The organism is Rhodoferax sp. GW821-FHT10B06 (assembly GCF_059415605.1).
Map to the genome: position 1 here is coordinate 1 of NZ_JBWKNO010000026.1, position 55696 is coordinate 55696.

A 55696-nucleotide genomic window follows, 5' to 3' on the forward strand; every position below is an offset into this window, starting at 1 on the left:
GTTTCTGTTCTTTCCCATCCCGCGTCAAACGCACGATGTGCATTTGACGATGACACGCTTTTGTTAGCCGCTCTAAGGCAAAGTCCAAGTCACCGCCCGCCTTCGGAGGCAGCGGAACCAGTTCGCTGAAGTTGGCGTGGTGCCCCGCTAGCGTTTCCTCAAATCTTCGTGAAGTTAATGGCTGCCAGCGGCCCGAAGGGCAACTGCGCAAGTGGACCGCCGACATCGAGCGTGCCGAGATCCACCGCGAAAAAACCCATCGCCTCCAGTAGTTTGCGTACTTCGGCTTTTGCAGCGGCATCGTCCCCTGAATAGAACTGAACCCGTTGGCCACCTGCCAGCGCAGGCTGCGTCAGCACTTGCACGTCCAGGTGATTGAGCGCCTTGACGACCCGGGCTCCGGGCACAAATTCGCTGAATACCTGGCTGGAATATTTATGGCCGAGATCAACGGCCTTGATGCCCCAGGCGGCAAGCGGATTGCTCGAGTCCTTTGCATCGGGCGAGTTGGGGTCAAGGAACTCGACCGGGTTGCTGCCGTCAATGACGATACGGCCATTCCAGGCCGGCAGACCGCCCAAAGCCGTGCCCAGATCCGTCCAGCGCACGGCCACCAGCACGATGTCTGCACGGGCCGCTTCGTCGACGCTGACAGCCTGGATGGAAGGCCCCGTTTCTGCGATAAGGGACGCCAGCGAGTCGGGGCCACGCCGATTAGAAATCATGGCAGACACGCCATTCTTCGCCAGTGCGCGCGCCACGTTGGAGCCGAGTGCGCCAGAACCAATAATGCCGATATTCATTTCATTTTTCCGTTGTGTATTGGGGGCGTAAAGAGTTCAAACCATCAGCGCCCCCGGGGCTGATGGATACGATTGGTTTATGTAAAAGGTCGCGGGGTTACAGCTCTATCAGGTCGATGCGCCTTCACGCCGCAAGCGTGCGCCGATGCGCTGAATCTCCGCCTCGCCCTGCGCCAGCGCTTCTCTGCTCGTATGGACCGAGTAAGAGCCCATCACCAGTTCATGCGGATGCGGGGCAGCGGACCCCAGCACAAAGCGCGTGTCATCCTGCGCGACAAAATCAATGGGCTGACTTGACTGCTCGAATGCGACAAGCTCACCCGCGCCAATAGCGTCACCTGCGGTCAATTGGCCAACGGCTACGGCAACCCACGCCACGGTGTGGCCGTCGGGCGGCGTGTACCGCCACCGCTCGCCCGCGCGCAACTGAACAGAGAGATAGGTCATGGCTGCAGGCGAAGCAATGGCACTCTGCGCAGCGCCATAACGCCCCAGCAACACGCGCGCCGGCCCCTCCTGGGACACCTGCGAAGGCGCTAGGTACTGGCTATAGGCGGGCGCGCTCTCCACCATTGCGGGCAAGGCGACCCACAGCTGAAATCCGCGGCCGGGCGTGTCGCCAACCGGCGCACCGGTGTGCCAGACACCGCTGCCGGCCTGCATCCACTCCACGCCTCCGGCCAACAGCACGCCGGCCTTGCCTGTGGAGTCCTCATAGCGCACATCGCCTTCCGCCATGAAGGTCAAGGTGGCAATGCCGGAATGTGGGTGCATCCCGAAGACCTGCCCTTTGGCGCCAGGCTGGAAGTGGACCAGGTCAAGAAAGACAAAGGGCTTCAAGACCCGGCCGAGATCCCCTGGGCTCATCAGCCGTGTAATCGGCCCATGCGTAGTACCGCGTGTGCGGTACGCAATGGCGCGGTGCGGGGTGTCAACTGCGGCGCTCATAACGCGCTCTTTGCCGTCTTGGGTACGGTTGAAATCATGGTTTGCCTTTTGCATGGTGTCTGATGCCTGTAGCTTAGGCATGGCCTCATTGGATTACTAGACAGTTCAATGGGATTACACTCATCCAAAAATTGGAGCAATTAGCCATGCTGGACCTCAACGACGTAGCCATGTTTGTGCAGGTGGTGCGTTGCGGCAGCTTCGCCGAGGCATCACGGCGATTGGGCATACCACCCAACACGCTCAGCCGCCGCGTGCAACAACTCGAAGCGCACCTCGGCACCCGGCTGATGCAGCGCTCCACCCGCAACCTGACCCTCACCAGCGCGGGGCAAGCTTTCCACGACCGGTGCGCGGATGCTGTGGATGGTCTGGTGGATGCCGGGCAGGACTTGCTGCTGGGCAGCCAGGAGGCTAGCGGCCTGGTACGTGTAGCCGCGCCGGCAGATTTCTTCGACTTCTTTCCGGTGGAGTGGCTGACCGCATTTCTGGCGTCGCATCCCCGGGTCCGTGTGGACTTCGTGCTCAGCGATGCGCGGGCCGACCTGATCGCCGACCGCATCGACGTTGCGATCCGGGGCGGGCCGCTGGAAGACTCCGGCTTGTTCGCACGGAAGGTGCTGGATGCAGGCCTGGACGCGCTGGTCGCCAGCCCCTCCTACCTCGCGGCACGGGGTGCTCCGGCCACACCAGAGGAGCTGCAGCACCACGACTGCCTGGTATTCGGACATCCTAGCGGCCAGGCCACTTGGCGCTTGTCAGGCCCCGACAAGGCCGAGGTGGAAGTTCAGGTGTCCGGCCGTTTCAGCGGCAATACCGCGCAGGCACTGCGCAAAGCCACCTTAGCAGGACTAGGCATCGCGCTGCTGCCGTCCACCCTGACCCGGCGTGAGCTGCGAACCGGCCTGCTCGTGCCGGTGCTCCCCCAATACCATCGCGCTGGCCACGGCGTGAACCTGGTGTATCCCAGCCGGCGCCATCTACCGCTCGCGGTGTCGCTATTCATTGATCTGGTGATAGACAAACTAGGTGCGGTTGAAGAGTTGCCCGCAACGGCTTCATGCAACGCCTGATTGACGGCCGCATGGGCTGAATGCCGGCATGAATGGAGCCAGATGCATAACAAAAAAGCCGCACAGCGCACATAGAAACTGCACAACCAGCTATTGAATCAATCGCAATTGAAGCACTGACTTTTTGCTGGGCAGCGCATCCCTACGACTACCATGCGCCACGCCTACCGCCTTGCCGATACTCTCGCTCCGCTTGGAAGCGGGTGAAGATGCCTTCGGTGTCGGCTGCCTGTGTAGCCTGTGCTCACTGGCGTTTTTTGTCCATGCAGCTGGTGCGCAAGAACTGGCCTGCGACAAAAATATCGCGCTCTATAGCACGGCGCACAGCGCTGCTGTCGCGTTGTGCCAGGGCGCGCACCAAGTCGTCATGGGCGTCATTGAGCACCGCGCTAGCCTCGGGTGTGTCGAACAGGCGGTTGGAAATAGGCCCCGCACGCAGCCACAAGGTGTCTATCAGCTGAAAAAGCAGCGGTGAGCCCGCCGCCTTGTACAGCAGCACGTGAAAATTTTCGTTGATGTCCAGGTAACGCTTGGAGTCGCCAGCTTGCAGCGCTGCATCCATCTCCTCGCTCCAGCACTGCATCTGCGCCACCTGCGCGGGCTCCAAGCGCAGGCAGCCGCGCTCGGCAGCCTCCCCTTCAAGCAGCATGCGCATTTGCAGCAGGTCGTCGAACTCCGGCATCGACAGGCGCGGCACCGCCACCCCGGCGTTGGGAATATTGACCAAGGCCCCTTCTGCAGAGAGGCGTTGCAACGCCGCGCGCACCGGCATCTGGCCCACGCCCATGTCCGCGGCCACGGTGCGGATCTTCAGCCTCTCACCCGGCAAAAAGCGCCCCACCGTGATCCACTGGCGCAAGGTGCTGTAGATCTGATCCTGGTGGGTGCTGGTGGCCGGGGTAGTGGTAGCGAGTAGGTCCGTAACGCTCATGGTGCTAGGTTGATAGCCTGCGCTCAGGCCAAAGTCCAGCATCATATGGGCTAGGGGCCACTGCGGCGGCAGCGCCTAGCTAGAAAGCCATTTAATGCGCCACTTCTTGCAGGCCGACAAGTCAGGCTGACGCCCTGCTAAGCCAGTGCTCGCCAGCGGGTGCGCGGTGGGAATGGGGTCTGGATGAGACGTGGACCGGCGCACACCAGCGTCAAGGACCTTTGCTTTCTTGCAGACAGTTGCCGCCGTCCACCACCATCATTTGGCCGGTGATATAGCTGGCGCCCGGGCTGGCCAGAAACGCCACCATGCAGGCCATTTCAGTGGCGCTGCCCGCCCGGCCCATGGGCGTATAGCGGGACGCCAAGGCTTCCGCCTCGGTTTGTGAACCAGTAGCCACCCAGCCAGGGGCCAGGTTGTTGATGGTGATGCTGTGCTGCGCCACCTCCAGCGCGATGGCGCGACTCATGCCCACTATGGCGGCCTTGGCGGCGCAGTAAGCAGCCTCGCCCGGGTTGCCCACCAAGGGCCCGGTGACAGAGCTGACATTGATGATGCGCCCGTGGCGACGGGCCACCATACCGGGCAGGCAGGCACGCGTGACATTCACACAGGTGCCCAGGTTGCGCGCTAGGTCCAGGTCCCAGTCACTTAGGGTGGTGTCCGCGAACACGGCGAAGCGCTCGGCCGAACCCTCCATGGCCATGCCCGCGTTATTGACCAGGATGTCGATCCGGCCAAAGTCAGCCTCTACAGCGGCCACCAGCGCGGCTGTGGCAGCACGGTCGGTCAGGTCGGCTTGGTAGCCACGTGCGGTATGGCCTGCGGCACAGAATTCAGCCGCACGGATGTGGATACGCGGGCCGGTGGCCGCAATGGCCACGCGCGCGCCCAGCTCGGCCAGCAGCCGGGCGGTAGCCAGGCCAATACCCTGCTCGGCCCCGGCGCCAGTGACCAGAGCCACCTGGCCATGCAGGGAGAACAGCGGGTGCGCGGTGTACGAGCGCCGCGGCTCAAACGGCAATGGTTTCACGGATAAAGCCGTCCACGGCAGCCACCAGTCGGTCCACGTCGACTGCGGTGGTGTCAGGACACACCAGCATCATGTTGTGAAAGGGCGTGATGATCAGGCCGCGGTTGAGCAGGTAGAGGTGGATGTTTTGTTCCAGTGCCGGGTCCAAAATGGCGTCGGCCTCACTACCGTTGCGCGGCGGCGTGGGGGTGAACTGGAATTCAGTGCGCGCGCCGACTTGCGTTACGCACCAGCCCAGACCGTGACGGGCAATAAGCCCACGCAAGCCATCCGCCAGACGTTCGGCCAGGCCAAACATATGTGCATAGGCTGCATCAGTCATCACTTCCGAAAGATTGGCGCGCATCGCCGCCATGGTCAGCAAGTTGGCAGTCAGCGTAGTGCCAATGCCACTGTGCCCGGGAGGAGCGTTGCGCTTGGCCGCTTCGGCGCGCGCAGCGGTTTCTGCGCTGAAGCCGTAGACCGCACAGGGCACACCGCCTGCCACAGGCTTGCCCACCACGAACAAGTCGGGCTGCAGGCCGTGCGCACGGGTGTAGCCACCGGGGCCGGAGCTAATAGTGTGGGTTTCGTCGATCAGCAGCAAGGTGCCGTAGCGGCGGCACAGCACTTGGGCGGCCTCCCAGAAGCCGGGCTCGGGCAGCACCATGCCAATATTGGTCATGGCGGGCTCGGCCAGCAGGCAGGCCACTTGGCCATCGGCCAGGGCAGCTTCCAGCGCTGCCAAGTCGTTGAACTCCACGCTGCGCGTGGTGCGGGTGATGTCCACCACCTGGCCCAGCAGGCTGTCGCGGGTGCGCGGCAGGCCACCCACCAAGTCCACAAACACATCGTCGACGGTGCCGTGGTAGCAGCCATTAAAGATCAGTATCTGCGTGCGTCCAGTGAGCGCTCGCGCCCAGCGGATGGCAAAACGGTTGGCGTCCGACGCTGACAGCGCAAACTGCCACACTGGCATGCCAAAACGGCGCGCCAGCTCTTCGGACACCCACACGCCGTCTTCGCTCGGCAGCATGGTGGTGATGCCGCGTGCGGCCTGCGCCGCTACTGCGCGAGCCACAGGGGCGGGGCTATGGCCGAACATGGTGCCGGTGTCGCCCAGGCAGAAGTCCACATAGTGGTGGCCATCCACATCGGTGAGGCGCGCGCCGCGCGCTTCGGCCACATGCATCGGATAGGGTGTGGACCAGTCGTTCATCCAGTGCATGGGCACACCGAACATCAAGTGGTCTTTGGCGCGGTCAGCCAACGCGCGGGAGGCAGGGTTGCTCGCTGCATAGTGGGCGCGTTCCCGCGCACGCACGTCGTTCAGCCGTTGGGGGTCCAGGGTTTTGTAAGTGACAGTCATAGCGGAGTGCAAGAGTCAGAAAAATCAGATAAAGGAGACGTGCGAACTCACACCAGCAAGAGCAAGTGCTCGCGTTCCCACGAGCTGATCACGCGGTTGTAAGTAGCATATTCCAGCTCTTTGACAGCGCAGAAGGCATCGACAAATCCGGTGCCCAGCACCTCACGCAGTGGTGCGCTGGCGCGCATGGATTCAATGGCGTCTTCCAGGTGGCGTGGCAGCTCATGGTTGACGTTCCAGGCGCTGTCGGTGGTAGGCGCGCTAGGCGTCAGGCCCTCGGTCATGCCCAGCAGACCACAGGCCAGGGTGGCGGCCATGGCCAGGTAAGGATTCACGTCCACGCCGGGCACCCGGTTTTCCACACGGCGGTTGGCGGGGCTGGAGTTGGGCACGCGGATGCCGCAGGTGCGGTTGTCGTGGCCCCAGCGCACATTAATGGGCGCCGACATGAAGGGTGAAAGGCGGCGATAAGAGTTCACATAGGGTGCAAACATCGGCATGAGCTTGGGGATGTAGGTCTGCAGACCTGCAATGCATTGGGCAAAGTAGGAACTGGCAGAACCGTCGGGCAGACTGAACAGGTTGTTGCCATCCTTGTCCAAGATACTTTGGTGGATGTGCATGGCGCTACCCGGCTCTTGTTCCATGGGCTTGGCCATGAAGGTGGCAAAAATGCCGTGGCGCAGGGCCGTTTCGCGTACGGTGCGCTTGAAAAGGAATACGCGGTCTGCCAAGTCCAGCGCATTGCCATGGCTGAAATTGATTTCCATCTGGCCAGGGCCAGCCTCATGGATCAGTGTCTCCACGCCGAGCCGGTGCTGCTCGCAGAAGCTGGAGAGCTCCATGAAGAATGGGTCGAAATCGTTGACCGCATCAATGGAGTAGCTTTGGCGGCCGGCCTCGGGCTTGCCAGTGCGGCCTAAGGGTGGCTGCAGCGGCTCGTGGGGGTTCTGCTGGCGTGCGACCAGATAGAACTCCATCTCGGGTGCAACCACCGGCCTCCAGCCGCGCTCTTCGTATTGCTTGAGCACCCGGCGCAATACGCCGCGCGGGGATATCTCGACGGTACTGCCGTCCCATTCTTGGCAGTCGTGAATGACCACAGCCACAGGCTCGGCGGCCCAGGGCACGATACGCACGGTGCTGGCATCGGGGATGCAGAGCATGTCCGGGTCGGTGTCACCCACAAACGGGCCGTTGTCGGGTTGCTGGCCATTCACGGTGTTGAGCAGCACGCTCTTGGGCAAGCGCATCTCACCCGCAGCCAGAAACAAGTCGCGCGGCAGGATCTTGCCGCGGGCAATCCCGGTCATATCGGGGATCACACACTCCACCTCGTGGATGCGGTGCGTGATCAGGAAATCTTCAATAGGCGAGGTAGTCGACATGGCCGTATCTGTTCATGGAAATACGGCCATCTTACTTCGAAAGTCAAATTTGTGATCACAAATTAACAAAAAACTCAATAAATCAAATTTAAAGCGATTAATGTGATCTCAAATTAAAAATGCAGGCCACCCCTACCCCACTCCTGGATGCAGGCACGTCACACAACGACCATCGCCACGCCCACTGGGGCAGCCCACTGTGGACAACTCCGATCAGCTACTAAAAGCAACGATGGCCCCTGTTATGCCGGCCCACTGAGTCTTCTGAAGCTCAGAGCTTCTCGGTCTCGCCGGTCTTGGGCTGCCACTTCATCAGCCGGGACTCAATTCGGCCCACCAGGCTGTCCAACGCCAGAGCAAAAACCGTCAACACCACAATGCCGGCCATCACAGTGTTGATGTCAAAGCTGCCCTCGGCCTGCAAGATCAGGTAGCCCACACCTGCGCTGGAGCCCAGGTATTCGCCCACCACCGCGCCCACAAACGCCAGGCCAACCGAGGTGTGCAGCGAGCTGAATACCCAGCTGGTGGCGCTGGGCAGGTACACATGGCGCAACAGCTGACGCCGGTCAGCCCCCAGCATGCGCGCATTGGCCAGCACCACGTGGCTGACCTCCTTAACGCCCTGGTACACATTGAAAAACACAATGAAAAACACCAGCGTGACACCCAGGGCCACCTTGGAGCCCATGCCCAGGCCAAACCACACCGAGAAAATCGGCGCCAAGATGATGCGCGGCATGGCATTCATGGCCTTGATATAGGGCTCCAAAATAGCCGATGCCATGGGCGCCAGCGCCAGCCACAGGCCGCCCGCCAGGCCTAGGCCGGAGCCAATGGCAAATGCCATCAGCGTCTCGGCCAGGGTAATGCCAAGGTGCTTGTAAATATCGGCATCCACCACAAACCAGGCCCATATGCGCTTGCCCACCTGCAGTGGCTCGCCAAAGAAGAACGCCGCCTGGCTCTCGCTGTTGAACAGCATTGGCGGGATCAGCCCCGGCGCCGTCATCACAAACCAAAACACACATAGCAGCACCAGGAGCACCAGCTGCCAGATCCACAAATTGCCGCGGCGCGGCTTCAACCATGTCCACATGTGCTGTATGCGCGCTTTATGCCGCCGTAAGTTGTTGTCGGTAGCCCTTGAGCACCTCTTCGCGCAACACGGCCCAGATGGCCTGGTGGAGCTCGATGAAGCGGGGCGTCATCTTGACCTCGGCCACGTCGCGCGGTCGCTCGATGTCAATCACAAAGTCGCCAATCGGGTGGCTGCCGGGGCCGGCGCTCAGCACCACCACCCGGTCGCTCATGGCGATAGCCTCGTCCAGATCGTGGGTGATGAACAGCACTGCCTTCTTTTTGGATTGCCACAGCGCCAGCAGCTCGTTTTCCATGAGCTGGCGCGTCTGGATATCCAGCGCGGAAAAAGGCTCGTCCATCAGAATGATGTCCGGGTCGAGCACCAGGGTCTGCGCCAGGCTCACGCGCTTGCGCATGCCACCGCTCAGTTGGTGCGGATAGCGGTCGCCAAAACGGCCCAGGCCCACGCGGCGCAACCATTCTTCAGCTTGCGCGCGCGCCTGGCCTTGCGGCACGCCGTGGAACTCCAGCCCAGCCATCACATTGGCCAGCGCGGTACGCCAAGGCATCAGACTCTCGGCCTGAAACATATAACCAGCACGCCGGTTCAGCCCATTCAGTGGTTCGCCAAACACCTTTACCGCACCGGCGCTGGGTGGCAGCAAGCCGGCCCCTACATTCAGCAGAGTGCTTTTGCCGCAGCCGGTAGGGCCGACCACGCTGACAAATTCACCCGCGCCCACCGACAGCGTCACGTCCTGCACGGCGGTGTAGCGTTGAGCCGGGTTGTTGCGGTCCGTGAATGTGCAGGCAACGCCCTGCAGTTCAAGCGCAGCTGCCATGTCAGCCTTTGGGGTATTTAGCATTGGCCTTTTTGACGAACTCATTGGTGTAGATGGCGTTCAGGTCCATCTTGGCGCTGCCCAGTTTTTCATCCACGCTGACCATTGCCTTATAGGCGGTCTCGGCCCCCTTGGGCGGGATCATGCCGTCGGGTGACAGCGCGTTTTGTGCGGCCAGGAAGCCATCGATATAGACCGCCCGATCACCCAGCAGATAGCTTTCAGGCACGACCTTGATGATCTCACCTGCGCTCGCACTGCGAATCCACTTGTCGGCCCGCACCATGGCATTGGTCAAGGCCTGCACGGTGTTGGGGTTCTTGTCCAGAAAGCTTTGCGGTGCGTACAAGCAACCGGCTGGCATGGGGCCCGCGAAGACTTTTTCTGCCTCGGCAACATTACGTGTATCGGTCACGATCTTCAGGTCGCCCGAGCGCAGCAGCAGGGTGATGACCGGGTCCAGGTTGCTCACCGCGTCGATTTGCCCCGACCGCATGGCAGCCACCGCGCCACTGCCTGCACCCACACCGATGAAGCTCACGTCGCCGGGTTTCAAGCCCGCCTTGGCCAGCACATAGTTGACCATGATATTGGTGGAGCTGCCCGGCGCCGTCACGCCGATTTTCTTGCCCTTGAGGTCGGCCACCGACTTGAAGTTAGGCATGGTTTTGGGGTTGATACCCAGCACGATCTGCGGTGCCAAGCCTTGCAGCACAAAGGCACGCATGGGCTGGCCTTTGGCCTGCATGACAATCGTGTGCTCGAACGCACCTGACACCACATCGGCGCTACCGCCAACCACCGCCTGCAGCGCTTTGGAGCCACCGGCAAAGTCCACGATGGTCACATCCAGCCCCTCGGCCTTGAAGTAGCCGCGCTGCTCCGCAATGGTCAGTGGCAGGTAGTAAAAGAGGTTCTTGCCACCCACAGCCAGCGTCACAGCGGGCTTCTCCAGGGCTTGTGCAGAGGCCCACCGGGGTACGGCAGCCGCGGCCATACCGCCAAGGGCACCAGCGATCAGTTCGCGTCTTTGCATACTTTTGTCTCCAAGGGTGTAAATCAACAGGCGGCTTCGTGAATGGCAGCTCTCACATCATCATACAACTTGCTAAATAGCCCTCAGTCCTTGCTCATCAAGGGGGATAAGCTATCAAAATCATTGTGTTGAATGCTGCAACCGGGCGCGATCGCGAAGTGCTGCGCGCACTATGTCCAGGTACTGCGCTGCGTGCGCGAGTAAGGCGAGGAACAAGTGGTTTGCGACGGCCGATCTGAACGAAGGTCCGATCATCAAGCAGGCACTGGAGCGGATGGAGGAGTACGCGGGAGGTCTGGACGCACTGCGGCGCCAAGTCAATTCGGGCAATGTGCGCTGGGATGTGGCTGACATGACCTTGTCCGCATGGACTGGCAAATGAGCGTGGGCCCTGCAGCATCGCTGATCTATATCAATATCCTGGCCCGTGTGGATGCGTAATCTAGAGGCTCCCGATCGGAGTCGTCACCATGATCCTTGGACAATCCTTCCCGCACATCACCACGCACCTCGCCCGCTTGGTGAAATTACAAGAGCCAGGTTCTTCCTGCGCCAATTGCGCGAGCAACGGTTGGTGCAATCAGCCGCCCGACAAGCTATGCGAGGAGCGGCTCCTCCAGATGTGCCCGGCCGATCAGAAGCGGTTTTGCACACCGGCTGCCCGAGCCACCTGCTAACACGGCCCAGAAACAAAAATGCCGGACCTCAGGCCCGGAATTTTTTTGTTCTGCTCAGGTCGGGCTGCGCGTGCGACCAGTCCGTGCAGATCAACAACGCGCTTCTTGGGTGCGCCAGCCTCAAACGCTGCATAGCGTGGCTCCCGACCACTTACGCTGACGTCACAGGCCCTGATAGCACCACCTTCGCCATGGCCGTCACCGCCGCCCACCGTAGCGAATTCGGTGCCAGCACGCCGCAGTACCAATGCCGGTGCGTGCGTGGTGGAGGCATCCATTGGGCGATGCAATCAAGCAACTCAAGCGGCGTGAGCACCAGTTCACCGCTGTACCTATCGGACGGCAGTGGCCAGCTGCGGCCTCTGCCATGCGACGGGCGTCGCACGAAGGGCAGACGCCATGACCTTTGCCGGAGAAGGCAAAAAGGTAGTCTTGCCCACACAATCAATCCAAAGTAAAAAAGCCGCGCAGCCCAATTGGAATCTGCGCGGCCAGCTACTGAATCAGTAGCAATCTCAGGCTAGCAACTTACTTGCGGGCCGGCGGCACGTCGGTGCAGCTGCCGTGCGCAATCTCGGCTGCCATGCCGATGCTTTCGCCCAGCGTGGGGTGCGGGTGGATGGTTTTGCCGATGTCCACTGCGTCTGCGCCCATCTCGATCGCCAGGGCGATCTCGCCGATCATGTCGCCGGCGTGGGTGCCGACCATGCCGCCGCCGAGAATCTTGCCGTGGCCGTGGGCCTCTGGAGAATCGTCAAACAGCAGCTTGGTGACGCCTTCGTCGCGGCCATTGGCGATGGCGCGGCCGGAGGCGTTCCAGGGGAACAGGCCCTTCTTGACCTTGATGCCTTGGGCCTTGGCCTGATCTTCAGTGAGGCCAACCCAGGCCACTTCGGGGTCGGTGTATGCCACGCTGGGGATCACCCGGGCGTTGAAGGCGGCAGCGGCCAGCTCGGCATTGCCTTGCAGTTCGCCGGCAATCACTTCGGCCGCCACGTGCGCTTCGTGCACCGCCTTGTGGGCCAGCATGGGCTGACCGACGATGTCGCCGATGGCGAAGATGTGCGGCACGTTGGTGCGCATCTGGATGTCGACGTTGATGAAGCCACGATCGGTGACGGCCACGCCGGCCTTCTCGGCGGCGAGCTTTTTACCGTTGGGCGTGCGGCCCACGGCTTGCAGTACCAGGTCGTAGACCTGGGGTGCGGGCGCGGTGCCGCCCTCTTCCGCCGACGCAAACGTGACTTCAATGCCTTCAGGCAAAGCGCGTGCGGACACGGTCTTGGTCTTCAGCATGATGTTGTCGAAGCGCGGTGCGTTCATCTTTTGCCAGATCTTGACCAGGTCGCGGTCGGCGCCCTGCATCAGGCCGTCGAGCATTTCCACCACGTCCAGGCGGGCGCCCAGTGTGCTGTAGACCGTGCCCATCTCTAAACCGATGATGCCGCCGCCCAGGATCAGCATGCGCTTAGGCACTTCCTTGAGCGCCAGGGCGCCGGTGCTATCCACCACGCGCGGGTCGTTCGGCATGAAGGGCAGGCGCACGGCTTGGGAGCCGGCGGCGATGATGGCCTTCTTGAAAGCGATGGTCTGGCTCTTGCCTGTTTGTTCCTGGCCTTCGGCACCGGTGGTTTCGGCCACTTGCAGATGGTTGGCGCCGACGAACTGGCCCAGGCCGCGCACGATGGTGACCTTGCGCATCTTGGCCATGGCGGCCAGGCCGCCGGTCAGCTTGCCGATGACCTTTTCCTTGTGGGTGCGCAGCTTGTTGATGTCCACCGTGGGGGCACCAAAGTCCACGCCCAGGGCAGCCATATGGCTGACTTCGTCCATCACGGCGGCCACGTGCAGCAGCGCCTTGGAGGGGATGCAACCCACGTTCAGGCAGACGCCGCCCAGGGTGGCGTAGCGCTCGACCAGGATGACCTTCAGGCCCAGATCGGCTGCACGGAAGGCGGCGGAATAACCGCCGGGGCCGCCGCCGAGAACCACCACGTCACACTCCAGGTCGGCAGTGCCGCCGAAGCTGGTTGCCGTGGGTGCAGGCGTGGATGCTACAGAAACTGCAGCTGCTGGCGCAGGCGCTGCCTGCGCTGGGGCCGGTTTTGGCTCAGATGCCGGGGCGGCAGCCGCACCAGCGACTTCCAGTTCCAGCACGACCGAACCTTGCTTGACCTTGTCGCCCAGCGCGACTTTCAGCGCGGTGACCACGCCACCGTGGCTGGACGGGATTTCCATCGAGGCCTTGTCGCTCTCCACGGTGATCAGGGACTGGTCGGCTTTGACGGTGTCGCCCACCTTGACCATCAGTTCGATGACGGTGACTTCGTCGAAATCGCCGATGTCGGGGACTTTGATTTCTAGGGATGCCATTGTTGAGATCTCCACTTATTTTTTCAGTTTGAGCGTGTACACGTCGACCGGACCGCCCGAGTTCTTGTCGAATTCACAAGCCGCTTGCACACCCAACGCCGCCAGGTCGCGCGCGGATTTGGAGCTGCCCCAGCTGGCATGCAGCGCACCCAGCGCGAAGCTGCGGCCCGAGCCTATGCACCAGAATTCCTTGAACTCGAAGACTTCGCGGTAGCTGTACAGCCCATAGATGCCAGAGTTGTTGGCCACCAGCACGCTGAACTGGCTGGACTCGTAGGGGTCGTTGTCTTCTTCCTTGGTTTGCAGAAAGAAGCCCTCTTTGAGCACCGGGTGCAGCTTGGTGAAGGTGGTGAACACCTCGTCCTTGCTGTGCAGCAGCAGCTGGTCTTGCGGCAGCGCGGCCATGGCCATGCGCAGCGCGGGGAAGTGCGCCACAGTACCGGCCATGCCGATGAAACTCACCCCCGCCGGGGTCTCGACTCGGAAGATCTTGCTGTTGTCTTCAAAGCGTTGGCCCAGGCGGGTGTCGCCGAAGGTCACCAGCGTGTCGGCAGCGATAGCTACCTGGCCGGCTTTCTTGACCACGACGACGGTGGTCATTTACAGCAGCACTCGGCGGAAGTCGGTCAGCACCTGGCCGAAGTACGCGTTGAAGCGGGCTGCGGCAGCACCGTCGATCACGCGGTGGTCCCAGCTCAGCGACAGCGGCAGCATCAGCTTGGGTACAAAGGCCTTGCCGTCCCACTTGGGTTCGATCTGGCTCTTGCACACGCCCATGATGGCGACTTCAGGCGCGTTGATGATGGGGGTGAAGTACCGCCCACCAATGCCGCCCAGGCTGGAGATGGTGAAGCAGGCGCCGCTCATGTCGGCCGGGCCCAGCTTACCGTCGCGCGCCTTCTTGGCCAGGTCGCCCATTTCTTGGGAAATCTGGATCACGCCCTTCTTGTCGGCGTCCTTGATCACGGGTACCACCAGGCCATTCGGCGTGTCTGCCGCGAAGCCGATGTTGAAGTACTGCTTCATCACCAGTTGGTCGCCGTCCAGCGAGCTGTTGAACTCGGGGAACTTCTTCAGGGCTGCCACGCTGGCCTTGATCATGAAAGCGAGCATGGTCAGCTTGATGCCGGCCTTCTCGTTTTCCTTGTTCATGCTGACGCGGAAGGCTTCGAGTTCGGTGATGTCGCAGTCGTCGTGGTTGGTAACGTGCGGAATCAAAACCCAGTTGCGGTGCAGGTTGGCACCACTGATCTTCTTGATGCGCGACATGTCCTTGCGCTCGACCGGGCCGAACTTGCTGAAGTCCACCTTGGGCCAGGGCAGCAAGCCCAGGGCCTCGCCACCGCCGCCGGCGGCAGCCTTGGGTGCTGCTGCGGCCTGAGCCTTGGTTTGGGCCGTGCCCGCCATGACGGACTTGGTGAAGCTTTGCACGTCGGCATCGGTGATGCGGCCCTTGCGGCCCGTACCCTTGACTTCGTCCAGCGGCACGCCGAGTTCGCGGGCGAACTTGCGCACCGATGGCGACGCGTGCGGCAGGCCGCCAGTGGGCGCCACGGTGGGGTTGTGCGCAGCAGGTGCGGCAGCGGCAGCCACCACAGGAGCCGCAGCTGCAGCAGCCACGGGAGCGGCGGCGGGCGCTGGTGCGGCGGCAACAGCGGCAGCTACCGGTGCAGCTGCAGCGGGCGCAGCAGCTGCCACGCCTTCCAGCACAGCCAGCAGGTCGCCGATGTTGACGGTGTCGCCCAGCTTGACCTTCAGCTCTTTGAGCACGCCGGCAGCGCTGGACGGGATTTCCATCGAGGCCTTGTCGGACTCTACGGTGATCAGCGATTGCTCTTGCTTGATGGTGTCGCCAACCTTGACCATGACTTCGATGACGGTCACGTCCTTGAAGTCGCCAATGTCGGGTACGAAGATCTGGATCGGGCCTGCAGCGGCGGGCGCTGCAGCAGGGGCTGCTACAGGAGTTGTAGCTGCTGGCGCAGGTGCTGCCTGCGCGGCAGCCGCTTTTGGTGCTTCAGCTGCAGGTGCGGCGGCGGCGCCACCGGCGACTTCCAGCATCACCACCAGCGAGCCTTGCTTGACCTTGTCGCCCAGGGCGACTTTCAATTCTTTCACCACGCCAGCCGCGCTGGACGGGATTTCCATCGAGGCCTTGTCGCTCTCTACCGTGATCAACGACTGGTCAGCCTTGACGGTGTCGCCGGGTTTGACCATCAGCTCGATCACCGTCACCTCGTCAAAGTCCCCGATATCGGGGACATGAATTTCAATCAATGCCATGTTTGTGTCTCCAAAGATGCGGACAGGACCGGGGTGACCGGTCCTGCGAGGTGAGTGTTTAAGCGTAGAGCGGGTTGATCTTGTCGGCCTGGATGCCGTACTTGGCGATCGCCTCTGCCACCTTGGCAGCCGGCACCGTGCCGTCTTCGCTCAGCGCCTTTAGCGTAGCCACCACGATGTAGTGGCGGTTCACTTCAAAGTGCTCGCGCAGTTTGCTGCGGAAGTCGCTGCGGCCAAAGCCGTCGGTGCCCAGCACCTTGTAGGTACGGCCCTTGGGGATGAACGGACGGATCTGCTCTGCGTACGCCTTCATGTAGTCGGTGGACGCAATAACCGGGCCGGTTTGGCCTGCCAACTGCTGGCCAACGAAGCTGACGCGTGGGGTTTCCAGCGGGTGCAGCAGGTTGAAGCGCTCGGCATCCTGGCCGTCGCGGGTCAGCTCATTGAAGCTTGGGCAGCTCCAGACGTTGGCGGACACGCCCCACTCTTTTTCCAGCAGCTCTTGCGCAGCAATCGACTCGCGCAGGATGGTGCCCGAACCCAGCAGTTGTACAACGCCCTTGCCGTCGGTGGCCGGCTTGCACAGGTACATGCCCTTGATGATCTGCTCTTCGGTGCCGGCGGTCAGGCCTGGCATGGCGTAGTTTTCGTTCAGCAGGGTCAGGTAGTAGTAGACGTTGTCCTGCTTCTCGACCATGCGCTTCAGGCCATGGTGCAGGATGACGGCCACTTCATGCGCAAACGTCGGGTCGTAGCTGATGCAGTTCGGAATCGTGCCGGCCATGATGTGGCTGTGGCCGTCTTCGTGCTGCAGGCCTTCGCCGTTCAGCGTGGTACGGCCCGACGTGCCGCCCAGCAGGAAGCCGCGGGCTTGCATATCGCCCGCTGCCCAGGCCAGGTCGCCAATGCGTTGGAAGCCGAACATCGAGTAGTACACATAGAACGGCACCATGATGCGGTTGCTGGTGCTGTAGCTGGTAGCCGCAGCGATCCAGCTGGCCATGCCGCCGGCTTCGTTGATGCCTTCTTGCAGAATCTGGCCGGCCTTGTCTTCCTTGTAGTACATGACCTGGTCTTTATCGACCGGGGTGTACTGCTGGCCCGCGGGGTTGTAGATACCGATCTGGCGGAACAGACCTTCCATACCAAAGGTACGGGCTTCGTCCACCAGGATTGGCACCACGCGGGGGCCCAAGGCCTGGTCGCGCAGCAGCGTGGTCAGGAAGCGCACATAGGCCTGGGTGGTCGAAATTTCACGGCCTTCTGGCGTGGCTTCGATCACCGACTTGAAGGTTTCCAGCGCAGGCACGGTGAAGCTCTCGTCGGCCTTGGTGCGGCGGTGTGGCAGGTAGCCGCCCAGGGCCTTGCGGCGCTCGTGCAGGTACTGCATTTCCGGGGTGTCGTCGGCCGGCTTGTAGAACGGGATCTCGGGCAGCTGGCTGTCTGGAATTGGAATGTTGAAGCGGTCACGGAAGATTTTGATGTCTTCGTCGGTCAGTTTCTTGGTCTGGTGGACGTTGTTCTTGCCTTCACCGCTCTTGCCCATGCCAAAGCCCTTGACGGTCTTGATCAGCAGCACGGTCGGTTGGCCGGTGTGGTTGACGGCCTTGTCGTAGGCTGCGTAGACCTTTTTCGGGTCGTGGCCGCCACGCTTCAGGGCGAAGATTTCGTCGTCGCTCATGTGGGCGACCATTTCCAGCGTGCGCGGATCGCGGCCGAAGAAATGCTTGCGCACGTAGGCACCGTCGTTGGCCTTGAAGGCCTGGTAATCGCCGTCCAGCGTGTCCATCATCAGCTTTTTCAGCGCGCCGTCCTTGTCGCGGGCCAGTAGGCTGTCCCACTCGCTGCCCCACAGCAGCTTGATGACGTTCCAGCCAGCACCGCGGAACTCGCCTTCAAGCTCCTGGATGATCTTGCCGTTGCCGCGCACCGGGCCGTCCAGGCGCTGCAGGTTGCAGTTGACCACGAAGATCAGGTTGTCCAGGTTTTCACGCGCGGCCAGGCCGATGGCGCCCAGGGATTCGACTTCGTCCATTTCGCCGTCGCCGCAGAACACCCATACCTTGCGGTTGGCGGTGTCGGCAATGCCACGGGCGTGCAGGTATTTCAAGAAACGGGCTTGGTAGATGGCCATCAGCGGGCCCAGGCCCATGGACACCGTGGGGAACTGCCAGAACTCGGGCATCAGCTTGGGATGCGGGTAGCTGGACAGGCCCTTGCCGTCGACTTCCTGGCGGAAATGCAGCAGTTGGTCTTCGGTCAGGCGACCTTCGAGGTAGGCGCGGGCGTAGACACCGGGCGACACATGGCCCTGGATGTACAGGCAGTCGCCGCCGTGGTTTTCGCTCTCGGCATGCCAGAAATGGTTGAAGCCGGCGCCAAACATATGGGCCAGCGAAGCGAAGGAGCCGATGTGACCACCCAGGTCACCGCCGTCTACCGGGTGGTGGCGATTGGCCTTGACCACCATGGCCATGGCGTTCCAGCGCATGTAGGCGCGCAGGCGTTCTTCGATTTCGATATTGCCAGGGCAACGGGCTTCATGCTCGGGGGCGATGGTGTTCACATAGCCGGTGTTGCCGGAGAAAGGCATGTCTATGCTTTTCTGACGTGCATGTTCCAGCAGCTGCTCCAACAAAAAGTGCGCCCGCTCCGGACCTTCACTCTCAATCACAGCGGACAAGGCGTCCATCCATTCGCGGGTCTCCTGGCTGTCCGCATCCGTCGTGGCGGCTCCAAACAGGCTCTCAGGTACAGCTGACATGCTTTGTCTCCTATGTTGGGAAGAGGTATTTTGAGGGGTTGACGCATTTTTTTGAGCGACCTGTCTATTTTTGCACAAAAGTTTTTCATTTTCAATATGTGAATATTGATTTCATAATGTGATTTAAAAGCGCTTTAAATTCAGTACAAGCCCCCATGGTCTTTGTCTTGCTAACCGGTGTAGGCCACGCGTCCCCTACACTTCGACCATGCCTTTGCGCCCCCCTTCCTCTTCTTTTTTACCCTCGCCTATCGCGCCCCATAAATGGTGGCGGCGCTGGTGGAGCCGCCAATCGCCCCACCGCCAAGACCGCTTCGCCATGATGGCGCCGCTGATTGCGGTGCTGCTGTTCTTCGCCGCCATCGGCTCGTCCTTTATGTATTTGCGACTGGAGGAAATCGACCGCGAGCAGGAGGCCGTGAAACGCGATGTGGAATACACCCAGCAGCAAATCCGCCTGCGCCTGCTGGAGCGCCAGGAACAGCTGATGCGCATCGGCCGCGACATCTCCAATGAAGAGGTGGACGTGGAGGAATTCATCAGCCGCGCGGAATCATTGGTGGCCCAGCACCCGGACCTGCAGGCGGTCAGCTGGATCGATGAGCGCCGCCGCGTCAAAGCCAGTTACGCCTCGCCCAGCCTGCCCTCCTCGCAAACCCGCGCGGTGGACACCTTCCTGCGCCCGGGCGGCGACACCGAAAGCACCTTCAGCCTGGCGCGCGATCTGCAGCAGCCGGTGTATGCGCAGCCGGCTGGCGCTGCCGATGCCATTCCCCTGCTGCAGCTGCATATTCCGCTGGCCGACCGGGGCCGCTTTGCCGGCGTGCTGCTGGCCGAATATTCCAACGACAGCCTGCTGCGCTACGGCGTACCCGCCGAGGTGCTGGCCAAGTACGCGGTCGCCCTGCTGAACGGCAACAACCAGGTGCTGGCGGGCAATGCGTTGCCGATACGCTCGGTCAGCCACCGGCTGCTGCCTTGGTCCAGCCAGGCAGAGCCGTATGAAATACCGGTCTCTCCGGTGGGCAACGGCCTGATCCTGCGCGCCCAGGCCTACCGCACCTCGCAGGGTGTAATCGGCAGCGGCCTGTTCTGGCTGGTCGGCGCCCTAAGCGTGCTGACCGCCTGGATGTTGATCGGTAACTGGAAGCACACCCGTCGCCGACTGCAGGCCCAGCAGGCTTTGCTGTCGGAAACCAACTTCCGCCGCGCCATGGAGAACTCCATGCTGACCGGCATGCGCGCGCTGGACATGCAGGGGCGCATTACTTATGTGAACCTGGCGTTTTGCCGCATGACCGGATGGAGCGAATCCGCCCTGGTGGGACATACCGCACCCTTTGCGCACTGGCCCGAGGAAGACCGCGAATACCTGGCCGCACGGCTGGAGGATGAGCTGAACGGCCGCACGCCGCCCGGCGGCTTCCAGGTACGGGTGAAACGCAAGGACGGCACGGTGTTCGATGGCCGCATGTATGTGGCGCCGCTGATCGACGCGGTGGGCAAGCAAACCGGCTGGATGACCTCCATGACCGACATCACCGAGCCCAACCGCATCCGCGAACAGCTGTCGGCCTCGTACGAACGCTTCACCAAGGTGCTGGAGGCGCTGGACGCTTCGGTCTCGGTGGCCCCGATCAACAGCAACGAGCTGCTGTTTGCCAACAAGCTGTACCGGCTGTGGTTTGGCGTGCAGACCGTGGGGCACGAAAAGCTGGCCGCGCAGGCCGGCGTACCCGCCGCCCCCACACAGGACGAGAACGAAGACGACGTGGATGCGTTCGCCGGCCTGCCCACCGACAGCCTGACCGACACCCAATCCGAGAGCGCAGAAATCTTCGTGGCCGACCTGGGCAAATGGCTGGAAGTGCGCTCGCGCTACCTCAGCTGGGTGGACGGCCGCCTGGTACAGATGGTGATTGCCACCGACATCACGCCACGCCGCCGCGCCGAGGAGCAGTCGGCCGCCCAGGCCGAGCGCGCGCAATCCTCCAGCCGCCTGATCACCATGGGCGAGATGGCCTCCAGCGTGGCGCATGAGCTGAACCAGCCACTGGCCGCCATTAGCAACTACTGCAACGGCATGGTCTCGCGCATCAAAGGGCCAGGCATTGCGCAAGACGACCTGCTGGCCGCCCTGGACAAGACCGCGCGCCAGGCCCAGCGCGCCGGCCAGATCATCCACCGCATCCAGTCCTTCGTGAAACGCAGCGAACCCAACCGCACCCAGTCGGACGTGGCACACATGGTGTCCGAGGCGGTGGAACTGGCGGGCATCGAGCTGCGCCGGCGCAATGTGCGCCTCAGCCATTACGTAGCGGCACGCCTGCCCCGGCTGCTGGTGGACCCGATCCTGATCGAACAGGTGCTGGTGAATCTGCTGCGCAATGCGGCCGAGGCCATCGATCTGGCGCAACGCCCGACCGCCCAACGCAACATTGAGCTGCGCGTAGTGCCGAAGATGGAAAACGACAAGGCCGGCATAGAGTTCTCGGTCACCGACACCGGCAAAGGCCTGGCCCCCGAGGTCAAGGAACGCCTGTTCGAAGCCTTCTTCTCCACCAAAGCCGAAGGCATGGGCATCGGCCTGAACCTGTGCCGCAGCATCATCGAGTCCCACCTGGGCAGGATGCAAGCCGAGAACCTCTACAATGGAAACGAAGGCACAGGGTGCCGTTTTTCATTCTGGATCCCGCTGGCGCAACTTTCTGTTACCCAGAGTGGACCTACAAATCCCGCCCCAACCCCCGGAGTGACTGCATGAGTTTGATCCCCAAAAAAGGTACTGTGTACGTCGTGGACGACGATGAAGCCGTCCGTGATTCGCTGCAATGGCTGCTGGAAGGCAAGGACTACCGGGTCCGCTGCTTTGATTCCGCAGAGTCCTTTTTAAGCCGCTTTGACGCCCGCGAAGTCGCCTGCCTGATCGTTGACATCCGCATGGGCGGCATGACCGGGCTGGAGCTGCAAGACCGCCTGATCGAACGCAAGTCCCCCCTGCCCATCGTCTTCATCACCGGCCACGGCGATGTGCCCATGGCGGTGGACACCATGAAAAAAGGCGCCATGGACTTCATCCAGAAGCCCTTCAAGGAAGACGAATTGGTCGGCCTGGTGGAGCGCATGCTGGAGCACGCCAAAGAGACCTTCACAGACTACCAGCAAGCAGCCAGCCGTGGCGCCCTGCTGTCCAAGCTCACCACCCGCGAATCCCAGGTGCTGGAGCGCATCGTCGCCGGCCGGCTGAACAAGCAGATCGCCGACGACCTGGGTATCAGCATCAAGACGGTGGAGGCCCACCGCGCCAACATCATGGAAAAGCTCAACGCCAACACCGTGGCCGACCTGCTGAAAATTGCCCTGGGACAAGCTGCTCCGAAAACCTGACGCTACACATTAAATAGCACCCCACGCCCGTCTGACCTGCGCCAGCGGGCGTTTTTACTTGATTTTTTGAATAATGACCGCTGAACTGATCGATGGCAACGCCCTGTCCCAACAACTGCGCCAGGATGTCGCTGCGCGCGCCCAAGCCCTGAAAGCCCGCGGCACCACGCCCGGCCTGGCCGTCGTTCTGGTGGGCGACAACCCTGCCAGCCAGGTGTATGTGCGTAACAAGGTCAAGGCCTGTGCCGATGCCGGCCTGCACTCGGTACTGGAAAAGTACGAAGCCGGTATGTCCGAAGCCGATCTGCTGGCCCGTGTGGACGCGCTGAACAACGACCCCAGCATCCACGGCATCCTGGTGCAGCTGCCCTTGCCAGCGCACATCGACGCACAAAAAGTCATTGAAGCCATCTCACCTGCCAAAGACGTGGACGGCTTCCACGTCGCCAGCGCCGGTGCGCTGATGACCGGCACGCCCGGCTTCTGGCCCTGCACGCCCTATGGTTGCATGAAGATGCTGGAAAGCATTAACTACGATCTGCGCGGCAAGCACGCCGTGGTAATTGGCCGCAGCAATATCGTCGGCAAGCCCATGGCCCTGATGCTGCTGCAAAAGAACGCCACCGTCACGATCTGCCACAGCGCGACAGACGACCTGAAAGCCATGACCCTGCAAGCCGACGTCATCGTCGCCGCTGTGGGCAAGCGCAATGTGCTGACCGCCGATATGGTCAAGCCCGGCGCCGTGGTGCTCGACGTCGGCATGAACCGCGACGACAACGGCAAACTGTGCGGCGACGTGGACTTTGAAAATGTGCGCCAGGTCGCAAGCCATATCACCCCGGTACCCGGAGGCGTTGGCCCCATGACCATCACCATGTTGCTGGTCAATACATTGGAAGCTGCGGAACGTTCCGCCGCCTCTTGAATCTATCGCGCTTAACGCCACATCCAAACCATGACCAATCCACTGCTCGACTTCTCTGACCTGCCCCTGTTTGACCAGATCCAGCCCGAACACGTGGCACCCGCACTGGACCAGTTGCTGGCCCACGCGAATGCGGCACTGGACACGGTGACGCAGCCTGATTTTCCGGCCCAGTGGACCGAGATCGCCAAAGCGCTGGATGTGAGCACCGAGCAACTGGGCCGCGCCTGGGGCGCCGTCAGCCACTTGAACAGCGTGGCCGACACCCCGGCCCTGCGCGCCGCCTATAACGAAGCCCTGCCCCGCGTCACCGAGTTCTGGACCCGCCTGGGCGCGGATGAGCGCCTGTACGCCAAGTACAAGGCCGTGGACACGGCCAGCCTGAACGTCGAACAGCTGCAAGCCCACCGCAACGCCATGCGCAACTTCGTGCTCAGCGGAGCCGAACTGGAAGGAGCAGCCAAGGAGCGCTTTGCCCGCATCCAGGAACGCCAGGCTGAAATCAGCCAGAAGTTTAGCGAAAACGCACTGGACGCGACCGACGCCTATGCCTACTACGCACAGGCCGACGAACTGGACGGCGTGCCCGCCGATGTGCAGCACACCGCCCGCAGCGCCGCCCAAGCCGAAGGCAAGGAAGGCTACAAGCTCACACTGAAGATGCCCTGCTACCTGCCGGTGATGCAGTTCGCCACCAGCAGCCCGCTGCGCGAGCGCCTGTACCGCGCCTACGTGACCCGTGCGTCCGACCAGGCCGAAGGCGAGGCCGTGCAGTTCGACAACACCGCCCTGATCCGCGAAACCCTGGCGCTGCGCCAGGAAGAAGCCCGCCTGCTGGGCTACCAGAATTTCGGCGAAGTCTCGGTCGTGCCCAAGATGGCTGAATCGCCCGCCGAAGTAATCCACTTCCTGCGCGACCTGGGTGTGCGCGCCCGCCCGTTTGCCGAAAAGGACGTAGCCGACCTGCGCAGCTTTGCCGCCGAACACCTGGACCTGGCCGATCCACAGCCCTGGGACTGGCCCTATGTGGGAGAAAAGCTCAAGGAAGCCCGCTATGCCTTCAGCGAGCAAGAGGTCAAGCAGTACTTCACCGCGCCCAAGGTGCTGGCCGGCCTGTTCAAGATCATCGAAACCCTGTTCGAAGTCTCTATCCGCCGCGACAGCGCCCCCGTGTGGCACCCCTCGGTGGAGTTCTACCGCATCGAGCGCAGCCTGGGTGGTACATCGGCAGATGCCCCCCGCCAATTGGTGGGCCAGTTCTACCTGGACCCATCGGCCCGCACCGGTAAACGTGGCGGTGCCTGGATGGACGACGTGCGCGCCCGCTGGCTGCGCCCCGACACCCACACGCTGCAGACCCCCGTGGCGCATCTGGTGTGCAACTTTGCCGACGGCGTGGACGGTCAGCCGCCATTGCTGACGCACGACGACGTGACCACCCTGTTCCACGAATTCGGCCACGGCCTGCACCACATGCTGACCCAGGTCAACGAGCGCGATGTGTCCGGCATCAGCGGCGTGGAATGGGACGCGGTGGAGCTGCCCAGCCAGTTCATGGAAAACTTCTGCTGGGAGTGGGATGTGCTCAAGCACATGACGGCCCACGTGCAGACGGGCGAGCCACTGCCGCGCGTGCTGTTCGACAAAATGACCGCCGCCAAGAACTTCCAAAGCGGCCTGCAAACCCTGCGCCAGATCGAGTTCTCGCTGTTTGACATGCTGCTGCACACCGAGCACGACCCGGCCCAGGACTTCATGCCCCTGCTGCGCAAGGTGCGCGACGAGGTCGCCGTGCTGCAAGCCCCGGCCTTCAGCCGTACCGCGCACACCTTCAGCCACATCTTCGCCGGCGGCTATGCGGCGGGTTACTACAGCTACAAATGGGCCGAGGTGCTCAGCGCCGACGCCTACGCCGCGTTCGAAGAAACCGCCGGCGCGGACGGCGCGGCCAACATCGAAACTGGCCGCCGCTACCGCCAGTCCATCCTGGAAGCCGGCGGCAGCCGCCCGGCCATGGAGTCGTTCAAGGCCTTCCGTGGCCGCGCGCCCACGCTGGATGCACTGCTGCGCCACCAAGGCATGGCTTAATAGTGGCCTGGAGGATTTTTACGATGCGCATTACCCCCATCCACACCGCACTGGCCTGCGCCGCATTGGCGCTGGCCGCTGGCAGCGTCTATGCCCAGACGGTCTACCGCATCGTCGGCCCCGATGGCAAGGTCACTTTCTCTGACCAACCACCGGCGCCCAGCAGCCCGGCCAAGGTCACCACTACCAACAAAAACGGCAGCAGCGCAGTAAATGCCGCGTCGTTGCCGTTTGAGTTGCAAGAGATCGTAAAGCGTTATCCGGTCACGCTGTACACCGGTACCGGCTGCAGTCCCTGCGAAAGTGCGCGCAATCTGCTGGTGCAACGCGGTATCCCATTTACCGAGCGCAGCGTGAACACCGATGCCGATGCCGACGCACTGAAACGCATCAGCGGTGAAACCAGCCTGCCGTTCGGCACGATTGGCGGCCAGCAGCTCAAGGGTTTCTCGGATGTGGAATGGACGCAGTACCTGGATGCTGCAGCCTACCCCAAATCATCGGTGCTGCCAGCCAGCTACAAGCGCGCGCCTGCCCAGCCTCTGGTGGCCAGCAAGGCGCCTCCAGCAGCAGCGCCGGTAGCACCTGCTCCGGCTCCTGCGGAGCCTTCTGCCGAGCCGGTGGACACCAGCCGCAACCCGCGCGGCATCCAGTTTTAGAGCTTAAAACTCCAGGGTTTTCACGCCCTGCGCCGTGCCCAGCAGGCACACATGGGCTTTTTGCAAGGCAAATACGCCCACTGTCACCACACCTGGCCACTGGCTGACCTGGTTTTCGAAAGCCACCGGGTCGCTGATCTGCAGACCCGTCACGTCCAGGATGTACTGGCCGTTGTCGGTCACCAGCGGTTGGCCGTCCTTCAGGCGCAGCTTGGCCAGCCCCCCCATGGCGGCAAACTGGCGCACCAGTCGGTTCGAGGACATGGGAATAACTTCCACCGGCAGCGGGAACTGGCCCAGGGTCTGGACCAGCTTGCTCTCGTCGGCAATGCAGACGAACTGGCGCGACTGGGCGGCCACGATCTTCTCGCGCGTCAGCGCCGCACCGCCCCCCTTGACCATATGGCCCTGGCCGTCGATCTCGTCCGCACCGTCGATGTACACCGCCAGATCGCCCACGTCGTTGGCGTCGAACACGGGGATGCCCAGCGCTTTCAATTTGGCGGTGCTGGCCTCGGAACTGGACACCGCGCCTTTGACCTGGTCCTTGATGGTGGCCAGCGCGTCAATGAACTTGTTGACGGTGGAGCCGGTGCCCACGCCCACAATTTCGCCTGGCACCACATAGCGCAACGCGGCCTGGCCGACCAGGGTTTTCAGTTCATCTTGTGTCATCTGGGAAAATCCGTGGTTAAGTAGAAAAACCCTAATTATCCAATGCCCCTCATCCCCTACGCCCTGGCCCGCCCGTTTCTGTTTGGCCTGGACCCCGAAGCCGCCCACGATCTCACGCTGAACGCCATTGCCCGTACCCAAGGCACGCCGCTGGAATGCCTGTACCGCCAGTCCACTGTCAGCGACCCGGTGCAGCTGGCCGGGCTGCAGTTCCCCAACCGCGTGGGCCTGGCGGCTGGCCTGGACAAGAATGCCCGCTGCATCGACGGCCTGGGCGCCATGGGCTTCGGCTTTGTGGAAGTGGGCACGGTCACGCCGCTGGCCCAGCCCGGCAACCCGCAGCCGCGCATGTTCCGCTTGCCCCAGGCGAATGCGCTGATCAACCGCCTGGGCTTCAACAACGGCGGGCTGGAGGCCTTTGTGGCCAATGTGCAGCGCGCCCGCTTCCGCAGCAAGGCCGGGGGCACGCCCATGCTACTGGGCCTGAACATCGGCAAGAACGCAGCGACACCGATCGAACGCGCCACCGACGACTACCTGCTGGCACTGGACGGTGTCTACCCGCATGCCGACTACGTGACGGTGAACATCTCCAGCCCCAACACCAAGAACCTGCGCGCCCTGCAGAGCGACGAGGCGCTGGACGGCTTGCTCGGCGCCGTGGCCGAACGGCGCGCCCAACTGGCGCAGCAGCACGACAAGCGCGTGCCCGTCTTCGTGAAGATCGCCCCCGACCTGGACGAGGGCCAAGTGGCCGTGATCGCCGCCACGCTGCAGCGCCACGCCATGGACGGCGTGATCGCCACCAACACCACCCTCAGCCGCGATGCCGTGAAAGGCATGGCGCATGCAGAAGAAACCGGCGGCCTGAGTGGCGCACCGGTGCTGCAGGCCAGCAACCGCGTGATTCGCCAGCTGCGCGCTGCCCTGGGCAAGGGCTTCCCGATTGTGGGCGTGGGCGGCATCCTGAGCGCAGCCGACGCTGTGAGCAAGATCGACGCCGGTGCCGACGTGGTACAGATCTACACCGGCCTGATCTACCAAGGCCCGGCGCTAGTGCAGCAGGCAGCACAGGCAATTAAAAGCATGAAGAAATAAGGCTCTAGCGCAGGAATTATCTGCACTGATAGCTCCCAATTAAATAGCAGGCCAATAAGCCCGCCAGCGCCGCGATAACGAAAGCTCTTGCCACGGCTAACGCAATCTGCATCCCTAGAAAACGTGCCTAAAACCTTACATTCTGTGAGCAAACGAAGCAAACAAACCCGGCCTGTTTGACCTAGATCAGACAGCCGGAAAATCCTGTCCGCGAGAGCATCTGCTGAGCGCCAAGCTATTGTCTAATGCCAACCACGTGCAACATCTAGGAACAAGCCACCATGCGACTTAACCTACCAGTCACGGCCCAGGAATACGACTTCCCAGCCAAGAGCATGCTTGTGTCAACGACCGACACCAAGGGCCTCATCACCCACTGCAACGACGCTTTTGAGCAGGTCAGCGGCTATCTCTACGAAGAACTGATAGGCCAGCCACACAATATGATCCGCCACCCTGACATGCCCCCGGAGGCATACAAGGACATGTGGCAAACCATAGGCCGCGGACGGGCCTGGAGCGGCATGGTGAAGAACCGGCGCAAGGACGGCTCCTTCTACTGGGTCGAAGCCAATGTCACCCCCATCATGCACAACGGCAAGCCACGCGGCTACATGTCGGTGCGCACCAAGCCTAGCCGACAAAAGATCCAGGGCGCCGAGCAGTTGTACGCACGCATCCGTGCCGAACGCGAATCCGGCAAGCCGAGCTTTGAACTGCACGCCGGCTCCGTGCGCCTGCTAGGCTGGCGTGGCCTGTTGGGCCGACTGGAGCGTATCTCTTTCACCCAGCGTTACGTGCTGGTGTTGGCGGGCATGGTTGCCGTGGGCCTGACGCCGGTGCTGCTGGGCATGGAAGGCATGGGCGGACGGCTGCTGCAAGTCGCCCTGCAAATCGCCGGCGCCAGCGTGATGGTGCTGTGGTTCAAGCGCCATGTGTCCGATGTGATTGCCGATGCCGAGCAATTTGCCAGCGATATCTCGGGTTGCAATCTCGGCACCACCGTCCCGCAGGACCGCGGCGGCCCGCTGGGTAGCCTGAGCCGCAGCCTGCGGCAGATCCAGATCAACCTGCGCGCCGTGATTGGCGACGTGAAATCAGAGATCAACGGCTTCAGCCAAACGGCGGCCGAAATCGCCGCCAGCAGCCAGGACCTGTCGTCCCGCACCGAGTCCCAAGCCAGCAGCCTTGAAGAAACCGCCGCCAGCATGGAGCAGCTGTCCAGCACCGTGCAGCAGACCGCCGACACAGCCCGACAAGTCGCCCAGCAAGGTGAAAAGAGCAGCAGCGTCGCAACCCGTGGCGGTCAGGCTGTACACCAGGTGGGCGTGGCGATGGAGAACATCAACGCCTCGTCAAAAAAGGTGCAGGAAATCATTGGCGTGATCGAAAGCATTGCCTTCCAGACCAACATCCTGGCCCTGAATGCCGCCGTGGAGGCCGCCCGCGCCGGCGAACAAGGCCGAGGCTTCGCCGTCGTCGCCAGCGAAGTGCGGGCCCTGGCCCAGCGCAGTGCCACAGCAGCCCGCGAGATCCGCGCACTGATCGCGCAGTCGGCCGAACAGGTTGCCGCCGGCAGCAACCAGATGAGCGACGCTGGTCGCACCATCGACGAAGTGGTGGCCTCGGTGAAGGAAGTCGGCGCCTTGATACGCCAGATCACCAACGCCACGCAAGAGCAGTCCCTGGGTATCTCGCAGGTCAACGAAGCGGTGACCCAGCTGGACAGCGTCACCCAGCAAAACGCTGCGCTGGTGGAGCAGTCGGCCGCCTCGGCCGAAGGCCTGAGCGACAGCAGCATGAACCTGGCGCGTGCAGTGCAAATCTTCCATCTGCCCTGAGACATGTGCTGATGTACCTTGCCCCCCAGGCTGACTGGGGCTGTATGCCCCTGGCCGGCAGCCTGCCTGCTTCGGTACTCGACTCGCTGTACAGCCAAATCGCCATCATCGACAAGACCGGCCAGATCCATTACGTGAACCGCGCCTGGCGCGATTTCGGCCACCATGGCCTGCCGCCCGACCATCCCTGGCCAGGTAGCAACTACCTGGACATGTGCCACCTCTACGTCGGTCACAACAAGCCGCCTTCCGGCCCGGTGCTACCCAAAATCCAGGCCGTGCTGGATGGCGACGAAGAAGCCTTCGACTGCGAATACCCCTGCCACACCGCACAGGAAAAGCGCTGGTTCATGGTCCGCATATCGGCCATGCGCGACCACCCTGGGCACTTTGTGGTGTCGCACCAGAACACTACACGGCGCAAGCAGCTGCTGCTGGCCGGCCAGGAAGCGCTGCAGGCCACTGCCCAGCACAGTCAGGCGATTTTGGACAATATGGTGGATGGCGTCATCACCATCAATGCGCAAGGCTTGATGGAGTCCTTCAACAAGGCCGCCAGCAAAATTTTTGGCTACAGCGTGGACGAAGTGCTGGGCCGCAATGTAGCGATGCTGATGCCAGCACCGCACCGCCAACACCACGACGGCTATCTGCGGCATTTCCAGCACACCGGTGAAGCCCGCATCATCGGTGCGCCAAGAGAGGTCGAAGGCCTGCGCAAAAACGGCCAGATATTTCCCATGAGCCTATCGGTGTCGCAGGTGGACCGTGCAGGCCAGCCCACCTTCATCGGCATGGTGCGCGACACCACCCAGCGCCACCGGCAAGATGAGGAAATCCGCCGCCTGGCCTTCTACGACCCGCTGACAGGCCTGCCCAACCGGCGCATGCTGATGGACCGCCTCAAACAAGCCATCGCCAGTGCCAACCGTAGCCGCCAGCACGGCGCAGTGATGTTCCTGGACCTGGACCATTTCAAGCAGCTCAACGACACACGCGGCCACGACGTAGGCGACCTGCTGTTGCAGCAAGTCGCGCTGCGGCTAAACGACTGCATGCGCGAAGTCGACTGCGTGGCCCGCCTGGGTGGTGACGAATTCGTGGTGTTGCTGGAGGCCTTGAGCAGCCACGCCCATGAGGCCGCCACCCAGACCGAAGCCATTGCTAGCAAGATACTGTACGCACTGAGCCAACCCTATACCTTGCGCGAACAGATCCACGAAAGCACGCCCAGCATCGGCATCGTGGTGTTTGCGCAAGACCACACCAGCCAGGACGAATTACTCAAGAAGGCCGACGTGGCCATGTACCAGGCCAAATCGGCCGGCCGCAACACGGCCTGCTTTTTCGACCCCGCCATGCAAGCCGCCGTACTGGCCCATGCCGAACTGGAAAAAGACCTGCGCCAGGGCCTGGCACAAAACGAATTCCTATTGCACTACCAGGTACAGGTGAATGGACAGGGCGTGCCGGTCGGTGCCGAGGCCCTGGTACGCTGGCACAGCCCGCAGCGAGGCCCGGTGCCTCCCGGGCAATTCATTGGGCTGGCCGAAGAAAGTGGGCTGATTCTGCCCCTGGGCCAGTGGGTGCTGGAAACCGCCTGCACGCAGTTGCAGGCCTGGGCCCAGCACCCCGCTACCGCGGGCTGGACCATGGCCGTCAACGTCAGCGCCAGCCAGTTCGCCCAGGCCGACTTTGTGGCCAATGTGGCGGCCGCCCTGCAGCACACCGGCGCCAACCCGCAGCTGCTGAAACTGGAGCTGACCGAGAGCATGCTGGTCAACGATATGGAAGACGTGATTCTGAAGATGAACGAACTCAAAGCCCAGGGCGTGTGCTTCTCGCTGGACGACTTCGGCACCGGCTACTCGTCGCTGTCGCACCTCAAGCGCCTGCCACTGGACCAGCTGAAGATCGACCAGAGCTTTGTGCGCGACATTCTGACCGACCCCAGCGACGCGGTCATCGCCCGCACCATCGTGGCGCTAGGCCACAGCCTGGGGCTGGCGGTGATCGCCGAAGGCGTGGAAACCGCAGCCCAGCGCGACTTCCTGGCCGGCCTGGGCTGCGATGCCTTCCAGGGCTACCACTTTGGCCGACCCGAGCCCGCAGACGCGCTGCAGAAATTTATATAAAACAGGCCGCCAGCGCATATTCCACCTGCGCCAGCAGCTCCTATTTAAATAGCATTACCAGTTCACCAGCGTGCCGTCGTGCTGGAGCCGGTTGACCGGCAGGTAGGCGCGCTGGTACGGGTACTTGGCGGCCAGTTCTTCGTTGATTTCCACGCCATGGCCTATGGTCTCGCCGCAGTGCATGTAGCCGTCCTTGAAGCTATAGCTGTGCGGGAACACCTCGTCGGTCAGCTCGGTGTGGCGCATGTATTCCTGGACACCGAAGTTCGGCACCCAGGTGTCGAAATGCAGGGCCGTGCCCATGCACACCGGCGACAGATCGGTGGCGCCGTGGCAGCCAGTGCGCACCTGGTACAGCGATGCAAAGTCGGCGATGCGGCGCAGATGCGTGAGGCCACCGGCATGCACGATCGTGGTACGGATGTAGTCGATCAGCTGGTTCTGGATCAGGTCCTTGCAGTCCCAGATGGTGTTGAAGATCTCGCCCACCGCCAGCGGCGTGGTGGTGTGCTGGCGGATCAGACGGAACGCGTCCTGGTTCTCGGCCGGGGTTGCGTCTTCCATCCAGAACAGGTGGAACGGCTCCAGCGACTTGCCCAGGCGCCCGGCTTCGATGGGCGTCAGGCGGTGGTGTACGTCGTGCAGCAAATGGATGTCCGGGCCCACGGCCTGGCGCACCGCATCGAACAGCTTGGGCGCGTGCAGCAGGTATTTTTCGCTGCTCCAGTCGTGCTCGCTGGGCAGGTTGCCGTCGGCGGGCTCGTAGAACATATTGCCCTTGCCCACGCCGTAGACCGCTTCCAGGCCGGGCACGCCGCTTTGCGCGCGGATCGCCTTGTAGCCCATCTCCTTGTAGCGCAGCACTTCGTCCACCGTGTGTTCAATATCCTTGCCGTTGGCGTGGCCGTAGACCATCACGCCGGAACGGCTGCGGCCACCCAGCAGCTGGTACAGCGGCAGGTTGGCGGCCTTGGCCTTGATGTCCCACAGCGCGGTGTCGACGGCGGCAATCGCGCTCATGGTCACCGGGCCGCGGCGCCAGTACGCGCCCTTGTACAGGTACTGCCAGATGTCTTCGATCTGGTGCGCATCGCGGCCGATCAGGCAGGGAATGACGTGGTCAGTCAGGTAGCTGACGACGGACAGCTCGCGGCCGTTCAGCGTGGCGTCGCCGATGCCGGTCAGGCCTTCGTCGGTTTCGATCTTCAGGGTGACGAAGTTGCGGCCGGGGCTGCAGACGATCACGCGGGCGTTGGTGATTTTCATAAAGTGTGTGGGTGGTGAAAGAGTGGGTACGGGGTGGGAACCGGCCTCAGCCATTCCAGCCAAGGTGGCCTAAAAAGTCGCGGGTGCGCGCCACGGTGGGGTTGTCGAAGATCTGCGCGGGTGGGCCTTCTTCCATGATGGCGCCGTTCTCGAACACCACCACCCAGTTGGCCACGCGCTGGGCGAAGCTCATCTCGTGGGTGACGACGATCATGGTCATGCCCTCTTGCGCCAGCTTCTTCATCACGTTCAGCACCTCGCCCACGGTCTCTGGGTCCAGCGCCGAGGTGGGTTCGTCGAACAGCATGACTTCTGGCTCCATGGCCAGGGCCCGGGCAATCGCCACGCGCTGCTGCTGGCCGCCGGACAGATTGGCCGGGTAGTTCTGCGCCTTGGACGCCAGGCCCACCTTTTCCAGCAGCTTCATGGCGCGGGCGCGGGCCTCGGCCTCGGGCATGCCGAGCACGGTGATCGGGCCCATGGCCACGTTGTCCAGCGCCGTCTTGTGCGGGAACAGCTCGAAGCTCTGGAACACCATGCCCATGCGCTGGCGCACCTTGCGCACCTCGGATTCCTTGGTCGGCAGCGGCACGCCGTCGAGCAGCACGCGGCCGCCGTTCAGCGTCTCCAACGCATTGGTACAGCGCAGCAAGGTGGACTTGCCCGAGCCCGAGGGGCCGATCAGGCACATCACCTCGCCCTTGTTGACCTGCAGCGAAACGCCGTTCAGCGCCACGAAATCGCCGTACATCTTGCGCACGTTTTCATACACCAGCACGGGCGGCTGGTCGGCACCCTTGCGGGCCAGTGCACTGGGCACAGTCGTTGTGTTCATTCCTTGACTCCGTATTTCTTGTGAATCCAATCGACCAGCTTGGCCTGGGGGTAGCCCATCAGCCAGTACAGCGCAGCCATGGCGGTCAGCATCTCCAGCACGCGGAAGGTCTGCGCGCGGATCTGCATGGAGGTGTAGGCGAGTTCGCTGACGGCGATCACCGAGACCAGCGAGGTGTCCTTGAACAGCGATATCCAGGTGCTGGCCAGCACCGGCAGAATGCGCCGGCCGGCCTGCGGAATCACCACCTTGAACATCGCCTGGCGGCGCGACATGCCCATGGCCAGCGCGGCTTCCATCTGCCCCTTGCGGATCGAGTTGATGCCGGCGCGGAAGGTCTCGGCGTTGTAGGCCGAGATGTTCAGCACCAGGGCCACCAGCGCCGTCGTCAGGGCCGAGAACTGCACGTCAAACGCCATCGGCATCACGTAGAAGGCCCAGTAGATCACCAGGATCAGCGGCAGGTTGCGAAAGAACTCGACGAAGGCCAGCGAAACGTGGTTCAGCAGCTTGTTGTTTGAGAGGCGCATCAGCGCCAGCAGAATGCCGCCCGGCACGGCCAGCAGCATGGTCACGACCGTCAGGCCGACCGTCATCGCAGCGCCTTCCATCAGCGCGCTGCGGTGTGTCCATATGACGTTCCAGTCGAAGTTCATGAGCGCCCCAGGTGTGCGAGTTTGTGGTAAGCGCGGTCGACCACGCGGGTCACCGGGAACAGCAGCAGGAAGTACAACACCATCACCGCGGTGAACACCTCCACCGGCCGGTAGCTCTGGCCGGCCACGGTCTCGGCGCGGTGCATCAGCTCGGGCACGGCGATCACGGTGGCGATGGCCGTGTCCTTGATGGCCATGGTCAGCACCGAGCCAAAGGCCGGCAGCATGCGTATCGTGGCCTGCGGCAGGATGATCTTGCGCAGGATCTGCGCCCGCGACATGCCCAGCGCCAGTCCGGCCCGGGTCTGGCCGGGGCGGATGGACTCGATGCCCGCACGGATAATCTCCGACGCGTAAGCGGCAATGTGCAAGGTCAGCCCCACCAGCGCCGCCCAGAACGGCGGAAAGGTCACGCCGGCCAGGATCGGAAACGCGAAGTAGATCCACACCAGCACCACCAGGATGGGGATGGCGCGCATGGTGTCCACATAGAACACCAGCAGCCGGCTGAGCCAGCGCGGCCCGTACAGGCGCAGCAAGGCGATCACCAGGCCCGCCAGCAAGCTGGTGATGGCGCTGATGACGCTGAGTGCCACCGTGACGCCGAAGCCGCTGGCGAAGAAGCGCCAGTTGTCGATCAGCGGGGAAAAGTCGACGTCCATGGGGGCAGTCCTCAGGTTGCGCCGGCGCTTACTTCAGCGCTTGCGTCATGCGAACTTCTTCGGCTGCCAAAGCCGGCTCCATGCGCTTTTCGACCTCACGCAGCCAGTCCAGATAGACCTGCTCGTTCTTGTTCACACCCATGCCGGTCTTGATCTCGAAGATCTTGCTGTCCTGGCAATTATTTTCCTTGGGGAACACCGCCAGGCCCTTGACCTTCTTGCTGATGTTGGGCCACAGCATGCGGTTCAGCGGCGCCACATCGGAGCGGCCGGCCAGCACTTCTTCGATGGGCGCGACAGAGCCGGAATTGGTCACACCGCGCAGCTTGGCATTCGGGAACTGGGCGCGCACCATGGGCTCTTCGCCAGCACCCGAGAAATAGGCCATGGTGATCTCGGGCTTGTTGAACTCTTCCAGCGTCTTCACGTTGGTGAACTTGGGGTTGTCGGCGCGGCCGAACATGCAGACGCCAGTGCTGGAGAAGGTCACGAAGTCGATGATCTTGGAGCGCTCGGCGTTCTGGTTCAGCGGGCCGATCATGATGTCCATCTGGTTGGCGATCAGCGCCGGCACCTTGGTTTCATGGCTCACCGGCACGGGCTCGATCTTCACGCCCAGCAGCTTGGCGAACTCCTTGCCCAGCAGCCACGACGGGCCGGCCCAGGGTTCGCCCTCGCCGGTGGTGTTCTGCGCCAGCCAGGGCGGGTTGTTGACCACGCCGACACGCAGCACGCCGGCCTTGCGGATCGCGTCGATGCGCGGGCTGGCACCGGGTGCCGGTGGGGTCTGGGCCAGGGCGGCGCTTGAAGCGGCAGCCAGTACCGCGGCGGCGGCGATGATTTTGGCCGCGCCAAGGCGGACAGTGTGGTTCTGCATGTTGTGTCTCCGATAGATGTGTGGATGCGGGAAGCCATCGCGGTCCCGCGCCGCGGCTTACTGGGTGCGTGGCCGCACCCAGCTCACTTGATGTTGTCGATGACGCGCTTTTCGTCTGCGGTCAGGGTGGCCTGCAGCGTCTTTTCTACCTGGCGCAGCCAGTCCAGATACACCTGCTGGTTCTTGTCTACCGCCAGGCCCACGGGCGAGGCTTTTTCCTGGCTGCCCTGGCAGTTGTTGTCCTTGGGGTAGACCACCAGGCCCTTGACCTTCTGGTTCAAGTTGACCCAGGGCACTCGGTTGATCGGCGCCGCGTCGGCCCGCTTGGCCATGATCTCTTCCACCGGCGCGGTGGCGCCCGAGCTGGCCACGGCGCGCAGCTTGGCCTTGGGGAAGCGCTCCTTGACCCAGTTTTCTTCGGCGCCGCCGGTGAAATAGGCGATGGTGATGTCGGGGCTGTTCAGGTCGTCCACCGAGTTCACCTTGGCCAGCTTTTCGTTGCCGGCGCGGCCGAACATGCAGACGCTGGTGCTGGAGTAGACAACGAAGTCCACCACCTTCAAGCGTTCCGGGGTTTCGCCCAGCGGGCTGATCGTCATGTCGACCTGGTTGGCTGCCAGCACCGGCACCTTGGTTTCATGCGACACGGCGACGGGTTGCAGCTTGACCTTCAGCAAGCGCGCGTATTCGGTGGCCAGCAGCCAGGCCGGGCCGCTCCAGGCCGCGCCATTGCCGGTGGTGTTCTCTACCAGCCAGGGCGAGTTTTGCAGCACGCCGACACGCAGCTCGCCGGCTTTCTGGATCGCATCGATGCGCGGGCTGGCGCCCGGGGCCGGCGGGGCCTGGGCCAGCAGCGCGGTGCTGCCGGCAGCCAGCAACAGGCCGGCCAGCCAGTGGCGGGCGGACGTGGAATGCAAGGGCATGAATCTCATGTTGTCTCCTGTTGTTCTGTGCGCGAGAGGCCTAGCGCCAAGCCTGGGCAAATTCGCCGATCACGCGCTCCAGATGGGCGCGCATCGCGGCCCGGGCGGCGATGGGGTCGCGCGCCAGCAAGGCCTTGAAGATGCGCTGGTGGTCCGCATGCGAGGCCAGGCGCAGATCGGGGGTGTGGAAATGGTGTTCGATCTTGGTCCAGACCGGTCCGCGGGCCTGGGCCCACATGGCAGTCACCATCTGCAACAGCACGCTGTTGCCGGTGGACTCGGCGATGCGCAGGTGGAACAGCTGGTCCGCCGCTTCGTTGGCCTCTTTGTCGTCCATGTTGTCGTGCATATCGGTCAGGGCCGAGAAGATCCGGTCCAGGTCGCTGTCCTTGCGGGTTTCTGCCGCTACCGAGGCGATTTCCGACTCAATCAGGCAGCGCGCACGCAGCAGCTCGAAGGGGCCGGGACCGGTCTCGGGCATGTAGGCCGGGGCGGCGCTGGTGCTGCTGGTCTGGGTCACATAAATGCCCGAGCCGCCGCGCACTTCGACCACGCCTTGCAGTTCCAGCGCAATCATGGCCTCGCGCACCGAGGTGCGGCTGACGTCAAAGCGCTCGGCCAGCGCGCGCTCCGAAGGCAGGCGCTCGCCCAACTTGAATTCGCCCTGCGCAATCAGCAGCAGCATTTGCGCTGCCAGCCGCTGGTAGGAGCGGTCCGAGCCGAGTTTTTCGGTCTTGTCGGTCTTCGGGGACGCCGAGCCATCGTCGCTGGGTTGGATCAGTTGCAGTGCCATGGTTTTTTCCAAAGTGGTTGGACCAAATATTAATTGGTAAACCAAAATTTGGTTTAATGGTTTACCACTATGGGCTAATTGGTTGGTCCAGTTGTCCAATGACATCCTTTTTCGCTCTGTCCCTACCAGCCCATGCGCGCACTTTCCCAAGCCTCTCTCGCTACCTTGACCCCCTCCCCGCCATCGCTGCAGCTGCCGCCATACCAGCGCGGCCCCTCGCCGATAGGCGTGGTGCACCTGGGCCTGGGGGCCTTCCACCGCGCCCACCAGGCCGTCGTGTTCGATGCCTTGCTGGGCCAGGGCGACCCGCGCTGGGGAGTGCTGGGCGTGGCCATGCGCAGCACCGAGCTCGCCGATGCGCTGGCCGCACAGGACGGCCTGTACGCGCTGCAGATCGCCAGTGCCGAGGGGCGCCGCTGGCAGGTGGTGGGCGCGCTAAGCCAGACCTGCGTGGCCGCGCGCGAACCTGGGCAGGTGGTGGCCGCCATCGCCGCGCCCAGCACCCGCTGGATCACACTGACCGTCACCGAAAAAGCCTATGGACCCGAGCTCGCCGCCCTGCTGCTCCAAGGCCTGGCGGCACGGCAGGCGGCGGGCCTGGGCGGACTGACTATCGCCTCTTGCGACAACCTCACCGGCAACGGCCACAAGCTGCGCCAGCTATGCCTGAATGCGGCGGAGAAAACCGACCCCGCGTTGGCGCAATGGATAGACCTTCAATGCCGCTTCCCGAACAGCATGGTCGACCGCATCGTGCCGGCCGCCACCGCGCAGCACCGCGCCGACGCCGCCCAGGTGCTGGGCCTGGAAGACGCCTGCGCGCTGGGCACCGAAGGCTTCTGGGAATGGGTGATCGAAGACAACTTTGTCGACCCACAAGACGCCGCCTTGCTGGCCTCTGCCGGCGTGCAGGTGGTGCAGGAGGTGCTGCCTTTCGAAGAGGCCAAGCTGCGCATGCTGAACGGCAGCCACACGGCCATCGCGCTGATGGGCGCGGTGATGGGCCTGCCCACCGTCTCCGACTGCGTGGCCCAGCCGGACATCCACTGGTTCGTCCACCACCTGATGACCGAAGTGGTGATGCCGCAGCTGCAGCGCCCGGGCTTGCCGGCCTACCGCGACGCGCTGCTGGCGCGCTTTGCCAACCCCGACCTGCGCCATAAGGTGCACCAGATCGCCTCCGACAGCTCGCTGAAGATTCCGCTGCGCTGGCTGCCGACCATCCAGGCCCGTGTCGCCGCCGGCGCGCCGGTCGAGCCCCTGGCCTTTGCCAGCGCCGTGTGGCTGCGCTACCTGCTGGCCGAAGACGATGCCGGCCAGCCGTATGCGATATCGGACCCGCTGGGCGCCACCCTGCAGGCGCTGGCACAGCAGCACCGCGGCGACGCTGCAGCCACGGTCCAAGCCGTGTTGGCCCAGCCCTCCGTCTGGGGCGCCGACCTGCCCCACAGCCCGCAATGGACTGCCCGCGTGACCCACTGGCTGCAACGCATCCAGACCGGCAGCGTGGCCGCCGCACTGGCCGAGCTGCGCAGCAGCCTCGCATCCTGAATTTCCACCAACCCGAGTCTCACCCATGCTGAACAACACACCCCCTATCCAAGACCAGGTCGCCCTCGTAACCGGCGCCAACGCCGGCATGGGCTTGGCCACCGTCCGCGCGCTGCTGGAGGCCGGCTACCGCGTGGCCGCCACCGACCTGCACACCGAGCAGGTAGCCAGCGCCCTGGCCGCGCACGGCGACCGCCTGGCCTGCTTCGTCATGGACGTCAGCGACTACGCCCAGGTGCAGACCGCCTGCGACCAGATCGAGGCGCACTTTGGCCGCATCGATGTGTGTGTCAACAACGCCGGCTTCCTGCAGTACGCCAACTGCGAGCAAACCACGCCCGAGCTCTGGCACAAGACCTTGCGCATCAACCTGGACGGCGTGTTCTTCGTCAGCCAGCGCGTGGCACCGGGCATGAAGGCGCGCGGCTTTGGCCGCATCGTCAACATGTCGTCGTACGGCGCCAAGACCGGCGGCCTGTCGCCGCTGCCAGCCTATGCGGCCAGCAAGGGCGGCATCATTTCGCTGACCTTCAGCTTCGCCCGCGAATACGCGCCGTTCGGGGTCACCTGCAACGCGCTGGCGCCGACCTTCGTGAAGACCCAGATGCTGACCGAGCAGGTCAGCGCCGAGCGCCAGGCCGAGCTGCGGCAGAAGATCCCGGTCGGCCGCTTCTGCGAGCTGGAAGAGCTGGCGCACAGCGTGCTGTTCCTGGCGCATCCGCTCAGCGGCTTCATCACCGGCGAGGTGCTGGACCTGAACGGCGGTCTGCAGTTCGATTGAGGAATCTGCACAAAATATGCCGCCAGCGCAGATTCCACCTGCGTAAGCAGCTCCTATTTACATAGCATTGCAAGGCAGACACCTCCGGTTACATCCGGTGTAGACACCGTCCGACATCGGCTCTAGCATCCCTGGATGGATGGTTTCCACATTCCACAGGAGGCTTTATGCAAGTGCAACCTTATCTTTTCTTCAACGGCCGCTGCGAAGAAGCTCTGGCTTTTTACAACGAGGCACTGGGCGCCGAGGTCACCATGCTGATGCGCTATTCCGAAGCCCCCGGCGGCTGCCCAGAAGGCATGCTGCCACCGGGCTTCGAGAACAAAATCATGCATGCCAGCATGCGCGTAGGCGAAGCGGTGGTGATGGCCTCGGACGGTAACAGCACCGAGCCGGCAAGCTTCAAAGGCTTCTCGCTGTCGCTGGACGCCAAAGATGGCGCGCATGCCGAAAAGCTGTTCAACGCACTGAGCCAGGGCGGCCAGGTGCAGATGCCCCTGGGCAAGACCTTTTACGCGTCCAGCTTTGGCATGGTAGCCGACAAGTTCGGCGTGTCCTGGATGGTCATTGTGATGCCCTAGCAGGAGACACGCATGCTCTACACCGGCAGCTGCCACTGCGGCAAGATCCGCTTCACCGTGGACGGCGAAATCAAGGGCGCCATGGAATGCAATTGCTCGATCTGCGTGCGCAAGGGTTCGCTGATGTGGTTCGTGCCGCGCGAGCAGCTGCAGCTACAGACAGCCGAGGAAGACATGGCCACCTACCTGTTCAACAAGCATGTGATCAAGCACCACTTCTGCGCCAGCTGCGGCATCCATCCGTTTGGTGAAGGCGCCGACCCCAAAGGCAATCGCATGGCCGCCATCAACATCCGCTGCCTGGAGGGGCTGGACCTGGCGGCTATCCCGGTGCAGCACTACGACGGTCGCGCTGCCTGAGCCGGCTTACTGGCGCGCGGTGCGGATATTCGGCGGCGGCGTGCCGGGGTAGCTGGTGTGTTGTAACCGGAGCGCGCTGTGTCTGCTCTGCAGCGTTAACGGTCCTTAGACGTGCGAGCGCGAATGCCTGCTTGACTTCGTAGACCCGACGGTCAGCCTCAAAGGAAGATGCTGGCGATGCTTCATCGCAAACCTTGCATTCGCTGGCACCTGACTTGGCTACACGGCCTGCTTCGCGTCAAGCAGCGCAACTCGAGGGATTACTTCAGCAGACGGGTACAACTTCTCTAGTACGCCGATCACCTCATTTACAAGCTGGGCGTAGTCGGGCTCAACGGACTGCAGTGACCGATGCGCCATCCGCAGGATTCGATGCAGCCTGAAGACCGAACTGTTCTATCCTCGGGACTGGAAGAGAACCACCGTTGAACAATTCATTGAGGTGGTGGATTCCTACATCCGCTGGTACAACGAGAAGCAGATCAAGATCTCCTTGGGCTCTCTCAGTCCTATCGAATACCGGGTGAGCCTCGGGCTAGCGGCATAAAACCAGTCCAAGTTTTTATCCACCCCCCAATGGGCGCCCATGGCGTACTACCAGCTAACCCATTGGTTGGGTCATCGTCAGTTCAGGTGAGCACTCCGTACAATTTGCCTAGAGAGTTGCTTTGATTAATCAGATTCTCTCAAGAATCAGTGCAATGCCCTGACCCACACCAATGCACATAGTGCAGAGTGCATAGCGCCCGCCTGTGGCATGCAGGCGGTTGATGGCAGTGGTGGCCAGGCGGGCACCACTGGCGCCCAGCGGGTGACCGAGTGCAATGGCGCCGCCCCAGGCGTTAACGCGTTCGTCGTCATCCTGCAGACCCAACTGACGTAGAACTGCCAGGCCCTGCGCGGCGAATGCTTCGTTCAGCTCAATTACATCCAGCTGCGCCAGCGTCAGGCCAGTGAGGGTCAGCACTTTTTCGGTTGCGGGTGCCGGGCCGATGCCCATGATTCGCGGGGCTACACCGACAGTAGCCATGCCCACTACACGGGCGCGTGGTGTCAACCCGTGTTTGGCAGCGCTGGTTTCATCGGCTAGCAGAAGTGCGCAGGCGCCATCGTTCACGCCCGAGGCATTGCCCGCCGTCACCGTGCCGCCAGGGCGCACCACGGGCTTGAGTTTGGCCAGTGTTTCCATGCTGGTGGCACGCGGGTGCTCGTCAGTGTCCACTACGATGGCATCGCCCTTTTTTTGCGGAATGGTGACGGCGGTGATTTCACGCGCCAGATGCCCAGCCTTTTGGGCGGTCACAGCGCGTAGTTGGCTGAGCAGGGCCATGGTGTCCTGGTCTTCGCGACTGATCTGGAAGTCGGTCGCCACGTTCTCTGCGGTTTCGGGCATGGAGTCCACGCCGTACTGTTCCTTCATCAGCTTGTTGATAAAGCGCCAGCCAATCGTGGTGTCGTGCACTGCGTTGCTGCGGCTGAAGGCGGATTCGGCCTTGGGCATGACGAAGGGCGCGCGGCTCATGCTCTCTACGCCGCCGGCGATCATCAGGCCGGCCTCGCCGGACTTGATGGCGCGGGCTGCTGTGCCCAGGGCGTCCAAGCCCGAGCCGCATAAACGGTTTACTGTGGATCCAGGCACCACCAGCGGCAGGCCCGCCAGCAAACTGCTCATGCGTGCCACGTTGCGGTTGTCTTCTCCCGCTTGGTTGGCGCAGCCGTAGATCACATCGGTGACCGCAGCCCAATCAACGTTCGGGTTGCGCGCCATCAGCTCCCGGAGGGGAATGGCGCCGAGGTCATCGGCACGCACGCTGCTCAGGTCTCCGCCGTAGCGGCCGAAGGGGGTGCGAATTGCATCACAAATGAAAGCTTGGTTCATGGGGTGTTCGATACTGATTTATTTAACGTCGGCATTTAAACCTGGATGGGCAAGCCTACGAGACGCTCTAGTTCGTTGTGCTCCAACCCATCCACCTTGTCGATAAGCTTGAGACCCTGCGGCGTGCATTCCAACGTCGCCAGGTCGGAGTAGATGCGTTTGACACAGGCGATTCCGGTCAATGGATAGTTGCAGGCATCGACCACCTTACTTTCACCCTTTTTGGTTAAGAGATCCATCATCACCCAGGTCTGCTTGGCACCGATGGCCAGGTCCATGGCGCCGCCCACGGCTGGGATGGAGCCGGGTTCGCCGGTGCTCCAATTAGCCAGATCGCCGGTGGCGGAGACCTGGAAGGCACCCAGCACGCAGATATCCAGGTGGCCACCACGCATCATGGCGAAACTGTCGGCATGGTGGAAGAAGGCGCCACCTCTCAACAGCGTCACCGGCTGCTTGCCGGCGTTGATAAGGTCGTAGTCTTCCTCGCCGGCAGCGGGGGCCGGGCCCATGCCGAGGATACCGTTTTCGCTGTGCAGTACCACCTCTATGTGAGCCGGGATATGGTTGGCGACCAGGGTGGGTTGGCCAATGCCGAGGTTCACATAGGCGCCATCGTGGATGTCCTGTGCAACGCGCTGGGCGAGTTGGTCTTTGCTGCGTTTTTGGTAGTTGCTCATGGTGTGTCTCTGGCTCAGGCAGCTTGTTTGAAGCCACCAGCCTGGGTGGCCAAGTGGTCAATCTTCACGATCTTGGATACGTGTATGCCGGGCGTGACGATCGCTTCGGGGTCTAGGGAGCCCAGTTCCGCAATGGAATGCACAGTCGCGACGGTACGCTTGGCGGCGGTGGCCATCACCGGGCCAAAGTTGCGTGCCGCCTTGCGGTAGACCAGGTTGCCCCAGCGGTCGCCGCTTTCGGCCTTGATGAGGGCCACATCGCCGTAAATCGGGTACTCCAGCACATAGGGCTTGCCGTTGATGAACCGGGTTTCCTTGGCGCATCCGTCGGCGTTCCTGGCCAGCTCGGTGCCAAAGCCAGTGGGCGTGAAGAATGCACCGACACCGGCACCGGCCGCGCGCAAGCGTTCGGCCAGGTTGCCCTGGGGTACCAGTTCAAGTTCGATCTGGCCACTGCGGTATAGGCCGTCGAACACCTGACTATCAGCCTGACGCGGAAAGCTGCAGATGATCTTGCGTACCCGACCAGCTTTGAGGAGTGCAGCTAACCCGGTTTCGCCATTGCCGGCGTTGTTGTTGACTACGGTGAGGTCTCGGGCACCCTGTTCGATCAGACCCTCTATCAGTTCATTGGGAATGCCGGCAGTACCAAAACCACCGATCAGTACCGTGGCCCCGTCGTGGATACCTGACAATGCCTCGGTGACCGAGGCGGCGATTTTGTTGATCATGGTTGTACGCCGGTCTTGACGGGGTTGAGGACAAAGTCGTAGTTCAACGTGTAAAACGGCCGATCCATCGGAGTGCCGTCTGGAGTAGTTCCTGTTTCGTGTTTGACCCAGTCGGAAATCAATGTCGAGCGGACACCAAAGACTGCATCAGAATCCAGATACTTGTCATGGTCCCTGAATACATGGGTGATCAAGCGCTCAAAGCCTGGTGCCGCCAGCATGAAATGCAGGTGGGCCGGACGCCAGGGGTGGCGCCCTAGCGCGTCCAGCATGTCTCCGACTGGGCCATCGTGGGGAATCGGGTAAGGCTCTGCCAGGATGGAGCGAAAGTGGTAGCGGCCGTCGGCGTCGCTGACGAACCGTCCTCGAGCGCGATGTTCATGCTGCCCGGCTTCTGTTGGAGGGCGTTGAACGTCGTAGTAGCCGTCCTCGTCCGACTGCCATACGTCCATGGATACACCGGCCAACCCGTTTCCTTGCGGATCTGTAACCCTTCCTTGTACAAAACAAGGCTCACCTCCTGCGCCATTCGACATATCGGCCCCCAATGGATAGTCAGGAGCGCCTTCGATAAAAAATGGACCAAAAACAGTTGCCTCTGTGCATCCCGCAGGTTTGATATTGTTCTGCGAGGTCACCAAGGTAGATAAGCCCAGAACATCGGACAGGAGGATGAATTCTTGTCGAGCGTCATCGGTAATGTGGCCGGTGGCGGTCAAGAACTGAATTCCTTTGAACCACTCGTCTTCGGTCAGGTTAATTTCGCGCGCAAAGGAGTGAAGGTGTTGCACCAGGCTGGTTATGACCTGCCGGAGTCTGTCATCTTTACAGTTGGCGATGGATGCGAGGACGGCCTGTGTGATGGTGTCTTCGTTGATGTTGCGCATGGGCTTGTCTCCAATGGTGCTTATGCATTTGTACAGCCAATACGTTACTACTGCGTCCTGCGGAAAAAAATACTCTATAGTGAAATCAGTTTTCCACTAGATGGGGTAATCCGAAATGGACCGCTGGGCGCAAGTTGAATTTTTTGTACAGGTCGCAGAACTCGGGAGCCTGTCGCGTGCAGCGGAAAAACTGGATATGTCCAACGCGGCAGCAAGCCGTACCTTGCAAGCTTTGGAAGAGCGACTTGGGGCACGGCTGGTTGAACGGACTACACGGCGCCTATGGCTCACGGAGGTGGGAACGGTATTTCACCGCCGTTGTGTTGCCATGATGGCCGAGATGGCCGAAGCTGAGGCAGTTGTGCAAGAAACCAACTTGCAACCTAGCGGGGTGCTGCGGGTTACGAGTTCTGTGTCTTTCGCGATGATGCATATAGCACCAGGCTTGCCAGAATTTAATCGTCGCTATCCTCAGCTCAGCGTACAGATAGTGGCTGCAAATCGTTACCCTGACTTCATTGAGGCGGGGATTGATGTTGCCATCCGTACCCGCGAATACGAGGGCGATTCAGGAATTACGGTGCGCCGGCTTGCGCACACGCGCCGCGTGCTCGCCGGCTCTCCTGGGTATTTGAAGGAGCATGGGGCACCCAAGACGCCAGACGACTTGAAGCGGCATCGGTTGCTTGTCTATAACCTTGCGAATGACCCCTATGTGTTGCACTTCAGTCGTGGCGAGGAGCGATGCAACACCTCTATCACCAGTATGCTGGATTCAAATGAGGGCCAGGTAATCTGTGCTGCGGGTCTTGCCGGTTTGGGCTTAGTGATCCAACCGCTCTACATCATCTACGACGAGATCGTTGCGGGTCGTTTGGTGCCTGTGTTAACCGACTGGGAGCTCCCCTCGTTAACCATCAATTTTGCTTACCAAAGCAGGCGCCACCAACCCGCCAAAATTAGGGTGTTCACCGAGTTTTTTCTTCAACGATTTGAAGACCAAGAACTTGGAAAAAAATGGGCATCTTCGCTCCGTTAGCCGACCACGAATTTGGTCTTAACAATCTTTGCCGAACGCAGGCAGGATAGTCGTAAGACTAATAAGCGCTAGTGAATCCGGTGCCAAATTAGCCAAGGTGGCTGAAGTTTGCCACCATTGGTCCTACGTGAAACCCTTTGCAATTATTCCTGGTGAGCAGGTCTGATTGAATGACGGGCCTGACCATGTCGGGAAAGGATTGGGCAAGCAATACACGCCGCTTAACTTGCAATCCAGGTCAAGTCTTTCTTTTACTGTGGCGGCCGAAAACGGTGCCCCCAGACGCACATCCGATGTGAACACCCGTTCCACGACTTGATAAGTCGCAATTGTTGTGGGCCGAAGAATCGCGGATATCCAGCGACAAGCTGGAAATACATCGCAATGACTCTAGTAGCAATGGGTATCCCCGGTAAACGTATTCGGGTCAAGAAGTCGGCTTCACTGATATTTCCATAAACAGGAAAAGATATTTCCAAATACGCTCTTTTTTGCCGCTGGGTGTGAATATATAGTTGCGCTCAAGGTCAGTTAGCAAAGCAGAAATCAGGAGGCACGGAGCGAAATCTCCGACACGAAAATGGACAACCGAATCTTTCAACATGTTGCGGTACCGGGTGTTGGGACGCTATGCGCGGAGTCCATTGCCGCCTGTCCGCCTGGATTCAGCTATCGCAGCTGGGCGGGAGGCTAGGGTCATGATCAAACACATAGTCATGTGGAATGTGCGTGGCGAGACCGTCGAAGCGCGCCAGAAAGCGGCACTGTTTGTGAAGAGCCGGTTTGACACTTTGGTAGGTGTGATCCCAGGGATGAAATACCTAGAAATTGGTTTGGATGTGAGCGACGTCGACTATGCCTGCCATGTTGTCCTCTACTCTGAATTTGACTCCCAGGAAGCCCTTGATGCATATGCCTTGCATCCTGACCATTTAAGAATCCGCAAGGAGCTTGGAGACATCCGCACCTCTCGTCACCAAGTCGACTACATCGCTAAGGCTGAGTGATATGAGCATCAAAGATTTCATTTTCACGGCTCAGCCTTCGCGGGTGGTTTTTGCAAAGGGTTGCCTCGGACTCTTGGCTGAGGAGGTTAAGGCGCTGGGTGCACGCCGAGCATTGGTCTTGTGCACGCCTCAGCAGCGCGACCAGGCGCAGCTGGCCAATGACCTGCTAGGTGACATGGGGGCCGGGATTTTTGATCGTGCAGAAATGCATGTACCTATTGAAGTGGCGCGACGAGCTCGGGAGTACGCCAAAGCGGTTGATGCCGACTGTGCGGTTGCCATAGGGGGCGGATCAACCATTGGCCTGGGAAAGGCCATTGCACTGGAGTCCTCGCTGCCGATCATTGCAATACCTACAACTTATGCAGGCTCCGAAATGACACCGATTTATGGAATCACGGAGTCCGGAGCGAAGAAAACTGGGCGAGATATCCGCGTTCTTCCTAAGACTGTGTTGTATGACCCCAATCTAAGTGCGGGCTTACCAGTGGGAATGTCAGTTGTGAGTGGAATGAACGCCATAGCGCATGCAGCGGAAGGCCTGTACGCCAAAGACGGAAATCCCGTGATGTCGTTGATGGCGGAAGAAGGGATCCGTGCCTTGGCCAACGGGCTCAAGGGCATAGTTTTGAACTCATTCGATATGGATGCACGAAGCGAATGCTTGTATGGCACGTGGCTGTGCGGCACTGTACTCGGGCATGTGGGTATGGCTTTGCATCACAAGCTGTGCCATGTGCTTGGAGGAAGCTTCAATCTTCCGCATGCAGAAACCCACACCATCATCTTGCCGCATGCCCTTGCTTACAACACTGACGCCGCTCCAGAAGCGATGCAGCGGATAGCGAGAGCGCTGGGGGCATCCAGTGCGGCAGAGGGGGCATTCGACCTGGCTAAGCAATTGGGTGCGCCAACGGCTTTACGGGATATTGGACTCAAGGAAGCGGATCTGGAATCGGCATGCAAGATTTCGCTGTCCAACCCCTATTGGAATCCTAGACCCATCGAAGAGGAGGCGTTGATGATGCTTCTTCGACACGCTTGGACTGGTCAAAGGCCAATTACCTAAAGCCAGCGCCAAGATGGATATCGGCACGTGCAGTAGCCAACACCCACAAATTCACGATTTAAAAAGGAGACAGTCATGGGCAAGTTGATAGGAGATGAAACCAAATTCGGTGTGGCGTGCCTCGGTATTACCCACCCCCACACGTCTGGTCGCGTCAGAGCGCTGCAGCGCTTGTCGAATGCGCAGATGCTGGGCGCGTATGACGACAGCCCACTGCTCAAGCCATTCACAGAGGCGATGGGCATCGAGGCACGCAGCAAGCAGGACATATTGGACGATCCCAATGTGCATGCCATCTACGTGCATTCGAAAAGCAACAAGATGGCAGATTTGTCGATCGAGGCGCTAGAGGCGGGCAAAGCTGTACTCTGTGAGAAACCCGCCGGACGCAACTCCGCTGATGCACGGCGCATTGTGGATGCAGTGAAGCGCACCAACGGGATCTTGCAGGTGGGTTATTGCTGGCGCTTTTCACCAGCCGTGGATGCCATGCAGCACGCACTGCAAACGGGTCGCCTGGGCAAAGTGTTGCAGGTGCGTGCCCACGGAGGATGTTCACATGACGAGGCCGACACAAACCACATGAAGCAGCCGGAGGATATCGGTGGTGCGATGTTCGTAATTTCCTGCCATTTGTTTGATCGTGTCATTCACCACTTTGGTATGCCCCTGTCGGTGAATGCCCGGATCACCAAGTTTCCGGGGGCCATGGGACCCACATCACGCGAAGACGCGGCAGGTGCGGTACTCAACTATGCCGACAAGATCGTCGTGGTGGACTTCTTTTCGTGGGATCCGCTGCCTTGGCTGGAAACCTGGGATATCACCGCCTATGGCACAGAAGGTGTCATGCAGTCGTGCCCATCGCCCTCGAGTTATCGGATCTACGACAAGGGCAACCGCGGCGTGCCCGAGGGTTGGACCGAATGGAGCGAAACCAGTTTCCCTATCAACTGGGCTTCCAAAAAAACCGTGTACTCGCCGGAGCTGGCAGAAATAGGCAACCCAGTTTTCTTCGACCGCGAGCTCGCCGCCTTTCATAGATCCGTGCGCCATGGTGCGCCTGTGGTCATCCCCGCGACTCAAGCGCTCAACATCAGCACACTGATCGAAGCCTTGTTCGCCTCTTCTAAAAACGCTGGTGCAGAGGTCTTACTGTGAACACGACTACCCCCGAACTACTCGCCGCATACTGGACACTAGCCGGCGACGTCTATCCTGGCGCGCCGACCGAGGTCAGTGCCTTTTCGCTGCAGGAACGCGCAGCAGCTGCTTCCAAAGCGGGCTATACCGGTATGGGTATCGTCCATGCTGACTTGATGGCCAATGCTGCCAAGATGGGGTTTTCTGGCATCAAATCGGTGCTGGCGGACAACGGAATCCAGCACGTTGAAGTTGAATTCCTGTCCGACTGGTTCGTCGACCCAGCCGACCCTCGGCGCAAGGTTTCGGATCAGATGCGCCGTGAACTCTTCGAAGCCGCTGCCACTTTGGGTGCCCGGAACTTCAAGATTTCACCGGCACTGTTTGATGAAACCCCACCCAATATCCCCTTGTTGCGAGACGAGTTTGCGCGTTTGTGCGAAGAAGGGCGGCAAGTTGGAACCGATGTCGTCATCGAAATGATGCCCTTCACCAACGTCAAGACGATCGACACCGCCATGGCCATCATCGCCGGAGCCGACCAATCCAACGGAGGGCTTCTGCTGGACATTTGGCATCTGGAGCGTGGTGGCATGGATTGCAGCGAAATCGCAAAAATTCCAGCGCGCTTCTTGAAAGCCATTGAGCTCGATGATGCAGACAAGGACGTGGTGGGAACGTTGTTTGAAGACACCCGCTTTGGTCGACGGCTGTGCGGTGAAGGCAGCTTCGATTTGCCAGGTTTCATCAAGGCGGTCCGCGCCGCTGGTTTTAGCGCACCTTACTACGGTGTTGAAATCATCTCCGAAGCCTTTCGAAAACAACCACTGGATGTGATGGCGCGCACCTCTTTCGATAGCACCATGCGCCTTTTCAAAAATCTGGCCGTCTAATTTTTACCTGGAGACTTTCAAGATGATTCGAGTTGCTGTACTGGGTGCGGGTCGCATCGGACAAATCCACGCGGCCAATGTTGCCGCCAATCCCCGCGCGACACTGATCGCTGTCGTCGACCCTGTTGCAGCCGCGGCAGATGCTTTGGCTGCTACGTTGGGCTGCGAGGCATCTACTGATGCAGCGGTAACGATTGCTCGCGCCGATGTGGATGCCGTGGTGATCGGCACACCTTCCGATACCCATGCCCACCTGATGCTGCTCGCAGCACGGGCTGGCAAAGCGGTGCTGTGCGAGAAGCCTGTGGACAATGATCTGGCCAAGGTGGATGCCGCCATTGCGGAGCTCAAGCAACTGAACGCCAAAGTCATGATGGCCTTCAACCGCCGTTTCGACCCCAGCAACGTCGAGCTGCGCAAAGCCATCGATGCGGGTCAGATTGGTGATGTCCGTCAGGTCATCATCACCAGCCGTGACCCAGGCTTGCCACCACGTGAATATGTTGCCCACTCGGGTGGAATTTTTCGCGATATGGCCATTCATGATTTCGATATGGCACGCTTTCTTCTTGGCGAAGAGCCCACCGAGGTGTATGCCAAGGCCAGCCGCGTGGTCAACAAGGCGCTGATGGAAGAGTTCAACGATTACGACACTTTGATGGTGGTGATGCAGACCGCATCTGGCAAACAGTGCCACATCAACTGCTGCCGCGAAGCGGTGTATGGCTACGACCAGCGTTTTGAAATTCTCGGCTCCACCGGAATGCTGATGAACGACAACCTGCGACCCAGTACCGTGCGTCGCTACAACGCGACCGAGACCGAAGCCCTACCGCCTCTGCTGAATTTCTTTCTGCAGCGCTACACGGATGCCTACCGTAATGAGCTGGATGCCTTCTTAAAAGCACTGCAAGAAGGCAGTGCGATGCCCACCACGCCGTGGGATGGCCGCCAGGCATTGCTGCTGGCCGAGGCCGCGATGGAATCGGTAGCTACCGGTCGATCTGTCGCTGTGTAGGCACAGCTACAAGCCCACTTTCGAATCACACCCCGAGGGACGGCTCGGGGTGCGGGAGAACCTTTTCCGTCCGCAGCCTATTTATCAAAACCATTTGGAGACAAGTATGAAAGTCAATCGCAAAATCCTAGTCACCGCCATGTTGACCGCCGCTAGTTCCGCCTCCATGGCGCAACTCGTTGGTGTTAGCTGGTCCAATTTCCGCGAAGAACGCTGGACCACCGATGAAAAAGCCATCAAAGACCAACTTGCCAAATCGGGTGCAACCTATGTGGCGGCAGATGCTGCAGCATCCCCGGAAAAGCAGTTGGCAGACATTGATGGTCTGATCAGTAAAGGAGCCAAGGTCTTGATGATCCTGGCGCAGGATAAAGATGCTATTGCTCCAGCACTGGCTAAGGCAAAGGCCCGGGGTATCCCCGTCATTGCGTATGACCGCCTTTTCGAGTCACCCGAGGTTTTCTATATTTCCTTCGACAACAAGGAAGTCGGCCGTTTGCAAGCACGGGCCATCTACGCAGTGAAGCCCAAAGGCAATTACGCGATGATCAAGGGTGCGTCTACCGACCCGAACGCCAACCTGCTGCGCGAAGGTCAGCAAGAGGTGCTGGCTGAAGCCCTCAAGAAAGGCGACATCAAAATTGTTGGAGAAGAGTACACCGACGATTGGAAGCCAGAAGCCGCACAGAAAAACATGGAGCAGATTCTGACGAAGGCCGGTGGCAAGGTGGATGCGGTAGTGTCATCCAATGACGGCATGGCTGGCGGCGTCGTGGCGGCATTGTCGGCGCGTGGCTTGACCGGTGTACCAGTCTCAGGCCAGGACGGCGACCATGCAGCACTAAACCGCGTTGCATTGGGAACGCAAACCGTGTCGGTGTGGAAGGATTCGCGTGAATTGGGCCGCGAGGCTGCAATCGTGGCCGTGGCGTTGGCCAAAGGTCAGCCGGTCCAGGGAGCGTCGATGTTCAACGGTGGCGAAAAGAAAGTCAGCATGAACTCCATCCTGCTCAAACCCCAGCCGATTACCAAAGACAAGCTGGATCTGGTCATCAAGGGTGGTTGGATCAGCAAGGATGTTGCATGCAAGGGCGTTGACAAAGCCACAGGGCCCGCAGCCTGCAAATAACGCGCAATTGCGCGGGCTGATGGCGCCGCGAATCGCATCGTCGACGCTGTCAGCCGATTTTCATCTTTAACCATATTGAGGCATCCACATGCGATCCCTACGAGAAAAACTACAAATCAGCACGCTTGACCTGCGGCTGCTCATCATGGCAGGAGTGTTGGTGGCGATGGCATTGTCATTCCATGCGGTCACCGGCATATTTTTGACCCCTGAAAATCTGTACAACGTTGCCCAGCAATCGGCCGTGGTGGGTATTGTTGCCGCGGCTGTGGGGTTGGTGATTGTTTCCAGGCAAATCGATCTGTCGGTCGGATCTGTTATGGCAACCGTTGGCGTCGCAATGGCGTTCCTCATGTACAGCAAGGGCTGGCACTGGGTACCAGCCAGTTTGATTGGCCTGGTGCTGTCGTTGGCCATCTACCTGTATCAGGGGTGGCTAACCGCCTATCTCGGAGTGGCATCGTTTGTAGTGACTTTGGGCGGATTGGTCTCGTTTCGTGGTATTGCATTTCTGTTTTCTGATGGCCGTACACAGCCCATCACGGACCCAACTTTTTTACTGATCGGTGGCGGGCTGGATGGTGCGATTGGTGTCACTGCCAGTTGGGTCGTTGGTTTACTGGCTAGTACATTGATTCTGTGGAACATATTTCAGCGCCGCAGCGCTTCTGCTCGACATGGGTTGGCGACCCGACCACTGATCGTGGAGCTCGCATTTGCAGGGTTTTTCGTGGCGATCATTCTGGGTTTTGTTGCAGTCATGTGTGCTTACCAAATACCGAGTAAGAAGGTCCCACAAGGCATACCTAATCCGGTCTTGATATGGGCTGTGGTGGTGGCTGTGATTGCCTTCATCATCAATCGCACTGCGTTCGGGCGCTATATCTTTGCCATAGGCGGCAATCCTGAAGCTGCCACCCTGGTTGGCATTCCGGTCAAATGGGTCACTCTCAAGACCTTTCTGCTGCTGGCTGTGATGACCACGATCGCTGCCATGGTCGCCATATCCCGCTTGAACGCCGGAACGGCTTCGCTGGGGACCGGTATGGAGCTGTATGCGATTGCTGCCGCCGTAATCGGTGGGGTGGCCCTGGCCGGGGGCAGTGGCACGGTGTTGGGCACTGTGCTGGGGGCGCTCATCATCCAGTTTTTGGAAAGCGGCCTGCTGCTGCTCGACGTGGGTGTTGGGCAGCGCTTGGTCATCATTGGTCAGGTGTTGATCGTTGCCGTTGTTTTTGATGTGGTCTATCGTCGTGCAACCGGAGAGCGTCTATCATGAGCCAAACTACCCTAACCCCCTTGGTGGATATTACCAACGTCAGCAAGGCCTTTGGCGGTGTCCATGCGGTGGAACGTGTCAGCGTCAAACTCTACCCTGGCGAAGTGGTTGCGCTACTAGGGCACAACGGTGCGGGCAAGTCCACACTGATGAAAATGCTGGCTGGTGCCTACCCTATCGACAGTGGCGAGATTTCCATCAATGGGCAAGCGGCCAAAATCGAAAGTCCCTCAGACTCGCAAAATCTGGGCGTCGAGACTATTTACCAGACGCTTGCATTGGCCGACAACCTAGACAGCGTCGCCAACTTGTTTCTGGGCCGTGAATTGAAGACCCGCTGGGGGACGTTGGACGACTACGCGATGGAAAAAGCAGCCCGCGAAGTATTCCAGCAACTGAATCCCAATTTCAAAAACATTCGCGTGCCCGTGCGTTCACTATCAGGTGGCCAACGCCAAGTCGTTGCAATCTCCCGGGCCATCTACTTCAAGGCGAAGGCTTTGGTGATGGATGAGCCTTGTGCCGCATTGGGTCCGGAGGAAACTCGTATGGTTCACGAGCTAGTGCGTAAGCTCAAAGCCAACGGTGTAGGCATTTTTCTGATTTCTCACGACATGCCAGATGTATTCGGTTTGTCCGATCGTCTGTGCGTGATGAAAAACGGCAAAACTGTGGGAACCTACCGAACTTCCGAAGTGACCGAGGATGAAGTCTTGGGAATGATTATTGCCGGCAAGAAAGTGACACGTATTCCTGAAGTGCATGAGTTGTCGTGATAGACGGGTGATGCGCAAGGACGTTATCTAAAGATAAATAGTTATTTCATTCTTAGGCCGTCCTGAATAGCCGAGTGCTAGCACCGCTCGGCTTTTTTTGCACCAGGATATGCTGTACTTCACTGAATTACATCTCGAATGTTGCTGCATACCGCGACGAACTTAATCTGTAGCACCTTAAATGGACGGCGCAAAGTATGTAGTCCCGACGGACTTTTCATGCATTGAGCACGCTAATGAAATCGATGTCTTACGCTCGGCTCGCCCGATGGACTTTATTTGCTCCAGTCACGTGACTTGATTATTATTCTGGGTAATTAAAGTCGTAAGCATGCGATGTGCTTCGTAGCGTTCCAGTAAGCACTCTGACAGATGCAGGGCCACGCCGACGATGGACCCGCTTCGGACCGCGTCGGAGCGGGAGCCGCGGGAGACTTACACGCCATGAGAAATGCAGCCGCCAGGCACCACGCTACACACTTCACCGTAGCCCTTGCGTTAGCCTGCAATGCTGTAAACACGGCATACGCGCAAGACCAGACGGCTGAATCTGCTACCGCAGAAAGCGCGACTCCGGCTGCCTCCGCGGAGGCAGCCGCCGAATCCACCGCGCAACCCAAAAACTATGTGCTGCCGACGCTGGAAATCCTTGGGTTCGACTTTCTGCTGAACCGTTTCAACCGTCGCTTCGGCAGCAGCCGCGACGATTACGACGTGAGCCTGGAGTCGATCCGGCGTAACCTGCGCAGCAGCTGGGGCGTGGATGATGACCCGTTCAAGACCAACCAGCTGGGCCATCCCTACCAAGGTTCGATGTATCACGGTTTCGCCCGCTCCGCCGGCTTCAACTACTGGGAGTCGCTGGGGTACACCTTTGCCGGCAGCGCCGCGTGGGAGATCGCCGGCGAGAAAACGCCGCCCTCTCGCAACGACCAGGTCTCCTCGGGCATAAGTGGCACTTTTCTGGGTGAGGCCTTGTTCCGCATGTCCAACCTTGTGCTGGAAAAGGGTGACAACGTTCCGAGCTTCTGGCGCGAAGCGGGCGCGGCGATGATCTCACCGTCCACCGGCTTTAACCGGCTGCTCCAGGGTCGCCGCCTGGACACGATCTTCGCTAGTAACAATCCGGCCTATTACAGCCGCCTGCAAGTCGGACTGATGGGCACGGCACAAAACGTTCCGGGCACCTCGACCCAGGTCAAACGCAACGAGGCGCAAGTCGATTTCTCGCTGGACTATGGCTTGCCGGGCAAGGACGGTTATAGCTACCGCCGACCCTTTGACTATTTTTCGTTCCAGGCCACGGCCTCCAGCGCCAATGTGTTCGAAAACGTCATGACGCGCGGGTTGCTGCTGGGTAATGATTACGCGGTTGGCAAGAGCTACCGCGGCCTGTGGGGCCTCTACGGTAGCTATGATTACATCTCGCCGCAGGCCTTCCGCATCTCGAGCACGGCGCTGTCGCTGGGGACCACTGGCCAATGGCGG

Annotated in this window: 49 protein-coding genes and 1 pseudogene; 25 read left to right on the plus strand and 25 right to left on the minus strand. The window is 61.1% G+C overall.

Features of this window, described 5'->3' with window-relative positions; genetic code table 11:
- Window positions 1-158: 158 nt before the first annotated feature.
- Window positions 159-803 carry an NADPH-dependent F420 reductase gene (locus AC07O2_RS24950; RefSeq protein ID WP_495234827.1) on the minus strand — a complete coding sequence of 215 codons (645 nt, stop codon included), beginning with the start codon at window positions 801-803 and terminating at the stop codon, window positions 159-161.
- Between the two features lie 108 nt (window positions 804-911).
- On the minus strand, window positions 912-1751 hold the full coding sequence (locus AC07O2_RS24955) for a pirin family protein (RefSeq protein WP_495234861.1): 840 nt from the start codon (window positions 1749-1751) through the stop codon (window positions 912-914).
- 146 nt (window positions 1752-1897) lie between these two features.
- Between AC07O2_RS24955 and AC07O2_RS24960 the strand changes: the two genes are divergently transcribed.
- Window positions 1898-2824, plus strand: a complete 927-nt coding sequence (locus tag AC07O2_RS24960; RefSeq protein ID WP_495234828.1) for a LysR family transcriptional regulator — start codon at window positions 1898-1900, stop codon at window positions 2822-2824.
- A gap of 244 nt (window positions 2825-3068) precedes the next feature.
- Here AC07O2_RS24960 and AC07O2_RS24965 read toward each other — a convergent pair whose 3' ends face one another.
- The 7 genes from AC07O2_RS24965 to AC07O2_RS24995 all read right to left on the minus strand — a co-directional run bounded on the left by AC07O2_RS24965 (window position 3069) and on the right by AC07O2_RS24995 (window position 10446).
- Window positions 3069-3755, minus strand: a complete 687-nt coding sequence (locus tag AC07O2_RS24965) for a GntR family transcriptional regulator (RefSeq protein ID WP_495234829.1) — start codon at window positions 3753-3755, stop codon at window positions 3069-3071.
- Between the two features lie 211 nt (window positions 3756-3966).
- Window positions 3967-4788, minus strand: coding sequence for an SDR family oxidoreductase (locus tag AC07O2_RS24970; protein ID WP_495234830.1), 822 nt, complete (start codon window positions 4786-4788; stop codon window positions 3967-3969).
- On the minus strand, window positions 4769-6136 hold the full coding sequence (locus tag AC07O2_RS24975) for an aspartate aminotransferase family protein (RefSeq protein ID WP_495234831.1): 1368 nt from the start codon (window positions 6134-6136) through the stop codon (window positions 4769-4771). The genes AC07O2_RS24970 and AC07O2_RS24975 overlap by 20 nt, the downstream gene beginning before the upstream one ends.
- A 47-nt stretch (window positions 6137-6183) precedes the next feature.
- Entirely contained in the window at window positions 6184-7524 is a 1341-nt protein-coding gene (locus AC07O2_RS24980; protein ID WP_495234832.1) for a glutamine synthetase family protein, read from the minus strand.
- A 271-nt stretch (window positions 7525-7795) separates the two neighbouring features.
- A complete protein-coding gene (locus AC07O2_RS24985; RefSeq protein ID WP_495234833.1) occupies window positions 7796-8623 on the minus strand; it encodes an ABC transporter permease in 828 nt (275 codons plus the stop codon).
- A gap of 16 nt (window positions 8624-8639) precedes the next feature.
- Window positions 8640-9449, minus strand: a complete 810-nt coding sequence (locus AC07O2_RS24990) for an ABC transporter ATP-binding protein (protein WP_495234834.1) — start codon at window positions 9447-9449, stop codon at window positions 8640-8642.
- Between the two features lies 1 nt (window position 9450).
- Window positions 9451-10446, minus strand: a complete 996-nt coding sequence (locus AC07O2_RS24995) for an ABC transporter substrate-binding protein (protein ID WP_495234862.1) — start codon at window positions 10444-10446, stop codon at window positions 9451-9453.
- A 211-nt stretch (window positions 10447-10657) separates the two neighbouring features.
- Here AC07O2_RS24995 and AC07O2_RS25000 point away from each other — a divergent pair, with 211 nt between their 5' ends.
- Window positions 10658-10867, plus strand: a complete 210-nt coding sequence (locus AC07O2_RS25000) for a hypothetical protein (protein ID WP_495234835.1) — start codon at window positions 10658-10660, stop codon at window positions 10865-10867.
- An 823-nt stretch (window positions 10868-11690) separates the two neighbouring features.
- Here AC07O2_RS25000 and lpdA read toward each other — a convergent pair.
- The 4 genes from lpdA to aceE are packed head-to-tail and all read right to left on the minus strand — an operon-like array spanning window position 11691 to window position 18582.
- Window positions 11691-13535, minus strand: coding sequence for a dihydrolipoyl dehydrogenase (gene lpdA / locus AC07O2_RS25005; protein WP_495234836.1), 1845 nt, complete (start codon window positions 13533-13535; stop codon window positions 11691-11693).
- A gap of 15 nt (window positions 13536-13550) precedes the next feature.
- A complete protein-coding gene (locus tag AC07O2_RS25010; RefSeq protein WP_495099250.1) occupies window positions 13551-14135 on the minus strand; it encodes an MFS transporter in 585 nt (194 codons plus the stop codon).
- Complete coding sequence (gene aceF / locus AC07O2_RS25015; protein ID WP_495234837.1) at window positions 14136-15818, minus strand: dihydrolipoyllysine-residue acetyltransferase; 1683 nt, start codon at window positions 15816-15818, stop codon at window positions 14136-14138. It lies immediately after the preceding gene.
- Between the two features lie 58 nt (window positions 15819-15876).
- Window positions 15877-18582 (minus strand): pyruvate dehydrogenase (acetyl-transferring), homodimeric type, encoded by a 2706-nt coding sequence (gene aceE / locus AC07O2_RS25020; protein WP_495099252.1) that lies wholly within the window; start codon window positions 18580-18582, stop codon window positions 15877-15879.
- A 208-nt stretch (window positions 18583-18790) separates the two neighbouring features.
- Between aceE and AC07O2_RS25025 the strand changes: the two genes are divergently transcribed.
- The 5 genes from AC07O2_RS25025 to AC07O2_RS25045 all read left to right on the plus strand — a co-directional run bounded on the left by AC07O2_RS25025 (window position 18791) and on the right by AC07O2_RS25045 (window position 25644).
- The gene (locus AC07O2_RS25025; protein WP_495099253.1) at window positions 18791-21346 is read left to right on the plus strand and encodes a PAS domain S-box protein; all 2556 of its coding nucleotides are present in this window, start codon (window positions 18791-18793) and stop codon (window positions 21344-21346) included.
- Entirely contained in the window at window positions 21343-21969 is a 627-nt protein-coding gene (locus AC07O2_RS25030; protein WP_495099254.1) for a response regulator transcription factor, read from the plus strand. Before AC07O2_RS25025 ends, AC07O2_RS25030 begins: the two co-directional genes overlap by 4 nt.
- A gap of 73 nt (window positions 21970-22042) precedes the next feature.
- Complete coding sequence (gene folD, locus AC07O2_RS25035) at window positions 22043-22897, plus strand: bifunctional methylenetetrahydrofolate dehydrogenase/methenyltetrahydrofolate cyclohydrolase FolD (protein WP_495234838.1); 855 nt, start codon at window positions 22043-22045, stop codon at window positions 22895-22897.
- Window positions 22898-22927: 30 nt separating this feature from the next.
- Entirely contained in the window at window positions 22928-24985 is a 2058-nt protein-coding gene (locus AC07O2_RS25040) for a M3 family metallopeptidase (protein WP_495234839.1), read from the plus strand.
- 23 nt (window positions 24986-25008) lie between these two features.
- Window positions 25009-25644, plus strand: a complete 636-nt coding sequence (locus AC07O2_RS25045; RefSeq protein WP_495234840.1) for a DUF4124 domain-containing protein — start codon at window positions 25009-25011, stop codon at window positions 25642-25644.
- A 3-nt stretch (window positions 25645-25647) separates the two neighbouring features.
- Here AC07O2_RS25045 and rpiA read toward each other — a convergent pair whose 3' ends face one another.
- Window positions 25648-26319 carry a ribose-5-phosphate isomerase RpiA gene (gene rpiA / locus AC07O2_RS25050; RefSeq protein ID WP_495234841.1) on the minus strand — a complete coding sequence of 224 codons (672 nt, stop codon included), beginning with the start codon at window positions 26317-26319 and terminating at the stop codon, window positions 25648-25650.
- 42 nt (window positions 26320-26361) lie between these two features.
- On the opposite strand from rpiA, the gene AC07O2_RS25055 reads away from it, so the two are divergent.
- From AC07O2_RS25055 to AC07O2_RS25065, 3 genes are all read left to right on the plus strand, one after another.
- Entirely contained in the window at window positions 26362-27417 is a 1056-nt protein-coding gene (locus AC07O2_RS25055; protein WP_495234842.1) for a quinone-dependent dihydroorotate dehydrogenase, read from the plus strand.
- 281 nt (window positions 27418-27698) lie between these two features.
- Complete coding sequence (locus AC07O2_RS25060) at window positions 27699-29258, plus strand: methyl-accepting chemotaxis protein (RefSeq protein ID WP_495234843.1); 1560 nt, start codon at window positions 27699-27701, stop codon at window positions 29256-29258.
- Window positions 29259-29269: 11 nt separating this feature from the next.
- The gene (locus AC07O2_RS25065; protein ID WP_495234844.1) at window positions 29270-31393 is read left to right on the plus strand and encodes a putative bifunctional diguanylate cyclase/phosphodiesterase; all 2124 of its coding nucleotides are present in this window, start codon (window positions 29270-29272) and stop codon (window positions 31391-31393) included.
- A 54-nt stretch (window positions 31394-31447) separates the two neighbouring features.
- On the opposite strand, the gene manD is transcribed toward AC07O2_RS25065, so the two are convergent.
- The 7 genes from manD to AC07O2_RS25100 form a co-directional block, all read right to left on the minus strand.
- On the minus strand, window positions 31448-32659 hold the full coding sequence (gene manD, locus AC07O2_RS25070; RefSeq protein WP_495106683.1) for a D-mannonate dehydratase ManD: 1212 nt from the start codon (window positions 32657-32659) through the stop codon (window positions 31448-31450).
- A gap of 46 nt (window positions 32660-32705) precedes the next feature.
- Complete coding sequence (locus tag AC07O2_RS25075; RefSeq protein WP_315232637.1) at window positions 32706-33494, minus strand: ATP-binding cassette domain-containing protein; 789 nt, start codon at window positions 33492-33494, stop codon at window positions 32706-32708.
- Window positions 33491-34150 carry an amino acid ABC transporter permease gene (locus AC07O2_RS25080; RefSeq protein WP_116604619.1) on the minus strand — a complete coding sequence of 220 codons (660 nt, stop codon included), beginning with the start codon at window positions 34148-34150 and terminating at the stop codon, window positions 33491-33493. The genes AC07O2_RS25075 and AC07O2_RS25080 overlap by 4 nt, the downstream gene beginning before the upstream one ends.
- Window positions 34147-34812 (minus strand): amino acid ABC transporter permease, encoded by a 666-nt coding sequence (locus tag AC07O2_RS25085; protein WP_116604620.1) that lies wholly within the window; start codon window positions 34810-34812, stop codon window positions 34147-34149. Before AC07O2_RS25085 ends, AC07O2_RS25080 begins: the two co-directional genes overlap by 4 nt.
- A 28-nt stretch (window positions 34813-34840) precedes the next feature.
- The gene (locus AC07O2_RS25090; protein ID WP_495234845.1) at window positions 34841-35689 is read right to left on the minus strand and encodes a transporter substrate-binding domain-containing protein; all 849 of its coding nucleotides are present in this window, start codon (window positions 35687-35689) and stop codon (window positions 34841-34843) included.
- A gap of 83 nt (window positions 35690-35772) precedes the next feature.
- Window positions 35773-36621: a substrate-binding periplasmic protein gene (locus tag AC07O2_RS25095; protein WP_495234846.1), complete on the minus strand. Its 849-nt coding sequence runs from the start codon at window positions 36619-36621 to the stop codon at window positions 35773-35775.
- 31 nt (window positions 36622-36652) lie between these two features.
- Entirely contained in the window at window positions 36653-37405 is a 753-nt protein-coding gene (locus tag AC07O2_RS25100) for a FadR/GntR family transcriptional regulator (protein ID WP_495234847.1), read from the minus strand.
- Between the two features lie 132 nt (window positions 37406-37537).
- On the opposite strand from AC07O2_RS25100, the gene AC07O2_RS25105 reads away from it, so the two are divergent.
- The 5 genes and pseudogenes from AC07O2_RS25105 to AC07O2_RS25125 form a co-directional block, all read left to right on the plus strand.
- Window positions 37538-38956 (plus strand): mannitol dehydrogenase family protein, encoded by a 1419-nt coding sequence (locus AC07O2_RS25105; RefSeq protein ID WP_495234848.1) that lies wholly within the window; start codon window positions 37538-37540, stop codon window positions 38954-38956.
- Window positions 38957-38981: 25 nt separating this feature from the next.
- Window positions 38982-39737, plus strand: coding sequence for an SDR family NAD(P)-dependent oxidoreductase (locus AC07O2_RS25110; protein ID WP_495234849.1), 756 nt, complete (start codon window positions 38982-38984; stop codon window positions 39735-39737).
- A 167-nt stretch (window positions 39738-39904) separates the two neighbouring features.
- Window positions 39905-40318 (plus strand): VOC family protein, encoded by a 414-nt coding sequence (locus AC07O2_RS25115; RefSeq protein WP_495234850.1) that lies wholly within the window; start codon window positions 39905-39907, stop codon window positions 40316-40318.
- 12 nt (window positions 40319-40330) lie between these two features.
- Window positions 40331-40678 (plus strand): GFA family protein, encoded by a 348-nt coding sequence (locus AC07O2_RS25120; RefSeq protein ID WP_495234851.1) that lies wholly within the window; start codon window positions 40331-40333, stop codon window positions 40676-40678.
- A gap of 340 nt (window positions 40679-41018) precedes the next feature.
- Window positions 41019-41225, plus strand: a pseudogene (locus AC07O2_RS25125) (IS3 family transposase); the annotation flags it as partial.
- Window positions 41226-41354: 129 nt separating this feature from the next.
- Here AC07O2_RS25125 and pcaF read toward each other — a convergent pair.
- The 4 genes from pcaF to AC07O2_RS25145 are packed head-to-tail and all read right to left on the minus strand — an operon-like array spanning window position 41355 to window position 44855.
- Complete coding sequence (gene pcaF, locus AC07O2_RS25130) at window positions 41355-42557, minus strand: 3-oxoadipyl-CoA thiolase (protein ID WP_495234852.1); 1203 nt, start codon at window positions 42555-42557, stop codon at window positions 41355-41357.
- Window positions 42558-42592: 35 nt separating this feature from the next.
- Entirely contained in the window at window positions 42593-43237 is a 645-nt protein-coding gene (locus tag AC07O2_RS25135) for a 3-oxoacid CoA-transferase subunit B (protein ID WP_495234853.1), read from the minus strand.
- Window positions 43238-43251: 14 nt separating this feature from the next.
- Entirely contained in the window at window positions 43252-43968 is a 717-nt protein-coding gene (locus AC07O2_RS25140; protein WP_495097888.1) for a 3-oxoacid CoA-transferase subunit A, read from the minus strand.
- The gene (locus AC07O2_RS25145; RefSeq protein WP_495234854.1) at window positions 43965-44855 is read right to left on the minus strand and encodes an intradiol ring-cleavage dioxygenase; all 891 of its coding nucleotides are present in this window, start codon (window positions 44853-44855) and stop codon (window positions 43965-43967) included. The genes AC07O2_RS25140 and AC07O2_RS25145 overlap by 4 nt, the downstream gene beginning before the upstream one ends.
- A 115-nt stretch (window positions 44856-44970) precedes the next feature.
- On the opposite strand from AC07O2_RS25145, the gene AC07O2_RS25150 reads away from it, so the two are divergent.
- The 10 genes from AC07O2_RS25150 to AC07O2_RS25195 form a co-directional block, all read left to right on the plus strand.
- On the plus strand, window positions 44971-45894 hold the full coding sequence (locus tag AC07O2_RS25150) for a LysR family transcriptional regulator (RefSeq protein ID WP_495234855.1): 924 nt from the start codon (window positions 44971-44973) through the stop codon (window positions 45892-45894).
- Between the two features lie 698 nt (window positions 45895-46592).
- Window positions 46593-46901: a Dabb family protein gene (locus AC07O2_RS25155; RefSeq protein ID WP_495234856.1), complete on the plus strand. Its 309-nt coding sequence runs from the start codon at window positions 46593-46595 to the stop codon at window positions 46899-46901.
- A gap of 1 nt (window position 46902) precedes the next feature.
- Window positions 46903-47970 carry a maleylacetate reductase gene (locus tag AC07O2_RS25160; protein WP_495097884.1) on the plus strand — a complete coding sequence of 356 codons (1068 nt, stop codon included), beginning with the start codon at window positions 46903-46905 and terminating at the stop codon, window positions 47968-47970.
- 75 nt (window positions 47971-48045) lie between these two features.
- Window positions 48046-49131 carry a Gfo/Idh/MocA family protein gene (locus AC07O2_RS25165; RefSeq protein WP_495234857.1) on the plus strand — a complete coding sequence of 362 codons (1086 nt, stop codon included), beginning with the start codon at window positions 48046-48048 and terminating at the stop codon, window positions 49129-49131.
- Entirely contained in the window at window positions 49128-50006 is an 879-nt protein-coding gene (locus tag AC07O2_RS25170) for a sugar phosphate isomerase/epimerase family protein (protein WP_495097882.1), read from the plus strand. Before AC07O2_RS25165 ends, AC07O2_RS25170 begins: the two co-directional genes overlap by 4 nt.
- Before the next feature lie 22 nt (window positions 50007-50028).
- The gene (iolG, locus tag AC07O2_RS25175) at window positions 50029-51024 is read left to right on the plus strand and encodes an inositol 2-dehydrogenase (RefSeq protein ID WP_495234858.1); all 996 of its coding nucleotides are present in this window, start codon (window positions 50029-50031) and stop codon (window positions 51022-51024) included.
- Window positions 51025-51130: 106 nt separating this feature from the next.
- The gene (gene xylF, locus AC07O2_RS25180; RefSeq protein ID WP_495097880.1) at window positions 51131-52153 is read left to right on the plus strand and encodes a D-xylose ABC transporter substrate-binding protein; all 1023 of its coding nucleotides are present in this window, start codon (window positions 51131-51133) and stop codon (window positions 52151-52153) included.
- 88 nt (window positions 52154-52241) lie between these two features.
- Window positions 52242-53432 carry a sugar ABC transporter permease gene (locus AC07O2_RS25185; RefSeq protein WP_495097879.1) on the plus strand — a complete coding sequence of 397 codons (1191 nt, stop codon included), beginning with the start codon at window positions 52242-52244 and terminating at the stop codon, window positions 53430-53432.
- Complete coding sequence (locus AC07O2_RS25190) at window positions 53429-54208, plus strand: ATP-binding cassette domain-containing protein (protein WP_495234859.1); 780 nt, start codon at window positions 53429-53431, stop codon at window positions 54206-54208. Before AC07O2_RS25185 ends, AC07O2_RS25190 begins: the two co-directional genes overlap by 4 nt.
- A gap of 444 nt (window positions 54209-54652) precedes the next feature.
- Window positions 54653-55696, plus strand: a 1044-nt coding sequence (locus AC07O2_RS25195; protein ID WP_495234860.1) for a DUF3943 domain-containing protein, incomplete at its 3' end; no start/stop codon positions are given.

Bases quoted from the DNA above. Each gene is read 5' to 3' on its own strand.
- AC07O2_RS25045 (WP_495234840.1), top strand. From the start codon at position 25,009: ATGCGCATTACCCCCATCCACACCGCACTGGCCTGCGCCGCATTGGCG.
- AC07O2_RS24975 (WP_495234831.1), bottom strand. From the start codon at position 6,136: ATGACTGTCACTTACAAAACCCTGGACCCCCAACGGCTGAACGACGTG.
- AC07O2_RS25075 (WP_315232637.1), bottom strand. From the start codon at position 33,494: ATGAACACAACGACTGTGCCCAGTGCACTGGCCCGCAAGGGTGCCGAC.
- AC07O2_RS24985 (WP_495234833.1), bottom strand. From the start codon at position 8,623: ATGTGGACATGGTTGAAGCCGCGCCGCGGCAATTTGTGGATCTGGCAG.
- AC07O2_RS25165 (WP_495234857.1), top strand. From the start codon at position 48,046: ATGGGCAAGTTGATAGGAGATGAAACCAAATTCGGTGTGGCGTGCCTC.
- pcaF (WP_495234852.1), bottom strand. From the start codon at position 42,557: ATGAACCAAGCTTTCATTTGTGATGCAATTCGCACCCCCTTCGGCCGC.
- AC07O2_RS24990 (WP_495234834.1), bottom strand. From the start codon at position 9,449: ATGGCAGCTGCGCTTGAACTGCAGGGCGTTGCCTGCACATTCACGGAC.
- AC07O2_RS25040 (WP_495234839.1), top strand. From the start codon at position 22,928: ATGACCAATCCACTGCTCGACTTCTCTGACCTGCCCCTGTTTGACCAG.
- iolG (WP_495234858.1), top strand. From the start codon at position 50,029: ATGATTCGAGTTGCTGTACTGGGTGCGGGTCGCATCGGACAAATCCAC.
- AC07O2_RS25155 (WP_495234856.1), top strand. From the start codon at position 46,593: ATGATCAAACACATAGTCATGTGGAATGTGCGTGGCGAGACCGTCGAA.
- AC07O2_RS24980 (WP_495234832.1), bottom strand. From the start codon at position 7,524: ATGTCGACTACCTCGCCTATTGAAGATTTCCTGATCACGCACCGCATC.
- AC07O2_RS25150 (WP_495234855.1), top strand. From the start codon at position 44,971: ATGGACCGCTGGGCGCAAGTTGAATTTTTTGTACAGGTCGCAGAACTC.
- xylF (WP_495097880.1), top strand. From the start codon at position 51,131: ATGAAAGTCAATCGCAAAATCCTAGTCACCGCCATGTTGACCGCCGCT.
- lpdA (WP_495234836.1), bottom strand. From the start codon at position 13,535: ATGGCATCCCTAGAAATCAAAGTCCCCGACATCGGCGATTTCGACGAA.
- AC07O2_RS25080 (WP_116604619.1), bottom strand. From the start codon at position 34,150: ATGAACTTCGACTGGAACGTCATATGGACACACCGCAGCGCGCTGATG.
- AC07O2_RS25000 (WP_495234835.1), top strand. From the start codon at position 10,658: ATGTCCAGGTACTGCGCTGCGTGCGCGAGTAAGGCGAGGAACAAGTGG.
- AC07O2_RS24950 (WP_495234827.1), bottom strand. From the start codon at position 803: ATGAATATCGGCATTATTGGTTCTGGCGCACTCGGCTCCAACGTGGCG.
- AC07O2_RS24955 (WP_495234861.1), bottom strand. From the start codon at position 1,751: ATGAGCGCCGCAGTTGACACCCCGCACCGCGCCATTGCGTACCGCACA.
- AC07O2_RS25105 (WP_495234848.1), top strand. From the start codon at position 37,538: ATGCGCGCACTTTCCCAAGCCTCTCTCGCTACCTTGACCCCCTCCCCG.
- AC07O2_RS25065 (WP_495234844.1), top strand. From the start codon at position 29,270: ATGTACCTTGCCCCCCAGGCTGACTGGGGCTGTATGCCCCTGGCCGGC.
- AC07O2_RS25135 (WP_495234853.1), bottom strand. From the start codon at position 43,237: ATGAGCAACTACCAAAAACGCAGCAAAGACCAACTCGCCCAGCGCGTT.
- AC07O2_RS25030 (WP_495099254.1), top strand. From the start codon at position 21,343: ATGAGTTTGATCCCCAAAAAAGGTACTGTGTACGTCGTGGACGACGAT.
- aceF (WP_495234837.1), bottom strand. From the start codon at position 15,818: ATGGCATTGATTGAAATTCATGTCCCCGATATCGGGGACTTTGACGAG.
- AC07O2_RS25115 (WP_495234850.1), top strand. From the start codon at position 39,905: ATGCAAGTGCAACCTTATCTTTTCTTCAACGGCCGCTGCGAAGAAGCT.
- AC07O2_RS25085 (WP_116604620.1), bottom strand. From the start codon at position 34,812: ATGGACGTCGACTTTTCCCCGCTGATCGACAACTGGCGCTTCTTCGCC.
- rpiA (WP_495234841.1), bottom strand. From the start codon at position 26,319: ATGACACAAGATGAACTGAAAACCCTGGTCGGCCAGGCCGCGTTGCGC.
- AC07O2_RS24995 (WP_495234862.1), bottom strand. From the start codon at position 10,446: ATGGCCGCGGCTGCCGTACCCCGGTGGGCCTCTGCACAAGCCCTGGAG.
- folD (WP_495234838.1), top strand. From the start codon at position 22,043: ATGACCGCTGAACTGATCGATGGCAACGCCCTGTCCCAACAACTGCGC.
- AC07O2_RS25185 (WP_495097879.1), top strand. From the start codon at position 52,242: ATGCGATCCCTACGAGAAAAACTACAAATCAGCACGCTTGACCTGCGG.
- AC07O2_RS25025 (WP_495099253.1), top strand. From the start codon at position 18,791: ATGCCTTTGCGCCCCCCTTCCTCTTCTTTTTTACCCTCGCCTATCGCG.
- AC07O2_RS24965 (WP_495234829.1), bottom strand. From the start codon at position 3,755: ATGAGCGTTACGGACCTACTCGCTACCACTACCCCGGCCACCAGCACC.
- AC07O2_RS24960 (WP_495234828.1), top strand. From the start codon at position 1,898: ATGCTGGACCTCAACGACGTAGCCATGTTTGTGCAGGTGGTGCGTTGC.
- AC07O2_RS25145 (WP_495234854.1), bottom strand. From the start codon at position 44,855: ATGCGCAACATCAACGAAGACACCATCACACAGGCCGTCCTCGCATCC.
- AC07O2_RS25055 (WP_495234842.1), top strand. From the start codon at position 26,362: ATGCCCCTCATCCCCTACGCCCTGGCCCGCCCGTTTCTGTTTGGCCTG.
- AC07O2_RS25140 (WP_495097888.1), bottom strand. From the start codon at position 43,968: ATGATCAACAAAATCGCCGCCTCGGTCACCGAGGCATTGTCAGGTATC.
- AC07O2_RS25160 (WP_495097884.1), top strand. From the start codon at position 46,903: ATGAGCATCAAAGATTTCATTTTCACGGCTCAGCCTTCGCGGGTGGTT.
- AC07O2_RS25100 (WP_495234847.1), bottom strand. From the start codon at position 37,405: ATGGCACTGCAACTGATCCAACCCAGCGACGATGGCTCGGCGTCCCCG.
- AC07O2_RS25120 (WP_495234851.1), top strand. From the start codon at position 40,331: ATGCTCTACACCGGCAGCTGCCACTGCGGCAAGATCCGCTTCACCGTG.
- AC07O2_RS25060 (WP_495234843.1), top strand. From the start codon at position 27,699: ATGCGACTTAACCTACCAGTCACGGCCCAGGAATACGACTTCCCAGCC.
- manD (WP_495106683.1), bottom strand. From the start codon at position 32,659: ATGAAAATCACCAACGCCCGCGTGATCGTCTGCAGCCCCGGCCGCAAC.
- AC07O2_RS25090 (WP_495234845.1), bottom strand. From the start codon at position 35,689: ATGCAGAACCACACTGTCCGCCTTGGCGCGGCCAAAATCATCGCCGCC.
- AC07O2_RS25110 (WP_495234849.1), top strand. From the start codon at position 38,982: ATGCTGAACAACACACCCCCTATCCAAGACCAGGTCGCCCTCGTAACC.
- AC07O2_RS25190 (WP_495234859.1), top strand. From the start codon at position 53,429: ATGAGCCAAACTACCCTAACCCCCTTGGTGGATATTACCAACGTCAGC.
- AC07O2_RS25095 (WP_495234846.1), bottom strand. From the start codon at position 36,621: ATGAGATTCATGCCCTTGCATTCCACGTCCGCCCGCCACTGGCTGGCC.
- aceE (WP_495099252.1), bottom strand. From the start codon at position 18,582: ATGTCAGCTGTACCTGAGAGCCTGTTTGGAGCCGCCACGACGGATGCG.
- AC07O2_RS25010 (WP_495099250.1), bottom strand. From the start codon at position 14,135: ATGACCACCGTCGTCGTGGTCAAGAAAGCCGGCCAGGTAGCTATCGCT.